Origin of the sequence: Austwickia chelonae (genome assembly GCF_003391095.1) — a bacterium.
Taxonomy (GTDB): domain Bacteria; phylum Actinomycetota; class Actinomycetes; order Actinomycetales; family Dermatophilaceae; genus Austwickia; species Austwickia chelonae_A.
In genome coordinates, this window is record NZ_CP031447.1 from 1,554,927 (window position 1) to 1,612,597 (window position 57,671).

The 57,671-nt window shown below is 62.2% G+C and carries 40 protein-coding genes and 2 tRNA genes (2 of these 42 cut by a window edge); 23 read left to right on the top strand and 19 right to left on the bottom strand.

All coding sequences use genetic code 11. The annotated features are described in order from the left end of the window. Positions 1-809, bottom strand: partial view of an aminopeptidase N gene (pepN, locus tag DX923_RS06830; RefSeq protein WP_116113641.1) — the start only. 1,768 nt of this gene lie to the left of the window's left edge; only the first 809 of its 2,577 coding nucleotides appear in the window; it begins with the start codon at positions 807-809; its stop codon lies beyond the left edge, outside the window. A gap of 217 nt (positions 810-1,026) precedes the next feature. On the opposite strand from pepN, the gene DX923_RS06835 reads away from it, so the two are divergent. Continuing rightward, positions 1,027-1,638: a DsbA family protein gene (locus DX923_RS06835; protein ID WP_116113642.1), complete on the top strand. Its 612-nt coding sequence runs from the start codon at positions 1,027-1,029 to the stop codon at positions 1,636-1,638. Positions 1,639-1,889: 251 nt separating this feature from the next. Beyond that, on the top strand, positions 1,890-2,960 hold the full coding sequence (locus DX923_RS06840; protein ID WP_162872829.1) for a PP2C family protein-serine/threonine phosphatase: 1,071 nt from the start codon (positions 1,890-1,892) through the stop codon (positions 2,958-2,960). 25 nt (positions 2,961-2,985) lie between these two features. Here the strand turns inward: DX923_RS06840 and DX923_RS06845 are convergent, their stop codons facing one another. The 3 genes from DX923_RS06845 to DX923_RS06855 all read right to left on the bottom strand — a co-directional run bounded on the left by DX923_RS06845 (position 2,986) and on the right by DX923_RS06855 (position 7,795). Then, entirely contained in the window at positions 2,986-3,858 is an 873-nt protein-coding gene (locus tag DX923_RS06845; RefSeq protein WP_162872830.1) for a hypothetical protein, read from the bottom strand. Positions 3,859-3,987: 129 nt separating this feature from the next. Continuing rightward, positions 3,988-5,502, bottom strand: a complete 1,515-nt coding sequence (locus tag DX923_RS06850; protein WP_116113647.1) for an MBOAT family O-acyltransferase — start codon at positions 5,500-5,502, stop codon at positions 3,988-3,990. A 169-nt stretch (positions 5,503-5,671) separates the two neighbouring features. Next, on the bottom strand, positions 5,672-7,795 hold the full coding sequence (locus tag DX923_RS06855; protein WP_116113649.1) for an MMPL family transporter: 2,124 nt from the start codon (positions 7,793-7,795) through the stop codon (positions 5,672-5,674). A 191-nt stretch (positions 7,796-7,986) separates the two neighbouring features. Between DX923_RS06855 and nagB the strand changes: the two genes are divergently transcribed. Beyond that, complete coding sequence (nagB, locus tag DX923_RS06860; protein WP_205413113.1) at positions 7,987-8,772, top strand: glucosamine-6-phosphate deaminase; 786 nt, start codon at positions 7,987-7,989, stop codon at positions 8,770-8,772. Between the two features lie 71 nt (positions 8,773-8,843). Here nagB and DX923_RS06865 read toward each other — a convergent pair. After that, positions 8,844-8,914, bottom strand: a tRNA-Gly gene (locus DX923_RS06865). A 237-nt stretch (positions 8,915-9,151) separates the two neighbouring features. On the opposite strand from DX923_RS06865, the gene DX923_RS06870 reads away from it, so the two are divergent. The 5 genes from DX923_RS06870 to clpX all read left to right on the top strand — a co-directional run bounded on the left by DX923_RS06870 (position 9,152) and on the right by clpX (position 14,076). Then, positions 9,152-9,228, top strand: a tRNA-Pro gene (locus DX923_RS06870). 269 nt (positions 9,229-9,497) lie between these two features. Next, positions 9,498-10,931, top strand: a complete 1,434-nt coding sequence (gene tig, locus DX923_RS06875) for a trigger factor (RefSeq protein ID WP_116113652.1) — start codon at positions 9,498-9,500, stop codon at positions 10,929-10,931. A 253-nt stretch (positions 10,932-11,184) separates the two neighbouring features. Beyond that, positions 11,185-11,796, top strand: a complete 612-nt coding sequence (locus DX923_RS06880; RefSeq protein ID WP_006502137.1) for an ATP-dependent Clp protease proteolytic subunit — start codon at positions 11,185-11,187, stop codon at positions 11,794-11,796. A 27-nt stretch (positions 11,797-11,823) separates the two neighbouring features. Beyond that, a complete protein-coding gene (locus DX923_RS06885) occupies positions 11,824-12,477 on the top strand; it encodes an ATP-dependent Clp protease proteolytic subunit (protein ID WP_116113654.1) in 654 nt (217 codons plus the stop codon). A gap of 303 nt (positions 12,478-12,780) precedes the next feature. Continuing rightward, positions 12,781-14,076 (top strand): ATP-dependent Clp protease ATP-binding subunit ClpX, encoded by a 1,296-nt coding sequence (gene clpX / locus DX923_RS06890; protein ID WP_116113656.1) that lies wholly within the window; start codon positions 12,781-12,783, stop codon positions 14,074-14,076. 107 nt (positions 14,077-14,183) lie between these two features. Here the strand turns inward: clpX and DX923_RS16145 are convergent, their stop codons facing one another. The 3 genes from DX923_RS16145 to DX923_RS06905 form a co-directional block, all read right to left on the bottom strand. Beyond that, a complete protein-coding gene (locus DX923_RS16145) occupies positions 14,184-15,545 on the bottom strand; it encodes a S1 family peptidase (protein ID WP_162872831.1) in 1,362 nt (453 codons plus the stop codon). 443 nt (positions 15,546-15,988) lie between these two features. Then, positions 15,989-17,317: a S1 family peptidase gene (locus DX923_RS06900; protein WP_162872832.1), complete on the bottom strand. Its 1,329-nt coding sequence runs from the start codon at positions 17,315-17,317 to the stop codon at positions 15,989-15,991. A gap of 416 nt (positions 17,318-17,733) precedes the next feature. After that, positions 17,734-18,456: a hypothetical protein gene (locus DX923_RS06905; RefSeq protein WP_116113659.1), complete on the bottom strand. Its 723-nt coding sequence runs from the start codon at positions 18,454-18,456 to the stop codon at positions 17,734-17,736. Positions 18,457-18,556: 100 nt separating this feature from the next. Here DX923_RS06905 and DX923_RS06910 point away from each other — a divergent pair, with 100 nt between their 5' ends. Beyond that, positions 18,557-19,288, top strand: a complete 732-nt coding sequence (locus DX923_RS06910) for a hypothetical protein (RefSeq protein WP_116113661.1) — start codon at positions 18,557-18,559, stop codon at positions 19,286-19,288. Between the two features lie 40 nt (positions 19,289-19,328). On the opposite strand, the gene valS is transcribed toward DX923_RS06910, so the two are convergent. Further along, positions 19,329-21,983 carry a valine--tRNA ligase gene (gene valS, locus DX923_RS06915; protein ID WP_116113663.1) on the bottom strand — a complete coding sequence of 885 codons (2,655 nt, stop codon included), beginning with the start codon at positions 21,981-21,983 and terminating at the stop codon, positions 19,329-19,331. A gap of 392 nt (positions 21,984-22,375) precedes the next feature. Here valS and DX923_RS06920 point away from each other — a divergent pair, with 392 nt between their 5' ends. From DX923_RS06920 to DX923_RS06935, 4 genes are all read left to right on the top strand, one after another. Further along, on the top strand, positions 22,376-23,404 hold the full coding sequence (locus tag DX923_RS06920; RefSeq protein WP_116113665.1) for a S1 family peptidase: 1,029 nt from the start codon (positions 22,376-22,378) through the stop codon (positions 23,402-23,404). 231 nt (positions 23,405-23,635) lie between these two features. Then, the gene (locus DX923_RS06925) at positions 23,636-24,457 is read left to right on the top strand and encodes a S1 family peptidase (RefSeq protein ID WP_275895852.1); all 822 of its coding nucleotides are present in this window, start codon (positions 23,636-23,638) and stop codon (positions 24,455-24,457) included. A 260-nt stretch (positions 24,458-24,717) separates the two neighbouring features. After that, positions 24,718-25,443, top strand: a complete 726-nt coding sequence (locus DX923_RS06930) for a CAP domain-containing protein (protein WP_162872833.1) — start codon at positions 24,718-24,720, stop codon at positions 25,441-25,443. Positions 25,444-25,615: 172 nt separating this feature from the next. Beyond that, complete coding sequence (locus tag DX923_RS06935) at positions 25,616-26,758, top strand: VanZ family protein (protein ID WP_116113670.1); 1,143 nt, start codon at positions 25,616-25,618, stop codon at positions 26,756-26,758. 46 nt (positions 26,759-26,804) lie between these two features. Here DX923_RS06935 and DX923_RS06940 read toward each other — a convergent pair whose 3' ends face one another. Further along, complete coding sequence (locus tag DX923_RS06940; protein WP_116113671.1) at positions 26,805-28,187, bottom strand: FAD-binding oxidoreductase; 1,383 nt, start codon at positions 28,185-28,187, stop codon at positions 26,805-26,807. A gap of 460 nt (positions 28,188-28,647) precedes the next feature. On the opposite strand from DX923_RS06940, the gene ileS reads away from it, so the two are divergent. The 8 genes from ileS to DX923_RS06980 all read left to right on the top strand — a co-directional run bounded on the left by ileS (position 28,648) and on the right by DX923_RS06980 (position 41,799). Beyond that, positions 28,648-32,049 carry an isoleucine--tRNA ligase gene (gene ileS, locus DX923_RS06945; RefSeq protein WP_116113673.1) on the top strand — a complete coding sequence of 1,134 codons (3,402 nt, stop codon included), beginning with the start codon at positions 28,648-28,650 and terminating at the stop codon, positions 32,047-32,049. After that, positions 32,046-32,585: a GNAT family N-acetyltransferase gene (locus DX923_RS06950; protein ID WP_240322786.1), complete on the top strand. Its 540-nt coding sequence runs from the start codon at positions 32,046-32,048 to the stop codon at positions 32,583-32,585. The genes ileS and DX923_RS06950 overlap by 4 nt, the downstream gene beginning before the upstream one ends. After that, positions 32,582-33,991, top strand: coding sequence for a bifunctional folylpolyglutamate synthase/dihydrofolate synthase (locus DX923_RS06955; RefSeq protein ID WP_116113675.1), 1,410 nt, complete (start codon positions 32,582-32,584; stop codon positions 33,989-33,991). The genes DX923_RS06950 and DX923_RS06955 overlap by 4 nt, the downstream gene beginning before the upstream one ends. Before the next feature lie 32 nt (positions 33,992-34,023). Continuing rightward, on the top strand, positions 34,024-34,380 hold the full coding sequence (locus tag DX923_RS06960; RefSeq protein WP_240322787.1) for a DUF4233 domain-containing protein: 357 nt from the start codon (positions 34,024-34,026) through the stop codon (positions 34,378-34,380). A 46-nt stretch (positions 34,381-34,426) separates the two neighbouring features. Further along, positions 34,427-34,849 (top strand): nucleoside-diphosphate kinase, encoded by a 423-nt coding sequence (gene ndk, locus DX923_RS06965; RefSeq protein ID WP_116113678.1) that lies wholly within the window; start codon positions 34,427-34,429, stop codon positions 34,847-34,849. A 160-nt stretch (positions 34,850-35,009) separates the two neighbouring features. Continuing rightward, positions 35,010-35,279 carry a 30S ribosomal protein S15 gene (gene rpsO, locus DX923_RS06970; RefSeq protein ID WP_116113680.1) on the top strand — a complete coding sequence of 90 codons (270 nt, stop codon included), beginning with the start codon at positions 35,010-35,012 and terminating at the stop codon, positions 35,277-35,279. A gap of 275 nt (positions 35,280-35,554) precedes the next feature. Continuing rightward, entirely contained in the window at positions 35,555-38,056 is a 2,502-nt protein-coding gene (locus DX923_RS06975; protein ID WP_116113681.1) for a polyribonucleotide nucleotidyltransferase, read from the top strand. A gap of 170 nt (positions 38,057-38,226) precedes the next feature. Beyond that, positions 38,227-41,799, top strand: a complete 3,573-nt coding sequence (locus tag DX923_RS06980) for an ABC transporter ATP-binding protein (RefSeq protein ID WP_116113683.1) — start codon at positions 38,227-38,229, stop codon at positions 41,797-41,799. Positions 41,800-41,978: 179 nt separating this feature from the next. Here the strand turns inward: DX923_RS06980 and DX923_RS06985 are convergent, their stop codons facing one another. After that, positions 41,979-43,016, bottom strand: a complete 1,038-nt coding sequence (locus DX923_RS06985) for a hypothetical protein (RefSeq protein ID WP_116113684.1) — start codon at positions 43,014-43,016, stop codon at positions 41,979-41,981. After that, the gene (locus DX923_RS06990; protein WP_116113686.1) at positions 42,986-44,491 is read right to left on the bottom strand and encodes a M4 family metallopeptidase; all 1,506 of its coding nucleotides are present in this window, start codon (positions 44,489-44,491) and stop codon (positions 42,986-42,988) included. Before DX923_RS06990 ends, DX923_RS06985 begins: the two co-directional genes overlap by 31 nt. Before the next feature lie 382 nt (positions 44,492-44,873). On the opposite strand from DX923_RS06990, the gene DX923_RS07000 reads away from it, so the two are divergent. After that, positions 44,874-45,719 (top strand): glycerophosphodiester phosphodiesterase, encoded by an 846-nt coding sequence (locus tag DX923_RS07000; protein WP_240322788.1) that lies wholly within the window; start codon positions 44,874-44,876, stop codon positions 45,717-45,719. A gap of 11 nt (positions 45,720-45,730) precedes the next feature. Here the strand turns inward: DX923_RS07000 and DX923_RS07005 are convergent, their stop codons facing one another. The 5 genes from DX923_RS07005 to DX923_RS07025 all read right to left on the bottom strand — a co-directional run bounded on the left by DX923_RS07005 (position 45,731) and on the right by DX923_RS07025 (position 54,311). Next, a complete protein-coding gene (locus DX923_RS07005) occupies positions 45,731-47,383 on the bottom strand; it encodes a methyl-accepting chemotaxis protein (protein ID WP_205413114.1) in 1,653 nt (550 codons plus the stop codon). 114 nt (positions 47,384-47,497) lie between these two features. Next, positions 47,498-48,517, bottom strand: a complete 1,020-nt coding sequence (locus DX923_RS07010; RefSeq protein ID WP_116113689.1) for a dihydroorotate dehydrogenase-like protein — start codon at positions 48,515-48,517, stop codon at positions 47,498-47,500. A gap of 3 nt (positions 48,518-48,520) precedes the next feature. Continuing rightward, a complete protein-coding gene (gene nifJ, locus DX923_RS07015; protein ID WP_116113691.1) occupies positions 48,521-52,090 on the bottom strand; it encodes a pyruvate:ferredoxin (flavodoxin) oxidoreductase in 3,570 nt (1,189 codons plus the stop codon). Further along, the gene (locus tag DX923_RS07020) at positions 52,090-53,793 is read right to left on the bottom strand and encodes an NAD(P)-binding protein (protein WP_116113693.1); all 1,704 of its coding nucleotides are present in this window, start codon (positions 53,791-53,793) and stop codon (positions 52,090-52,092) included. The genes nifJ and DX923_RS07020 overlap by 1 nt, the downstream gene beginning before the upstream one ends. Before the next feature lie 110 nt (positions 53,794-53,903). Beyond that, positions 53,904-54,311, bottom strand: coding sequence for a hypothetical protein (locus tag DX923_RS07025; protein ID WP_116113695.1), 408 nt, complete (start codon positions 54,309-54,311; stop codon positions 53,904-53,906). A gap of 149 nt (positions 54,312-54,460) precedes the next feature. Between DX923_RS07025 and dapB the strand changes: the two genes are divergently transcribed. Further along, positions 54,461-55,213 (top strand): 4-hydroxy-tetrahydrodipicolinate reductase, encoded by a 753-nt coding sequence (dapB, locus tag DX923_RS07030; RefSeq protein ID WP_116116205.1) that lies wholly within the window; start codon positions 54,461-54,463, stop codon positions 55,211-55,213. Positions 55,214-55,294: 81 nt separating this feature from the next. On the opposite strand, the gene DX923_RS07035 is transcribed toward dapB, so the two are convergent. Together DX923_RS07035 and DX923_RS07040 are read right to left on the bottom strand one after the other, a co-directional pair. Further along, positions 55,295-55,501 (bottom strand): YbdD/YjiX family protein, encoded by a 207-nt coding sequence (locus tag DX923_RS07035; RefSeq protein WP_116113697.1) that lies wholly within the window; start codon positions 55,499-55,501, stop codon positions 55,295-55,297. Between the two features lie 4 nt (positions 55,502-55,505). Continuing rightward, a protein-coding gene (locus DX923_RS07040) for a carbon starvation CstA family protein (RefSeq protein WP_116113698.1) crosses the window boundary here: on the bottom strand, positions 55,506-57,671 show its 3' portion. It continues 111 nt past the right edge of the window; 2,166 of the gene's 2,277 nt are visible here — the last part of the coding sequence; the start codon falls outside the window, past its right edge; its stop codon occupies positions 55,506-55,508.

The following is a 57,671-nucleotide window of genomic DNA, read 5'->3' on the forward strand; positions in this document are numbered from 1 at the left end:
GGGGTGAAGATCTGGTCGTACTTCGTGAACGGATAGGGCAGATCGAAGAGTTTTTCGTAGAAAGCGAACCCACGCTTGGTGCAGTCGAAGATGTTGCCGGCGTCGAGATAGGAGCTGAGCGAGCGCCGGTAGAACAGGCCTAGTGGAACTTCCCGTCCGCCGGTCCGGACGCTGTCTCGGGCGACGTCATAGGGGCCGGCTATGAGGGCAGTGACATAGCTGGACAGTCGAGGCGTGGCGGCGAACTGCCACTGTGAGATCGGGAGAAGCCCCAGCTCGGGGATGTCCTTCGATCCGAGCGCGGATGGCTCGGGTGTCGGTTCCACGGAGATGATCTGCCAGTGGGAGGGCGCCGTGATGGTGAAAGCGAAGGTGGCTTTCAGGTCGGGTTGTTCGAACACGGGGAACATCCGTCGGCTGTCAGCTGTTTCGAACTGCGTATACAGGTAGACCTCGTTGTCGACGGGGTCGACGAATCGGTGGAGTCCTTCTCCTGTGTGCATGTAGCGGCCGATGGCGTGGACTTCGAGGGTGTTCTCCGCGGCGAGATCAGGCAGCGCGATACGGGAGTCCTGCCAGACGACAGCGGGGTCGAGGTCGACTCCGTTGAGCCGTACGGCGAGGACTTGCTCTCCGATGAAATCGCAGAAGGTCTCGCTCCCCGGACGATGGCAGGAGAACTCGGCGACAGTACTGGTGAGGAAGGTTTCGGCTGAGGTGGTCAGATCGATCGCCACCCTGTAGGACTTGACGTGCAGTAGATCCGCTCTGGTTGCGGCCTCTTCACGGGTCAGGTTCGTACCGGGCACGTTGACTCCTCGTTGATAGGTGTGTTGATGGTTCTCTGTCGCGTACTGGGGTAGTGCTCTCGATCCGTGGGGACATCCTTGCATCACCGATTGTGGTGGTGCGCCGATATCTAGGGTGAGGGGCTGGGTCTTGTCCAGGGAGTGTTGGTGCTTCTCCGTGGATCCTTCTTCTTGACCAGTACAGAATATTTTCGGATCTACTTGGGAGAGTTGAGACATGGTGGAGCAGACCGTGCGTATGTGGTTCGACCCGATCTGTCCGTGGGCCTGGATGACCTCGCGTTGGTTGAAGGAGGTCGAAAAAGTTCGGGAAATTCAGGTGACCTGGCGCGTCATGAGCCTGTCGGTGCTCAACGAGGGGCGGGATCTTCCGCCGGACTATGCGGCTCTGATGGATCGGGCCTGGGCTCCGGTGCGCGCGATCATCGCTGCTCAGCAGCAGTATGGGAGTCAGGTGGTGGGCCCTCTCTACGATGCTGTGGGCAGGGCGATCCACCTGAGGGAGGAGAAGGATCTCGACTCGGCCGTGGCGCAGGCTTTTGCCGAGGTCGGGGTGTCTCTCTGCGAGGAAGTCAGGGTGCAGAGCCCAGAGGTGGAGGCTTTGCTGCGGGCGAGCCATGCCGAAGCCGTGGAGTTGGTCGGTGATGATGTGGGGACTCCGGTGGTGGCCGTGGGGGAGACCGCGTTCTTCGGGCCGGTGGTCTCACCTCCGCCGCGAGGGGAAGCCGCAGGCTTGCTGTGGGACGGTTGTGTATTGGTAGCGGGAACCCCGGGTTTTTTTGAACTCAAACGTACGCGTACTGTCGGCCCGATTATCGAGGACTTCTGACCTCGAGCCTGCCCTTTTTGCAGGAGACGGACGACCCCCGGAAAAGATGGACGTATCGGGCGAAAATCGACCCTTCATGGGCAACATATAGGAAGTATGTCGCGCGACTTTCTCGATGTCGTACTACTGTCCACACTATGGGTGGAATGTCGATGGGGTCCGTGAGAGGAACGCCTGCGCGCGTGGGCTCCTTCGCTTCTAGCTCTTCGTGCAGGGCCCGCCCCTCGCTTGTTGTTCCTTGCGGACGGGCCATGGCGACCCGTGCCTGGGCCGAAGTCCGGCACTGGAGTGAGACCCAGGAGCGGGCCACCGTGGCATTCACGGTGATCGGCTTGTCTGTGGTGACGGCATTGATGACGGTCTTCCCCACTCTCGTTCCCTGGGCCGCCTATCTTCCTTTCGTGGTTCTCAGCGGTGCCCTGCACTCGCCTCGGTGGCATGGGGTGGTACTGGGCACCTGTATCGCCTTGGTCCTGGTCGTTCCTCGGTTTGTGGCTCCGACACGGGAGGATTCGACAGGGGCGTTGTTATGCGTTCTGGCTGTTGGCGCGGTGACTCTGTGGCGCAGTCTGTCCCGGGCCCGGGTCGGCGTGCATGGCAGTCGCGGGGAGAGCATGCTGGCTGATCTGCGCGGGGAACTCCTTCTACGCAGCACGGTGCCGATGCTTCCTGAGAGCTGGGAAGTTCAGGTGTGCGTCAAATCAGCCTACGGCCATCCCTTCTCGGGAGATTTCGTCGTGGCCCGTCGTACTTGCTCGGGGAAGTTGTTGGAAGTTGTCCTCGTGGATGTCTCCGGAAAAGGACTGGACGCCGGAACACACTCGCTGATGCTCTCAGGTGCTTTCGATGCCCTGATGGGGTCGGTGCGCCCTGGAGAGTTTCTCCCCTTGGCCAATGATTATGTGGCTCGACAGGAATGGTCCGAAGGTTTTGCCTCAGCGGTTCACTTGTCCCTGGACCTTGAAAGTGGTGAATACACCATTTCCACGGCGGGTCACCCGCCGGTTGCCCATTACCGGACACAGACAAGAGCATGGCAGGTCGTCGAAGGGGCTCGAGGGCCGGTCCTCGGACTGGTGTCCGGCGTGCGCTATCCAGGGATGCGCGGGAGGCTGGCGCCGGGTGATGCGCTTCTGCTGTACACCGACGGCGTCATCGAAGAGCGGGGAAGCGACCTCGACGAGGGCATCGGACGGTTGGTCTCCAGCCTCGAGGGGTTCGCTGGAACAGAGTTCGCCGGGATTGCAGAGCAGGTCTGTGAAGTGGCTCCAGCTGGACAGCATGACGACAGGGGAGCAGTGCTGGTCTGGCGTACCTGCTGACGTGCTTCAGGGGCAGATTCTTCTTTCACTTCTGCGCGAGAAAATGGGTTATATCCCGAGCAAGCAGATCAGTTCGCATGTGCTCGCCCCGTGTATTGCAGTGGTACTGGGTGTCATAGAAGTATTCGCGGGGAAGGATGTAGTCCTTCGGGTTCGAGATGATCGGAAAAGTCAATTTATTGGCGACTTCCGCTGAGAATTGGGCGATCTCTTCCTCGGACGAAGTGACAGCCTCATCCATGACCGGGGGATAGGAGAGGGCGAGGCGAGCACCTTGCCCCTTGACGTAGTCATGCAGATCATTGAGATAGTCCGCCATATCGGAACTGAGCCGATTTCTATCGATAGCGACGAAGAACTTCTCCGGCAGTGGAGATGGAACAGCAGTGGTCGGACGAGGGTAGATCATCTGACCATTCTGGTCGAAAGCACTCCTGGAATAGACTCCTTTGCTGACCACCGGGACGGTTCGGGCGTCCATTTTTTTGGAGAAGAAGGTTGGAAAATAGGTGGCAGTATCGAGCCACGATTCTCGGGGGATATAGCGAAAGCGTCTGAGATGTCCATCGAATCCGGTGAGGACGAGCTCGGGGCTATAAGAATCCAGGAGGGACATCATGGCATATTCATAGGCAATGATTACGATATCTCCTTTATGGAGATTTCCGCGGACCAGATCTGTTTGGAATCGCATGCCATAGCCAGACTGAAGGGATATATTTACAGTAGGCATCCCAACTTTTTGAGCCAGCTGTTCTTGGTCGAGGCCGAAGGACCCGCTCGATCCTGCTACCAAAATGACTCTAGGTCCAGGAAGATTCTCGAGCCGATCGATCTTCTCGTTCAACGCGGAGTTGAAAGTCCTATCGTAGCGAGGGGTGAGGCCCTCGACGGTCACGATGCATATCGTGGCAAAAAGACTGGTGACGACACAAAGGAGTAGGATCGCTTTAGCTGTCAGTAGTCCTAGCGTTCGAGGGAGAGTCTTCTTTTCTTCTATCGTGGCAGGAGTCATTGATGGCAATCCTCAGAACTTGAAGTAGATGAACTCGCCTGACTGGCCCGCTCCTCCGGCTTGAACCAGCGCGGACCATATGACTAAACAGGTGAGGAGGATGTAGTTTGCCCAGCGTGATATTGCATGCCGATAAGCGAGTGGCGTATACGGATCTCCTTTTCTTTGGCGAGAATAGATAATCAGCTCGCTGATCAGTAGATAAGCCAGAGAGAAGGACACGATGACGGCGTACATGCGCAGCATTGTCGAAGAATTCAGCAGAGATACGCTCAATGCGGCGTAATAGGCATCCACGGTATGAACCCAGGGTTCCGGGTGAGTCATTCTTGAAATCATCGAGAGTGCGTCACTCAGGCTATTGGCTCGGAAGAAGATCCAGGCGAAGGTCGTCCCAATGAAGACGACTATTGCCCTGAGTATGGGAGGAAATCTACTTCCTACCTTTTTCTTTTGGCCGCTGCTGGAAGTTGTCATCCGAATTTTTGCCCAGATCTCCTCACCCATGCGAAATATTCCATGGATAGCGCCCCACATGACATACTTCCAGTCCGCCCCATGCCAGAGGCCGCTCACTACAAAAACAATCATGAGATTTATGCATTTCCGAGAGAACCCTCGCTTGTTTCCACCTAGTGGAATATAGAGATAGTCGCGGAACCATGTGGACAAGGAGATGTGCCAACGCGACCAGAATTCCGTGAATGATCCGGAAAAATAGGGCATATTAAAATTATCTCTGAGTCGGTAACCCAGAACTCGCGCCGATCCGATTGCGATGTCGGAGTAGCCGGAGAAATCGCAATATATCTGGATTGAGTAGGCCATGGCAGCCAGGATCAATGTCTGCCCATGATGATGGCCCTGTGGGATGCCGTTGAAGATGGGATTTACCGAGCGCGCCAGCATGTCGGCCAGCACGATCTTCTTGAAGAGTCCGTAGAGAATTTGGCGCATGCCTGCGGTGACATCTGCTACCTCGAGAGGGTGGGTCTCTCGTAGTTGAACAAGGAGATTGGATGCTCGCTCAATGGGGCCGGAAAGGACGATGGGAAAGAAGGAGAGGAAAAGTGCGAAGGTGATGATATTTTTCTCAGCTGAAACTTTTCCTCGACTGACGTCGATCATGTAAGCGCATGCTTGAAAGACAAAGAAAGAGATGCCAAGGGGGAGGATGAGGTCCTTCAGTGGGTCTATTCCCCCACCAATGGGGCGGATAATTCCCTGAAGTGATTCAATAATAAAATTAATATATTTAAAATATGCGAGGATGCCGAGGCAGAGAAAAACTCCCAGGGCCAGCACTTTTTTCTTCCAGAAATTTTCCAGCCGGGGCAGTAGGCGACCGGCCGCATAGGAGACCATGGTCACCATGACGAGGATCAGTGCCCCGGTTGTTTGGTGACGCGTGTAAAAAAAGTAGCTTCCAACCAAGAGGAATAGGCGTTTCCCTCGTCGTGGTACGCAATGCGAAAGTGCGGCCATGATAGGGAGGAAAAGCGCATATTCCAGCGATGTAAAGGTCATGCCATTCCCTGCTCGTCACGAGGAGGACAGAAGGAGTTCACCGCACTGGGTAATGCGTGTCCGAGCGACTTGAAGCGCACCTTATGGGGAGCGGCTGTCTTTTCCTAGGATTTCCGAGGCGGTCGGCGCGTCGAGAGCATGGCGTCCGGTTCCTTGACGGGCGTGGCAGCTACGTCACTCGTCGAGCGAAATGGCTTGGCCGCCAGACCCGGTCTCCGATGTCGTAAACAAGGCCGGGTATGAGTAACGAGCGCACCACGAAGGTGTCCAGGAGTACCCCGAAGGCCACCAAGAAGGCGATCTGCGCCATGAACACCAGCGGCAGGACGAGGAGCGCGGAGAAGGTCGCAGCAAGGACGACCCCTGCGGAGGTGATCACTCCGCCGGTGACAGCCAGCGCCGTGAGGGTGGCCTCGCGGGTACCTCGAAGGGGAGTCTCCTCGCGTACTCGGGTCATCAGGAAGATCGAATAATCGATACCGAGTGCGATGAGGAAGACGAATCCGTACAGCGGTGTAGCCGGATCGGCACCAGGGAAATTCAGGAGATGGTTGAACACCAGTGCGCTGACCCCGATGGTTGCGGCAAAGGACAGAACATTTGCCAGGATCAGCAGAAGTGGAGCCACCAGGGAACGCAGGAGTACGACCAGGACGAGGAAGACGACACCCAGGATAGTAGGCAGTAGTAGGCGGACATCGGCTTCACTGGCCGACCGGGTATCGACTACGGTCGCGCTCTGACCTCCGATGTTGTACGAGGGATCGAGTCGATGTGCCGTGGATCGTAGAGTTCGCACGGTCTGTTGAGCAGCTGCGGATTCAGGTGGATCGGTGAGCTCGATCTGAACGACGGTCTTGCCGTCGACGGTCTTCGGGGGAACGCCCGGTGCATTCCCGTGAGAGATCTCGCCCACGCCGGGGACCTCCTGTACTGCGGCGATCAACCGATCGGCTCGGTCGATGGGTACGACGACTCTCGCGGGTTGGCCACTTCCTCCTGGGAAATGAGCCTGCAAGGTTCTCTCTCCTTCGACAGATTCCACCGCGGTACGGAAAATCTGTGACTGGCTTAGGCCATCGGCTTTGAACAGTGGCGAAGCCGATGCTGCCAGGAGCAGCAGCCCCGCTACCACGACCCAGACCGATCGCGGACGCCGGCCGACGAGCTCGGAAACCCGACCCCACGCCCCTGACCTGGTTCGGTACTCCTCGGTGTTCTCTGGTTCGACCCGTGGGATCCCAGGCCAGAAGACTCTCCGGCCCAGCAGGAGAAGCACAGCGGGAAGGAAGGTCAAGGACGCTGCCAATGCTCCGACGATGCCGAGTGCGCTGATCGGTCCGAGTCCTCGTGTTCCGCCGAGTTGAGCGAACAACAGGCACAGCAGTCCGAGGATCACGGTGGCAGCGGAGGCGGCGATCGGTTCCACGGTGCCACGCCAGGTCTGTTTCATGGCGTTCCACGGTGCATCGGTCCGACGCAGTTCTTCCCGGTATCGGGCAACGATGAGCAATGCGTAATCAGTGGCGGCACCGACGACCAAGATGGAGAGGATGCCCTGGCTCTGGCCGGAGACCTGGATGGTTCCCCGGTCTGCGAGGGGATAGATGACGAGCGCCGAGGCGGCGAGCCCGAGGACGGAACTGGTCAATACGGCGAAGGGCAGGAGAGGACTGCGGTAGACGAACAACAGGATGACCAGTACAACGCCGAGCGCGACGAGAAGGAGAACGCCATCGATCCCGGAGAAGGCCTTCCCGATATCGGCCGCGAACCCACCCGGGCCGGTGACTTGGGTCTTCAGCCCCGATGGGGCTAGCACTCGGGCAGCTTCGGATCGAAGCGCCGTAGCGATCGCGACTCCGCCGGTGACTTCCCCGATCTTCTCCGTCACGCGGTCAGGGTTCGCTGAGATCGGAACGAGGAAAGCTCTACTGTCCTTGCTCGGCACAGCAAATCCCGGTGCATTGCTCAGCAGATCCCCGAGCGAGCGGTCGCTGCCTTCCCATCGATGATCTTGGAGTGCATCGATGTAGCGCTGGACCTTTTCCGGATCGTCTTCCCTGATTCCGTCCTCTCGTGTGATGACGACGAAGTAGGGGAGACCGGTAGCGCTGCTGAACGGTTTGAACTCGTCGGCCGCACGCTTCGACTCTGCCTCGACCGGGAGGAAAGGCGCCTGATCGTTCTTCTGCAACGAGGAGAGCTTGCCGACCAGAGGCCCGCCGACGGCGCCGACCACGAGCCAGGCCAGCAGGACAAACAGGGCTAGCAGTCGGACAGGTCGGGTCATGGCAGCACCTGAACAGTCGAGGGATGCGTCTTTCTCGAGCCTGCCGCACATCGGGCCGACTCTGCGACCTGAGAGACCTGCTGGAGCGTGCTGGGGTGATGAGCGGTTTTCCTTCAGTGCCGACCGGTGAGCGACAGCTACAGGGTGTAGAGGGAGAATCCTCAGAAGGACAGTGGATCGAGGAGGGCTCTGTGGAGGTCATCATCTGCCAGGACGCCGAGGAAACAGGGCATCGAGCGGCCGACGCTGTCGAGGAGCTGCTCAGTCGGAAACCGGACGCGGTGCTGGGGGTGGCCACCGGTTCGAGTCCACTTTCGGTCTATGCCGAGTTGGGACGGCGGGTCGCCGAGGGAAAGATCTCCTTGGCGAAATCGACTGCCTTCATGTTGGACGAGTATGTGGGGATCGACGATACCCATCCTGAGCGTTATCGCAATGTCGTCGAGCGTGAGTTCGTCGCCAGGGTCGATATCGACCCTGAACTGGTACACGGTCCGGATGGTGCCGCGCGGGATCTCGAAGCGGCCTGTGCGGCCTATGAGAAGGCGATTGCGGACGCAGGCGGGATCGACCTGCAGTTGCTCGGCCTAGGTACGGACGGGCATATCGCGTTCAACGAGCCGGGGAGTTCGCTGGCCTCACGTACACGGGTGAAGACCCTGACCGGGCGGACCCGGCGCGATAACGCACGTTTCTTCCACGACGAGGTCGAAGCGGTGCCGCGACACTGCCTGACACAGGGCATCGGCACCATCATGGAAGCACGACATCTGCTGCTTCTTGCCTCAGGGTCGACCAAGGCGGAAGCTGTGCATCAGTTGGTGGAAGGGCCTGTGTCTGCGATGTGGCCGGCGTCCATCCTCCAGATGCACCCCCACGTGACAGTGCTGCTAGATGAGCCCGCCGCCTCCAGGTTGACGTTGTCGTCGTATTACCGGGAGACCTACGAGGCCAAGCCTGAGTGGCAAGGGCTGTGATCATGAGTCCTGATACCCAGGACACGACAGTGACCGTTGGACAGGGACGTAATCCAACGGTCACCTTGCAGAGCGGGTGACGAGAATCGAACTCGCGTAGCCAGTTTGGAAGACTGGGGCTCTACCATTGAGCTACACCCGCAGTGAACCTGAAGCCAGGTTCGGTGCATGAGTCTAACCATACTCGGTACGCAATCGAGAATCGACGGCGGGCGGCGTCGGCCCAACAGGAGTGACGCACTCCTTCCCGCATGATGGAAAATGTTGAAGAGTAAGCGAACTCGTGGATCGGTCTTTTCTCTTCGGGTGATCTTCCAGGTGACACGGGCACTCACTGTCCAGTCGTCCGCTTTTATCCGGTAGCGTTGGGGCATCACAGCGGGCTGTGGCGCAGCTTGGTAGCGCGCGTGCTTTGGGAGCACGATGTCGCAGGTTCAAATCCTGTCAGCCCGACCATTGCGGCATGTGGACCAAGTCCCGGGTGAGGCTCTCAAAGGCCTCGCCCGGGCCTCCACCAGGAGACTCGAAGGTCATCTTCTTCCTTGAACAGGCCACGGTAAGGGACCTGGCCGCCGCCGAAGAGGGATTGAAGAGGGATACTGCGGTATCGCATTCAGTCCAGGGTTCGGCCCTGACATGCGAAAGCCGATAGCATGACGGGAAGTCTCCTCATGCCGGAGGCCGTACAGACTTGTCCTATTTCCGATTCCGCTGGAGTGCGCGCAGTGAAGAGTGCCGTCGAGACCCTCAACCCGACCCGGGTCAAGCTGACCATTGAGGTCCCCTACGAGGAGCTCAAGCCCAGCCTCGACGCGGCCCTTAAGGCCATCGCGTCGCAGATCCATGTCCCTGGCTTCCGCCCGGGCAAGGTCCCTACCCGCCTGGTCGAACAGCGTGTGGGCAAGGGAGCCGTTCTGCAAGAGGCCGTCAATGACTCCCTGCCGCAGTTCTACGGTCAGGCCGTCGAAGAAGCTGAGCTTCGTCCACTCGGCCAGCCCGAGGTCGACATCATCGAGCTCCCTGTCAATGAAGGCGATCAATTCGTCTTCACCGCAGAGGTCGATGTCCGTCCTGAGATCGAGCTTCCTGTCTACGAGGAGCTCAAGGTCGAGGTCGCAGCTCTGGACGATTCCTCGATCGATGAGGACGCTGAAGAGCGTATGACGTCTTTGCGTCAGCGTTTCGGAGCGCTCAACACCGTCGAGCGGCCTGCCCAGGACGGAGACTTCGTCACCATCGACCTGACCGCCACTATCGAGGGCGAGGAGATCGACTCGGTCAAGGGCATCTCCTACGAGATCGGGTCGGGCAACCTCCTCGAGGGCATGGACGCTGCCCTCATCGGGATGAAGGTCGACGAGACCAACACCTTCACCGCGCCTCTGGCCGGGGGAGAGCGCGAGGGCGAGGACTCCGAGATCACGGTCACCCTCGGCTCCGTCAAGGAACGAGAGCTTCCCGAGCTGGACGACGACTTCGCGCAGGAAGCCTCTGAGTTCGACACTCTCGAGGAGCTGCAGGCCGACATCGTCAAGCAGGCACGTCAGGCCAAGCTCTTCGCCCAGGGCGTCGAAGCCCGCGACAAGGTCTTGGATCTGCTTCTCGAGACGGTGACCGTGGAGGTTCCCGAGTCCCTCGTCGAAGCCGAGGTTCAGGGGCACCTGCAGAACCACGACGGCGACGTCGACGACGAGCATCGAGCCGAGGTGCGGGAGGGCGCCCTCAAGGCGCTGCGGGCTCAGCTGCTCCTCGACGCGATCGCTGAGGCCGAGAAGATCCAGGTCGAACAGCAGGAGCTCATCGAGTACCTGGTGATGACTGCTCAGCAGTACGGCATGGAGCCGGCGCAGTTCGCTCAGGCGATGGAACAGAACAACCAGGTTCCTGCCGTCGTGGCCGAGGTGGCCCGACGCAAGGGTCTCGCCGCGATCCTCGAGACCGTCCAGGTCGTCGACACCAACGGGGAGACCGTCGACCTGGGTGCGGTGATCGAGACCGACGACATCGACGTCGAGGAAGCAGAGGCGGAGGCCGCTGCCAACGTCGAAGCCGAGAAGGCCGAGAAGGCTGCTGACGAGGTGGCTGAGGAGCCTGCCAAGAAGGCGACCACGAAGAAGGCCGCGTCTAAGAAGAAGGCAGAGTCCGACGAGGGCGCCTGATCTTTCATGCCGCGAAGGCGCCGCTTCCCCCGGAGGCGGCGCCTTCGCTGTACAAGCGTCCTTGTGCGCTGACGGCGAACAGCGTCCCTTTCGGGAAATGTCCTGCGCTGGTGAAGCGTTAGGTTGGTCACAGCGGAGGGGCTGTTTCCGCGAGGGTACGCAGTTCCAGGCTGGGAGTTGCAGATCCACGGTTGCGCGACGATGAGGTAGTCGCCCGGCCCTTCGATGACACGAGAGATGGAGAACGGTGAGCATGAGCGAGATCGTCGCCGCCGGACCGGCACAGGCGTCCGGCCTGGACGACCACATCTACCAGCGTCTGCTCAAGGAGCGGATCATCTTCCTGGGTTCGGACGTCCGCGACGACAACGCGAACGCCATCTGCGCCCAGATGTTGCTTCTCGCAGCAGAAGACCCTGAGAAAGATATCTGGTTGTACATCAACAGCCCCGGGGGGTCCATCTCCGCGGGAATGGCGATCTACGACACCATGAACTGGATTCCCTGCGACGTCGCTACAGTCGCCATGGGTATGGCTGCATCGATGGGGCAGTTCCTGTTGTCGGCCGGAACCCACGGAAAGCGGTATGCCACGCCGAACGCTCGCATCCTCATGCACCAGCCGCTGGGGGGCATCGGCGGTACTGCTACGGACATCAAGATCCAAGCGGAACAGATGCTCTTCATCAAACGGAAGATGGCCGAGCTCATTGCTGAGCACACCGGACAGCCGGTGGAGAAGATCGTCGAGGATTCTGATCGCGATCGCTGGTTCAGCGCTCAGGAAGCCAAGGAATACGGCTTCGTCGACCATGTCTACGAGCATGCGGGGCAGACCCCCGGTGCCGGCGGCACCAAGAACTGACCCCCGATCAGCGCGAAAGGCACTTACATGATCCACACTCCGCGCGGCGGGATGAACTACCCGGCCCCGAGTAACCGTTACATCCTCCCGCAGTTCGAGGAGCGCACCTCCTACGGGATGAAGCGCACAGATCCCTACACGAAGATGTTCGAGGACCGGATCATCTTCCTGGGGGTGCAGGTCGACGACGCCAGCGCAGATGACATCATCGCCCAGCTCATCGTTCTGGAGAGCCAGGACCCCGATCGTGACATCGTCATGTACATCAACAGTCCTGGCGGTTCTTTCACCGCGATGACCGCGATCTACGACACGATGCAGTTCATCCGCCCTGACATCCAGACTTTCGTGGTTGGTCAGGCGGCTTCCGCTGCGGCGGTGCTGACGGCTGCCGGCGCCCCGGGTAAGCGTTTCGCCTTGCCCAACAGCCGTATCCTCATCCACCAGCCAGCTCTTGCCGGTGGAGATTACGGGCAGGCCTCTGATATTGAGATCCAAGCCAATGAAGTCTTCCGGATGCGCACCTGGCTGGAGGAGACCTTGGCCAAGCACACCGGACGGTCTGCGGTTCAGCTGAACGAAGACATCGAACGTGACAAGATCCTCGGCGCGCTGGAAGCCAAGGAATACGGTCTGATCGATGAGGTGCTGACCAGTCGCAAGGCTTCTGCGCAGGAGTGATCCCGACCGGAGTATCAGTGGTGCTGTCTCCCAAGCTCTCAGGGACGGCACCACTGGCTGCGGGTTCTCTCTGAGCTGCGAAGGGACGACCACGGGAAGAATTTCCTTGTTTATTAAGGAAATACGCAGCGATCTGAGGTGTTTTCCGTGGTCTGCCGGGCGAGAGCCTTCTCACTTTCCGCCCTGAGCGGACACGCGGACGTACTCCTCGCGCGAGAGCTGCCGAATAGAGAAGATGAAGTGTCTGCCGATGGGTAGGCAATGACACGGAGGATTTCATCGGACTTCGACGAAGGGACGCCTGTGGCACGTGTGGGAGATGGCGCCGACCTGCTGAAGTGTTCCTTCTGCGGTAAGAGTCAGAAGCAGGTCAAGAAACTCATCGCCGGTCCCGGTGTGTACATCTGCGACGAGTGCATCGATCTGTGCAACGAGATCATCGAGGAAGAGATCGCTGAAGGCAGCGAACTCGGCCTTGAGGAGCTCCCCAAACCGCGAGAGATCTTCTCCTTCCTCCAGCAGTTCGTGGTGGGGCAAGACGCTGCGAAACGTGCCCTGGCTGTTGCGGTCTACAACCACTACAAACGCATTCAAGCTGGGGAAATGCTGCGGAAGGGGGACGACCGGGTCGATATCGCCAAGTCGAATATTCTACTGATCGGGCCCACTGGTTGTGGAAAGACCTACCTGGCGCAGACCCTCGCTCGGATGCTGAACGTTCCTTTCGCCATCGCAGATGCCACGGCGTTGACCGAGGCTGGCTACGTCGGTGAAGACGTCGAGAATATTCTTCTCAAGCTGATCCAAGCCGCTGATTATGATGTGAAGAAGGCTGAGACCGGCATCATTTATATCGATGAGGTCGACAAGATCGCGCGGAAGAGCGAGAACCCCTCCATCACCAGGGACGTGTCAGGAGAAGGAGTTCAACAAGCGCTTCTGAAGATCTTGGAAGGAACGACCGCGAGCGTGCCTCCCCAGGGTGGGCGCAAACATCCGCATCAGGAGTTCATCCAGATCGACACCACGAATGTTCTGTTCATCGTGGGCGGTGCTTTCGCCGGTCTGGAGAAGATCGTGGAGTCGAGAGCAGGCAAAGCCGGCTTGGGTTTTGGTGCGAAGCTTCGGATGGCGAAGGCCTCAGCTGAGTATTACGCAGAGGTGCAGCCGGAGGACTTGATGAAATTTGGGTTGATCCCTGAATTCATCGGGCGTCTCCCGGTGGTGACCACGGTGGCACCGTTGGACAAAGCAGCCTTGACCAAGATTCTCGTCGAGCCCAAGAACGCTTTGGTCAAGCAGTATCGCCGTATGTTCGAGATTGACGGGGTCGAACTGGAATTCACCGAAGAAGCACTGGAAGCCATTGCCGAACAAGCGCTGCTGCGAGGGACTGGCGCGCGGGGTCTACGTGCGATTCTTGAAGAAGTGCTGTTGCCGGTGATGTTCGACGTACCTAGTGAAGAAGATATCGCTCAAGTGGTCATTACGAGGGAAGTTGTTCTCGACAACGTGAACCCGACCATTGTCCGTCGTGACCCTGCCGCTCGACAGCCGAACAAGCGTTCTGAACGGCAGGACCGTAAAGAATCGGCGTAAACAGGGAAACTGAAGACGACCCCCAGACGAACTTCATTCCCGGATATGGCTGTGGCCCGAGATTCGTCCCGGGCCACAGCTGTTATCAGTCTGAAGGTGTCAGTTCATCATTGACGGGTCTTCAGCGTGAGTTGGTACTTCTCCAGGATCGGCTTGATCGGCTGGAAGTAAGCGATATTGGGCTGTCCAGTGCGGTGGCGGCAGACTCCGGCCTTGAGATCGACGATCTTGTTGCCGTTGCCACCGGAGTGCACGCCTTGGGCCTGTTCCCCGGCGATCCAGGCACCGCCGGAGTCGCCGGAGGAGGTACAGACATTCGTCTGGGTCAGACCAGTGATTCGTTCAGTACCACCGCTCTTGGAACGGTAGTTCACCGTGACGTTCTTTGCGGTGATGGTTCCGCAGGTCCATCCGGTGGTCCGACCCGACTTGCAGACTGCTGCACCGACGGGTGCTTCTTCGGAGCCTTTGACCACTACGGCCTTGCCGTTGTACTTGTCGACGGCTTCCTTGCCGCTCCATCCGGCTTCAAGGGTGGCGTAACCCATGTCGGCACCAGGGTAGTTGGATGCCTGCGCCTTGCCCAGAGGCTTGTTGTTACGGGTGAAGTTTACGCCGCCTCCGGTGCAGTGACCTGCGGTGATGAAGACGTCCTGGTTCCCCTTCTTGGCGTTGAAGCCGAGGGAACACATGAACTTGTCCGCGCGGATCTCCTGGCCACCGTAGATGGCTTGACCCTTGGAACCGCCGCCGTTGTCGCCGCCCCGGCCGTTTCCATTGCCGCCGCCCTTGACGCCACCACCGTTGTCGCCGCCACCTTTGACGCCGCCACCGCCACCGCCGCCGTTGCCGCCGCCGCCGATATTGGTCAGTGCGTATTCGGGTTCTGCGTGGTTGTCGGTGGCCTGGACCTCGACGTTCTTCAGGCCTTCGACGGCCTTCTTCGCGGCTTCGCTCTCCTTGACCGGGACGCTGAGAACCACGAGGTTGCGGGAAGTGTCCAGGGAGGAAGAGGTCAGTTTGTCACCCAGCTTCTCTTCTGCCTGACGGCGGTTCTCGGTGACTTCCTTCGCGGAGGTCTTGACAACCTTGGCCTCGACGTTGTCGCCTTTGACCTCTTTGGCGCTGTCTTCATCGGTGACGTTCACGATGAGCTTGCCACGCTTCTGGTCGATGTAGGAGCCAGAGGTCCGGTCGCCCAGCTTGGACTCGAGTTCCCGGGCGGTGGAAGCATGTTTCTTCTGGTCACGGACTCGTCCGAGAGCGTCGCCTTCGGAGAGGCCGAACTCTTTGGTCAGGTAGTCGGCCGACAACTTCTCGACAACGCTGATCTCGTCGAGGGCGTCGCTCTTCTTGTCATCGGCATAGGCCAGCGCGCTGGTGCCGGTGAGGGTGAGTGTAGCTACTGCTGCGATGCTCAGCGCCCGTCGGGCCTGAGCGGACGCTGTTTTCCCTGCGTGTCGTCGCATGAACGACCACTCTCCATCCTGGTCAGGGTGTTTTGTCGCGCGGTTCCAGAAAATCTCTGGAAACACGCACTGAGAGTAGCCAATTCCAACTTCGCGGTGACTAGGAGGTGTGCTTTTCAAGACGACTGACCAAGTCGGCGCTGAGGGCAGGAGCCGTCAGAACTCAGAAATGAGGAGGCAGACTGGTTGGCGCATCCAATGTTGGTGAGGCCAAACCACTTCGGTGAATGATGAGTACTTAACAGAAGATATTTCGCGAGACAGACCATGAGGGGTCGGTCTCTGGCGGAGCGAACGAATGGCTGCATGCAGTCGATGCGCTCGTCGAAGGGGTACTTGAGGCGTGTCCTCTGGATGGCTCGATGATCCAGACGGTGGCGATGAGTGGAGGGGAGGCGCTTGGCGGCGCTCAGCAGCGAGGAATCAGTCGATCATCCAGAACGTTATTTGCTGACCTTCAGGGTTAGGCCGTACTTCTGCAGGATCGGATTGATGGGCTGGAAATATGTCTTGATCTTGTCTCCTCTTGAATTCTGACACTTTCCGTTGCTCATGTGGGTGGCATTTCCGCTCGAGGTGATGCCTTGTGCTTGATTTCCGGACATCCATGGGCCGCCGGAGTCGCCGACCCTGGCACAGGCATCGGTCTCGGTCAGCCCCTTGATCTCATGTCTGGCCTTAGGGTCGTTGGGGTTGTTCACACTGGTCACATTTTTGGCTTTGATCGTTCCACATGTCCATTTTGTCACCAAGCCTGATTTGCAGACCGCGGCACCTACTGCAGCTTCTGTCGACCCTTTGACGGGTATGTTTTCACTCTTTTCCATTTTGTTGACAGATGGCTCACCGGTCCAATGCTTGGTGTCCAGTGTGGAATATGCCATGTCTTCGCCAGGGAAGGAGAACTGCTGGGTTGTCCCTAGATTTTTACCCTCGCGGGTGAAGGCTCGGTCTTTGTCTGCACAATGCCCCGCGGTAATAAAGCCCTCCTGCCCTCCCTTGGTTACGCTAAAGCCGTAGCTACAGGAGTAGCCATTTCCGTTTGCCATTTTGTAGTCGATCTTGTCTCCACCCCTCACCGGGGAGGGCCCGCCGGCATCGGGCTTGGCAATAGCCAGTGGCTCCACATCGTGAGCACTCTCCTGGACCTCTACCCGGCTCAGGTCGGTCACTGCTTTGCGCGCTGCCTCGAGGTTCTCGGCCGGGACGGAGAGCGTGACCATGTTGCGCATGGGGTCCACGGCGGATGAACGCATCATCTGCCCGAGTCGGCGTTCGGCCTGGACCCGGTCGTGAGCAAGCTGGCTTGCTGTTGTGCCGACAATGCGCGGTTTCACCTTTCCCCCGGAGACCATGGTGGCGGCTTTCTCATCGGCCACATTGACCACCAGCTTCCCGTTTTTCTGGTCGATAAAACTTCCAGGGCTCCGATCGCCGAGCTTCTTGGCCATGATCAGCGCCATGCGAGCGTGTGATTCTTGATCGTGAACCCTGTCCATGGCTTCTGATGCGGAGAGCCCATAGATGCGTGATAAATGATCTGCTGCCATATGCTCCAGCGTCAAGGAGGAGTTTTCTTTTTGGTTGTCGACGGGCGAGGCCTGCGCCAAAGACGTTGTCCACCCGGTGGCCATGGTGATAATGGAAACTAAGGCCAATATTCTGCATGCAGAAGGCCGCTTTCTATATGTGGCATTTGCCGTGGGTGTGGGGTGGTTGAGGGCAATTTTGTTCGAATGTGTCGAATCTGCCGAATGGCTCTGATGAATCATGCTTGCACAGTACAGGATGCATGCTGCATATATTCTGGAGGTGCTCATGTTCTCTGCGGAATCAAAAATCTCTTAGACCAGTAATGATGGGCAATTCTCTGGTAAAAATCAGCTTATTTACGCGCCCTTCCCAGGGGGTTGTCGGAATTGCGTAAGCCTTTTCTTGTGGGAAATAAATTTATATGCCCAGGATGGCGTCTTTTAATTTTTTGTCAATAAAATGCCAAATGCACCTTTGGTTGGCATGGTGAACCTGTGTGGTGGTGAGGTCTGTTGCCTATGGCACTTCTCGGGTGATGTCCGGTGCCGCAGACTTCGGCCGTGTGGGCACGCGAAAGGCGCGCCTGCCCGAGAATCTTCGGGACCGAAGTCCGTTCTCGGGCAGGCGCGCCCAGGCGTCTGAAGTTGGTGGCTGCTTACTTCGTGGGTGCAGACCCGATGGAGACGCTGCCTCCGCTGGAGGTGATCTCCACGCGCTTCAGGTCGCGCACGGCGGCGCGAGAGGCCTCAAGGTCCTCTTCGGCGACATCGATCACGACCATGGCTCGTGAAGCGTCGACAGAGGCGGAGGTCAACTTGTTTCCTAGGCGTTTCTCGGCCTCTGCCCGGATGCCTTCGAGTCCGGACGCTGTGACGCCGACGACATGCACCTCGACCTTGCATCCTCTGATCTTGGAAGCCGTCTTCTTGTCCGAGACGTTCACGATGAGCTTGCCGCGTTTCTGGTCAATGAAGGTGCCGGTGATGCGGTCACCGAACTTCTTCTGGAAACGCTGCGCATTGGCGGTGTGCTTCGGCTGGGCGCGAACGCGGCTGAGCGCCTCCTTGAACGAAAGCCCGTAGGTCTTGGCGAGGTACTCCGCCGACAGGCGCTCGATCATCGAGATCTCGCCAGGCGCGTACGTGGAAGCACCCTGCGTGCTGATGTTTCCCGCAGGTGCGGTTGTCGCGGCGTAGGAGGCGGTGGGTGCCACCGCGAGAGCGATCGCGGGGGCCACCGCGACGGCCGCCACGAGCTTGGTCAGCCGTTGCCGACGTGGAGGGGCGGCAACGGCATCTGGGGCTTGGTTGGTGCCCTGGATCTCCGTCTTGCAGGAAGCATCTTTGGTGAAAAACGCCCTCAAGAAAATAGGAAACATGTACGGAGCGTAGCGAACTCATCCTGAAAGAATGCTGTGAGGGCTGTTCCTCGGTCGGGCCTTCTGGTTCCGAAGAGGTAGTAACAGGCAGGATGGCAGAATGCCACGCGTCTTCCGATTGGGGCCCGGCCAACTGGGCCCACAGCAGCACAGCGCCATCAGCTGTGGGGCTGCCTGTCTGCTCATCGCGCGGATGCTACGAGATGCGCGCTACGCAGCCTGGATCATCGACGGAAGCCCCGGCGATCGACGAACTCCGGACGAGCGATTCGCTGATGCGGAGAAACGCACCATGTGGCGCACCAACTCGGTCTGGAGCTATCCGGACCGGACGCAGATGCCCTGGCCGAGGCAGCTCGGGACACCACCTTGGGGGGCTCTTGCAGAATTGGAGGCCCGTAGCTCCGACGTCGGTTCTTCTTACCGAGTGATCACGACCAGAGCTATGCGGAGCGCTGAACGGGAACAGGTATTCGACCGTGTCATCTCTCGGATCCGGCCAGGCGCACCTGTGCTGATGTACATCGGGCAGGACCTGCTGCCCCGACACGTATGCCTGCTCTTCGCCAACCCGGGAAGCCGCACGGTCCTGCTTTACGAGCCTTCCGCCGGCACCGTGGATTTTCCGCAGCGTGAGCGATTCATCAATGCGAAATTAGGGCTTGGGGGGTGGAACAAGCCATGGTTCCTCATCGCTCCTGACGCCGCTGCGGAGCCCAACAGTGCAGTGGCTCGGTCACAGCTGCTGATCCCTGTTCTTCGGACCGCGTCCGAAGGCGGGCTGATGCGTGAGTACATCGCCGACCCGCATCCAGCTCGGAAAAAGGTATGAGCCGCGCCCACACAGGCGCGGCCCATACCCCTCCTCGAGATCAGTTCTGCGGAGGCGCCAAGACGGCGTCACGTACGGCGAAGGTATCGGCAGTCAAGTAAGTTGCCTCAGCGATGCGACCAGCAGCGAACAGATCCGACTCCGCGACCTGCAGCTGGCGTACTGTTTCAGCCGGACCGGCGAAGGACACCGAAGTCACCACGGCCTTCATCCCCACCTTGGCATCCGACTTGGCCTTGCGTATCCCGCTGAGCGCCGATCCCATCGAGCTGAGCAGCGAAGCCTCGCCCTCGTCTCCGGCCGCGAGGCCAGGCTCCTGGGTCGAAGGCCACTCGGCACGGTGCACCGACCCCGGGCGCCACCAGCTCCAGACCTCTTCGGCCGCATAGGGCAGGAAAGGTGCCAACAGGCGCAGCAGGACGTCGAGCGCGATGCGCAGAGCTGCTTGGGCCGATGCTGCAGCCTCCTCACCTTGCCCGCCATGGGCGCGGTCCTTGACGAGCTCGATGTAGTCATCGCAGAAGGTCCAGAAGAAGGTCTCGGTGTCCTCCAGAGCGCGGGTGTGGTCATAGGACTCGAAACCCTTGGTCGCTTTGTCGACGACCTGGGCCAAGGCGGACAGCATGGCACGGTCGAGCGGCTGGGTGACCAAAGCAGCCAGATCGCTGTCGTCCGCGGCAGGCTCGCCGAAGCCGAGAACGAACTTGCTTGCGTTGAGGACCTTGATCGCCAGGCGACGCCCTACCTTCATCTGGCCCGTGTCGAAGGCGGCATCGGTGCCCAGCCTCGCCGAGCACGCCCAGTAGCGCACAGCATCAGATCCATGCTGTTGCAACAGGCCCTCAGGCGTCTCCGCATTGCCCTTGGACTTGGACATCTTCTTCCGGTCAGGGTCCAGGATCCACCCGCTGATCGCGGCATGCTTCCACGGCAGCGAGTTCTGCAGATGATGCGCTCGGACCACGGTGGAGAACAGCCAGGTGCGGATGATGTCCTGCCCCTGGGGTCGCAGGTCCATGGGGAACAGCTTCCCGGAGAGCTCCTGGTCGGCACCCGCTCCCGTGCCCCAGCCCGTGGTCAACTGGGGAGAGAGCGACGAGGTCGCCCAGGTGTCCATGACGTCGGGGTCGCAGGTGAAACCGCCGGGGACATCTCGCTGATCGGCGGTGTACCCGGCAGGGGCGTCCGAGGAGGGATCAACCGGGAGCTGATCGATCGAAGGCACGATCGGGGTGTCATAGCGAGGCTCGCCCTGCTCGTCCAGCGGATACCACAACGGGATCGGGATACCGAAGAATCGTTGACGGGAGACGAGCCAGTCACCGTTGAGTCCCCCGACCCAGTTCTCGTACCGAACCCGCATGAAATCGGGATGGAAGGTAAGCTCCTTGCCCCGCTCGATGAGTGCAGCACGCAACTCCTCGTCGCGCCCACCGTTACGGATGTACCACTGGCGACTGGTCACGATCTCCAGCGGTTTCTCACCACGTTCGTAGAAGTTCGCCTTGCGTCGCGTCGGAGTGGGCTCGCCGTCCAAGGCACCGTCCTCGCGGAGCCGGTCGACGATACCGGTCCGGGCCGCGTAGGTGCTCTTGCCCGCGACATGCTCCGCGTAGAAGGCCGAGCCTTCGGTGGAGAGCCAATCGGGAGTCTCCGCGGACAACCGACCGTTACGGGTGATCAGGGAGCGCATCGGCAGCTGAAGCTCACGCCACCACGTGACGTCGGTCAGATCCCCGAAGGTGCAGCACATCGCAATGCCTGCGCCCTTGTCCATCTCGGCACCGGGATGAGCCAGGACAGGGATTTCCACACCGAAGACGGGACTGGTGACGGTGGTGCCGAACAGCGGCTGGTAGCGCTCGTCATCGGGGTGTGCGATGAGCGCCACACAGGCGGGAAGCAGCTCCGGGCGGGTCGTCTCGATGTAGACCGGGCTGCCGTCCGGGCAGGTGAAAGCTACCCGGTGATAATGGCCGGGGTAGTCCCGAGCCTCGAGTTCGGCTTGAGCCACGGCCGTCTGATAAGTCACGTCCCACAGGCCCGGTGCCTCGGACTGGTAAGCCGAGCCAGCGGAGAGATGCTCCAGGAAAGCCTGCTGACTCACCGCCCGGGAGCGGTCGTCGATCGTGCGGTAGCTGATGTCCCAGTCGACGGACAGCCCGAGCCGCCGCCACAGGGCTTCGAAAGTTTTCTCGTCTTCGACAGTGCGCTCATCGCACAGCTCGATGAAGTTGCGTCGGGAAACAGCTTCTTGTTTGGAGGCGTCCTTGACGTCCTTGGCCGACATGTTCCCGCGATACTTGGGCTCGTACCCTTCCACGTAGAGCTGTGAAGCGTCTCCGCGGACGCCGTAGTAGTTCTGCACGCGCTTCTCAGTGGGAAGACCGTTGTCGTCCCACCCCATCGGGTAGAAGACCTCGAGTCCTTGCATTCGCTTGTACCGAGCGATGCAGTCGGTGTGGGTGTAGCTGAAGACATGTCCCACGTGCAGGGAGCCGCTGGCGGTCGGGGGCGGGGTGTCGATGGAGTAGATCCGCTCACGAGGAAGTGCCATCGCCCTGCCCCGGTCGAAGCGATAAGTGCCCTGTTCATGCCATACCGGGACCCATTTGTCCTCGAGTCCGTCTACCGAGGGCTTCTCGGGAACCTGAGGGGGCTGGGGTTTCTGGTCACGGTGGGCAGGCATCGTCATGAGGCGAATCTTCCCAGATGGTGGGGCAGGGGTTCCACTTCGTGTCCTCGGACCAGACACGTAGCCGGGCCCCGTTCGTCCTGCAGGGCGATCTGTCCACCGCTGACACCGCCGCCTAGTAGCGGCCTGATCCGGGACGGACTCCGGGCGAGCCTGGGCATGAAGAATTCTGTCAGCTCTTGTGCGGGATGAATTGTACATCCTTCGTTGAGATTCTTACCTGCCATAACGGCGTGTCGACTCAGGGCAAATGTATCTATTAAGGCGTCCATACTTCGCTAAAAAAAGTCAGAAGAGCGTCAAGTCTCTGGATATATTTCGAGTCCGAACGGAAAGCTGTCTCCTGGTGCCGGGCACGGCACGATCCACGTGATCGGAGATTAAGGAGCGTCATGAAGGATTCAGTATTCCGTGCGCGCAGGCTGGGCGCACTTGTGGCAATCGCAACCTTCGGTATGGCCTTGGCGCCGTCCGGGATCAATGCTGCCGCACCCGACAATGGGCCGGGCAAAGACTCGACGCATATCATCGGTGGAGTCGCCGCGGCTCAGGATGAATTTCCGTTCATGGTCTCTTTGCAGCGGAATGGGCAGCATTTCTGTGGCGGGTCTTTGATCAATCCTGGTGCTGTCCTGACAGCAGCTCACTGTGTCGAGGACATCGCTCCTGCGCCGGTTCCGGAAGAGCCCCCGGCTCCTGCACCTGCACCTCCAGCTCCCACACCGACATCGACGGCTCCCGCACCTACGCCGTCGGCTCCCGCCCCGACCTCGAACTCCGCTCGGAACCAACCCTCGATGACTCTCGACGAGGCCATTGCGAAGACGGATCTGGTCATCGGTCGGACCAAGCTCTCCGACACGTCTCAAGGCGTCGTTCGCAAGATCGCCCGTGAAGGTGAAGCGAAAGAAGCCAAGATTGCGGTCCATCCGAAGTACGGCAAAGAAACCGGCTTCGACATCGCGATCGTCCTTCTCGACCAAGATGTCTCCGGTGTGATGCCGGTTCGCATCCCCACGGGCAACACTGACAGTCTGCTCGCGCCGGGTGCGATGGCCACAGTCGCCGGATGGGGAAACATGGACACCGATCTCTTCCAGTTCCCGGACCGGCTACGCAAGGTGGACGTGCCGATCCTGAGTGATGAGGAATGCCTCACGAACGCCGGGAAGTCCTACAACCCGAAGTCGGACATCTGTGCCGGGCGCAAGGGGAAGGATTCCTGCCAGGGTGATAGCGGCGGTCCATTGATGCGCAAGATTCCAGGCCGTGACGAATACTTCCAGATCGGTGTCGTCTCTTGGGGTGCCGGGTGCGCCGCTCAAGGTGGCCCAGGGTTCTACACCTCGGTGAGCTCCTCCGAGGTCATGGACGGCTTGCGCAGTTCAGCTCGGGCCAAGTCGATCAACCTTCTGCGTTGATCTTTCTCCTTCATCGGTGACATGTCGGAGCGCCACTCTCATCAGGGGCGCTCCGACATGCGTTGACAGGTTCTGCCGCTTGCGACGGCCGGCAGGAAAATATGAGATTGCAGATGCGCGGGCAAAATTTTGACAGTTCCCTTTTCTGGAGACTGCTCGGCTCAAGGAGGAAATATGAACAATTTGAAGCGAAGTGCACGTAAAATGTTTCTGCTCGGCGCTGCGGTTTCCATGGCAGCTGCTTTTGGTCCTACTGCGGCACAGGCTGCTCCGCCTGACAGTCGACCAGGGAGTGACTCCACGAAGATTATTGGCGGATCAGCTGCTTCTAAAGGTGAATTTCCGTTCATGGTTTCACTGCAGGATAAATCGGGGCACTTCTGTGGAGGGTCCTTGTATCGGAGCGCAATGGTCTTGACTGCGGCACATTGCGTCGAGAGCATTGTCGCCGACAGTGAAGACCGGGGCATCCCGGTCAGCGAGGTCAAGGTGGTCGTCGGTCGTACGAGCCACAGTGATACGACCGAGGGAGTCGAGCGCAAGATCAAACTCCGCGAGGTGACCAAGGAACCCAGGATCACCATCCATCCGAACTATAAACTCGAAACAGGATTCGACCTGGCCATCGTTCATCTGGACAAAGCGGTGACCGGCATCAAACCTGTTCGTATCCCCACGAGAGGGACGGATTCCCTCATCGCTCCCGGCTCCGAGGCCACGGTCATCGGATGGGGAAATACGGACACGCTTAACGAGAACTTCCCGGATCGCCTGCGCAGAGTGGATGTTCCGGTGATCTCTCACGAAGAGTGTCTGGCCAACGATCCTCGTGATATCAACATCAATGTCGAAATCTGTGCAGGCCGTAAGGGAAAGGATTCTTGCCAGGGTGACAGTGGCGGACCACTCTTGCGCAAGGTTCCAGGGCGTGACGAGTACATCCAGATCGGCGTCGTCTCCCGCGGTGCAGGATGCGCCGCGCAAGGAGGACCTGGGGTCTACACCTATCTAGGGTCTCAGCTGCTGTGGAGGACGATGGGCTCACTGGGCTGATCCAGGTAGATCACAGACTTCTTCCAACTGGAAGAGGGGTGTCAGCTCCCGAGGAGCTGGCACCCCTTTTCGGACGAGTGACCACGAAATGAGTTCCGAGGGGTGGGCGGAACCATGACCAGGGTCTACCCTTGCCAACGCGACTGCTGCTTGTGGTGATGTCCTCACGCCGCTCGAGCATCAGGCTGTGGCAACTCCACATGCGGCAAACGCCACGCCAGTATTCAACGACGCTCAAGCGTCTGAGAGGACTACTCATCATGCATTTCGTTCCCCTCGCGGCGGCGCTCACCTTGGCAGCTTCACCGTTGTCCGCTGCCGCTCCGGTGGCACACGCAGCCCCTACAGCTCCTGCCGCCGCTCCCGTCGTGGCAGCTTCCTCCGACATGGCCACCATGCAGGAGGTCGTACGACTCACCAACGAGCAGCGCGCCGCCAACGGAGCCGGTCCTGTCGTCTGGAACACCTGCCTGCAGACCTACTCCGAGAAGTGGTCCGACACCATCGCCCGACAGGGCTCGCTGTCCCACCAGCAGATGACCGCGATCATGTCCGGTTGCAAACAGTCCACGGCTTCGGAGAATGTCGCCATGGGCTACCAGTCGTCCAAGGCCGTGGTCGACGGATGGATGAGCTCTCCAGGGCACCGCAAGAACATGCTCAACCCCACCTTCGACCAGATTTCCATCGCCATGACGGCCTCACCCTCGGGCACCAAGTTCTGGGTCATGAACCTGAGTAAAGGCCCGGGGTCCCCGCTGAAGCCCGGCGCACCGGCTGCCCCGCCGAAGCAGGCACCGGTCGCCCCGCCGAAGCAGGCACCGGTCGCCCCGCCGAAGCAGGCACCGGTCGCCCCGCCGAAGCAGAACCCGTCCGACGTCATCGAGATCCCGATCACCCAGGCCGCAGCTGCCAAGGGCATGCCCGGTGACCTTTTCGGTGCTTGGCTGAAGCGTGTTCCCGGATGGTGGGCCGTCGGCTACTGAGCTGAAGACCTGATGCGGTGAGCGGCGGGGGCGTACGACCCGGCTGAAACACCTTGAGACGACCGCCTGCCGTGCACAGCAGGCGGTCGTTCTTTCATTCCACCGTCCGTGCGGGGCACCGGAAGCCCCGTTATCACTGCTTTCCCAGCTTGTATTCCTAGGGTCGGCAGTCATGAACAACGCCATATGGTCTGGTCAAACCGCACTATTCGTGGGTGGGGCAGCTTTCCTTCTCGCTTTCCTGCCGATCGTGATCTGGCAGCATCACCGGTACGGGGACTGGGACCATCGGCGGCTTGTCGGAGCAGCATTGGCTTCGGTCTACGCAGCATCGTTGGTCACCTACACCTTGCTTCCGTTACCGGATCGTGCCGATGTGTGGTGCAGCGCACATTCCAAAGCTCTACAGATGACGCCTTTCCAATTCGTCGAAGACATCAATCTGACAACCAACGGACTGACGTGGCGTCAGTCGGTGAAACATCCCGTGGTTCTACAGGTGATCTTCAACGTGATCTTCTTCATCCCCTGGGGGGTCCTCGCCCGACGCTGGGCAGGGCTGTCACTAGGGATGTCCGTCCTGACTGGTTTCGGGGCCACACTCATGATCGAGACAACCCAGGCCAGCGGACTCTGGGGTATCTACCCCTGCGCCTACCGCCTCGGTGACATCGACGATCTTTTCCTGAACACAGCGGGGGCGGCGATCGGCGCTCTGCTGGCACCAGCCTTCCTGTGGTGGATGCCCTCTGCAGATACCCTCTCGGCGAGCCGGGGCATTCCCCGTCCAGTCACCGTGCGGCGCCGGTACACGGGCATGGCGATAGACATGACCTTGGCGGTGACGGCACTGTCGACATTCCTGTTGATCGGAGGTTTTTCCTGCGATCCCTTCATGTCGTGCACCGGCAGGCAGTACGAGGTGATCGGCCGCGTGGGTGCTTTGATCACCTGGGCCGCGGTGTGGGGGATCCCGGCCTGCCAGGGTTCAGGAGCTTCCTTGGGGCAGCGGATGGCGTGGTTGGAGCCTCGATGGAAAGACCGGAAGACCGGTATGACCGTTCGTGGCACCTTGCTGCGCCGGCTGCTCCGCTCTCTGGCGACTCCATCCTTCTGGGTACTCGGCGTCATGGTCCCGATGATGAGCGGTCTCACTTTGCTGGTGTTCTCGATCGCTCTCGTCGTCGTCCCGCTGAGCAAGACCCGAGGCCTGTCCGGGCTCGTCTCCGGCGCGGTCTATGTCGACTCCCGTGAGATCCCGGAGTACCTGCAAGGACGAACGAGCCGAGGCAACACGGTCTCTCGACGGACATAGAGCCGAGCACATCCGACGCTGACAGAAGGCGGGGTAAACGCCGTGGTCAGCGTCCCCGACCAGGGCGTGGTCTGTCGCTGTACACCCGCCCGGGATTCATGATCCCCTTCGGGTCGAAGACCGCCTTGAGCTGCTGCTGCAGTCCGTAGGACAGGTCTCCGACCTCCCTACGGAGCCAAGGCGCCTTCAAAGCACCGACGCCGTGCTCCCCGGCCAAGGTGCCGCCGAGCGCCAACGCCGACTCGATGAGGTCGTCGAAAGCCAGCCAGGCCTGGTTTGACTGCTCCGGATCGGAAGGATCGAAGAAGATCGCCGGATGCAGGTTCCCGTCGCCGCCATGTCCCGCCATCATGATCTGAAGACCATGCCGTTCGCTGATCTGCTCACCGGCCAGGACCAGATCGGGAAGCCGCCGTACCGGCACGCACATGTCCTCGATGAGGTGAGATCCGTGGGCGACCTGCGCGGTGTTCAACGAACGACGCCCCGCGAGCAGTCGATCGCTCTCGTGGGAATCAGCAGCCGCTTCGATGCTGGTGGCACCATTCCGCTGCAGGATCCGGGCGTACTCGGCGACATCGTCGGCAGCGTGCCCTGGACGGTCGGACTGGACCAGCAAGGCGGCGGCACATCCCTGGGGAAAACCGAAGTCCTGCAAAGCCTGGATCGTGGAGATCGAAGGGCCGTCCAAGAACTCCAACATGCTCGGCCGCGAGGCTGCCAGACGCAGAGCCACGATCGCCGTACTCGCCGCCGACAAGGAGTCGAAAGTCGCCAGGACAGTCAGGGCAGGCTCCGGCGCGGGCACCAACTTGGTGACGACCTTGGTGACGACCCCCAGAGTTCCTTCCGAGCCGACGAACAGCCCGGTCATGTCGAGGCCGGTGACTCCTTTGGCCGTACGTCGCCCGGTGCGCAGGATCTGGCCGTCCGGCAAGACGACCTCCAACCCACGCACGTAGTCGGCGGTCACCCCGTATTTCACGCAGCACATGCCCCCCGCATTCATCGCGATATTCCCGCCCAAGGTGCAGCGGTCGACCGACCCCGGATCCGGCGGGTAGAACAATCCTTTCTCGGATGCGGCCTGTCTCAGCCGCCCGGTGATGACACCGGCACCGACGACAGCGATTCCTTCGACCTCGTCGATCTCCTCGATCGTGTCCAGCCCTTCGGTATTGAGCACCAAGCAGCCTTCAACCGCCGAGGAGGCGTCGGTCAAGGCCGTTCGAGCCCCTTGGGGGACGATCGCGAGCCGATGCGCGTCTGCATATCTGACTGCATCCACCACTTCCTGCACCTTCGTCGCGCACACGACGTCGAAGTCCGTGGGGGCAATGGCGCCGAACGAGTCGTCGACCCCGTACCCAGCTCGACGGACAGGGTCGGCGACATAGCCCGACAGTGCGGTGAGAGACGTGGCGATCATGCTGCCATCCTCTACCTGCCCGACGTGGTTCTCGTCAATGACCAGGTCTCGGCCTATGGCCTCGCTTCTGTCCGTCTTGAACGAGTGGCATTTCCCTCTCGTAGCGTAGAATCTCGTCCATAGGCGTTCGAGCCGTCATCAGCGGCGAGCCTCCGGAAGAACAGCGGCGTCTGTATCTCCTCGTTGACGAAGAGAGTGGGCGTCACTCAGTAGAACCGGACGGGTGGGCCCGTCACAGCCTGTCATGAAAGCGGCTGCACGCCACCGGACGCTGCAGGGAACCGACCACATCGCGGCTCCCACATCGTCCGAGGACTCCGCCCAGGCGGGTGGAGGTGCAGCAAGCGAGGTGGTACCGCGGCCATGGCGCCCAGCGCCGTTGTCGTCCTCGTGGCACGACCCATGAGTTGATGACGTGAATTCGATCCGCGAGGTCGACCAGCCAGCAAGGAACACCGCGATGACGTATCCCAAGGTGACCAGTACTCCCGGCGCCGCATTCGGCGTGCCTTCGTCACCGTCCTTTCCCCGGCTCGAGGAGAACGTCCTCGGCTACTGGGAACAGGACGACACCTTCCGCGCCTCGGTGGAGAACCGGGCCGCAGGACAGGACGGCGCCAACGAGTTCGTCTTCTACGACGGCCCGCCCTTCGCCAACGGCCTGCCGCACTACGGGCACCTGCTGACCGGCTACGTCAAGGACGTCGTCCCGCGTTACCAGACCATGCGCGGCAAGCGGGTCGAGCGCCGCTTCGGCTGGGACACCCACGGGCTGCCCGCCGAACTCGAGGCGATGAGCCAGCTCGGCATCAAGACCACCGACGAGATCCGCGAACTCGGCATCGAGTCCTTCAACGCCAAATGCCGCGAGTCGGTCTTCACGTACACCGACGAATGGCGCAACTACGTCACCCGCCAGGCCCGCTGGGTCGACTTCGAGAACGACTACAAGACCCTCGACCCCACCTTCATGGAATCGGTCATGTGGGCCTTCAAACGCCTGTACGACGACGGTCTGGCCTACGAGGGCTTCCGGGTGCTGCCCTACTGCTGGAACGACGAGACCCCGCTGTCCAACCACGAACTGCGCATGGACGACGACGTCTACCAGGACCGCCAGGACCCGTCGGTGACGGTGGGCCTGCGGATGGGGCCGAAGGCCGGAGCCGCCGGGGACGCGTCCGACCCGCTCGGACTGGCCGGGGCGCTCGCCGTCATCTGGACCACTACGCCGTGGACCCTGCCGAGCAACCTGGCGATCATGGTCGGCCCTGATCTGGACTACGTGGTCGTCGAGTCCGACGTGCCGACCGGCCGGACCGAGCGTTATCTCCTGGTCGCCGAACGGGCCCAGGCCTACGCCCGGGAGCTGTGCGGTGACGCCAAAGCGGATGTCACCGAGCGGGTCGTGGCCCGTCACAAGGGTGCCGACCTGGTGGGCTACACCTACACCCCGCCCTTCGCCTACTACCACGGCCACGAGAACGCCTTCCGTCTGGTCGAGGCGGAGTTCGTCACCACGACCGATGGCACCGGGCTGGTGCACTCCGCCGGCGCCTTCGGTGAGGACGACAAGATCGTCTGTGACCGGGAAGGCATCGAAGCGGTCATGCCGGTCGGGATCGACGGCCGGTTCACCACCCCGGTCGACGACTACAAGGGCCTGCTCGTCTTCGACGCCAACAGCCCGGTGCTCGACCACCTCAAGGCCCGCACCCGGTTCGACGCCGACGGCGCGGAGGCGGTCGGTCTGACTCAGGACGCCGGCGAGGACGCGCTGCGCAGTGCTCTCGGGAGGGTCAGCGCGGGCACTGTCCTGGTCCGTCGGGAGACCTACACCCACTCCTACCCGCACTGTTGGCGGTGCCGTCAGCCGTTGATCTACAAGGGCGTCTCGTCCTGGTTCGTCTCCACGACGAAGATCCGTGAGCGGATGCTCGAACTCAACCAGGAGATCTCCTGGGTGCCCGAGCACATCAAGGACGGACAGTTCGGCAAATGGCTGGAGAACACCCGCGACTGGTCGATCTCCCGGAACCGCTTCTGGGGCAGCCCGATCCCGGTGTGGAAGAGCGACGACCCGGAGTACCCGCGGGTCGACGTCTACGGTTCCTTCGCCGAACTGGAACGTGATTTCGGGGTCACCGTCACCGACCTGCACCGTCCCTTCGTCGACGACCTCACCCGGCCCAACCCGGACGACCCGCGCCCGGAGGGTCAGCGCTCCATGATGCGCCGGGTCAACGACGTCCTGGACTGCTGGTTCGAGTCCGGCTCGATGAGCTTCGCCCAGGTGCACTACCCGTTCGAGAACAAGGAATGGTTCGAGCACCACTTCCCGGGCGACTTCATCGTCGAATACATCGGGCAGACCCGCGGCTGGTTCTACACCATGCACATCATGGCCGCCGCGCTCTTCGGACGGCCGGCGTTCAACACCTGCCTGTCCCACGGCATCGTCCTGGGCAACGACGGGGCCAAGATGTCCAAGTCGCTGCGCAACTACCCCGACGTCTCGGAGGTCTTCGACCGCGACGGCGCCGACGCGATGCGCTGGTTCCTCATGTCCAGTCCGATCCTGCGCGGGGGCAACCTGATCGTCACCGAGCAGGGCATCCGTGAGGGTGTGCGCCAGGCGATGCTGCCCCTCTGGTCGACCTGGTACTTCTTCTCGACGTACGCCAATGCCTACGTCGAGGCCACGGACGGCACCGGCCAGACCGGGTACGACGCCCGCTGGTCCACCGCATCCACCCACGTCCTGGACCGCTACCTGCTGGCCAAGTTGCGTGAGGTGGTCGAAGAGGTCACCCACGAGCTCGACACCTACGACATCGCCGGAGCCTGTGACACCATCCGGTCATTCCTCGACGTGCTCACCAACTGGTACGTACGCCGCAGCCGTGACCGGTTCTGGGACACCCGCGGTGCCTCGGCGGAGCAGGCACGCCAGGCGATGGACACCCTCTACACCACGTTGGAGGTCCTCTGCCGGATCGCGGCACCGCTGTTGCCGATGACCACCGAGGAGATCTGGCGTGGCCTCACCGGTGGACGCTCCGTCCACCTGACCGACTGGCCCGAGGCTACCGACCTGCCCGCCGACCACGATCTGGTCGCCCGGATGGAACAGGCCCGCGCGGTCTCCTCGGTCGCCTCCAGCCTGCGCAAAGCAGCCGGTCTGCGCACCCGGCTCCCACTGTCCGCCCTGACCGTGGTGACCGACCGGGCCGAGCGCCTGAACGAGTTCGTCGACCTCGTCGCCGACGAGGCCAATGTCAAGAAGGTCCTGCTGCAGGACGTCAGCGAGGCCAGCGCCTCGGACTTCGGGATCAGCCAGCGCCTCATCGTCAATGCCCGGGCAGCAGGACCCCGGCTGGGACGTCAGGTCCAGGCGGTCATCAAGGCCAGCAAGAGCGGAGACTGGTCGGTCGGACCGGATGGCACCGTCACCGCCGGTGGGATCGACCTCCAGGAGGGGGAGTACACCCTCGACACCGTGATCGACGAGGGTCATGACGAGGCCGGGGCGGTCGGCATGCTTCCCGGATCCGGATTCGTCGTCCTCGACACCGAGGTCACCGAAGATCTCGCCCGGGAGGGTCTGGCTGCCGATGTCGCCCGGGCCGTCAACGCCCAACGGCGTGACCTCGGGCTCGACTACGGTGACGCGATCTCCCTGACCGTCTGCGGGGAGGACGACCTGCGCGGAGTCGTCATGGACCACCAGCGGTTCATCGAAGAGGAGACCCTGGCCCGGCAGATCGGCTTCGGGCCGGTCGGCGCGCTTCCCCCGGGACGGGGCGTCGACGTCGAACTCGGTGACGGCCGCACGGTCACGGTCCTGGTGACGAAGCTGTGACCGATACCTACGGATCCGACACGGCCGGCGCCCAGCAGGCCACGGCCGTGTCCGTCCGGGAAGCGCGGGGAGATGACTTAGAAGCCATCAGGGACCTGGGCCTGCTCGCTTTCCCGACGACCTACCGGGGCATCATCGAGCCCGAACTCATCCAACTGCTCCTGGCGAAATGGTGGACCAAGGACGCTCTGGTCCCCATTATCCGAGCTGGTCGCGCATTCGTTGCCTGCCTGGATGGCAAAGTGGTCGGGATGTGTTCCTACGGACCCCATTCGGGTGCCCAGGTGCTGTGGAAGCTGTATGTTCATCCGGAGATGAGAGGGCGGGGCATCGCCAGCGCTCTGCTCGCAGCCGCTGAGGAGCGCGCCACCGGCTCCGGAATGTCCCTGCGGATCTCCTACACCGACGGCAACCGCAATGCGGCAGCCTTCTGTACCCGACATGGCTTCGTGGAACTCTCCAGGGAAGAACAGGTGGGTATGCCCGAGCTGGTCTGGATGGGACGCCCCGACGCAGAGAGGAAGGACCACCTGTGAGCAGCGAAAACCGAGCAGCCAAGGAGGCTGCCCGTCGTGCTGCGGCGGAGCTGGAAGTTCGCAAACGGATGCGTGAAGCAGAGGAAGCCATTCTGCACCGGGCGCCCGAGAGCGAGATCGAACCATCCCTTGACCAGATCCGGGCGCTCACCGAACTTCTGAGCGATCCACAGCGGTCCTCCCCGGTCATTCACCTGACCGGCACCAATGGCAAGACCTCCACCACGCGCATGGTGGAGACCCTGCTGCGAGAACTGGGGCTACGCACCGGGCGCTTCACCTCGCCACATCTGCATGACCTACGTGAGCGCATCGTCCTCGACGGTGAGCCGATCAGTCGGGAACGTTTCGTCGAGACCTATGACGACGTCATACCTTTCATCGAGATGGTGGACACACGCTTTGCCGAGCAGGGCGTTCCCCGGATGAACTACTTCCAAACCTTGGTGGGTCTGGCCTTCGCAGCCTTTGCGGACGCCCCGGTCGATGTCGCCGTCCTGGAGGTCGGGCTGGGCGGCGAGTGGGATGCCACGAACGTTGCCGATGGCGCGGTGAACGTGATCACTCCGATCGGGATCGACCATCAGCGACTTCTCGGCGCCACCAGAGGTGCGATCGCAGCCGAGAAAGCCGGGATCATCAAGTCGGGCTCGATCATGATCAGCGCGACGCAGGAACTCGACGTGACCGAGATCCTTCTGGAGAGATGCCAGCAGGTCGGTGCACGTCCTGTCCTCGAAGGCCATGACATCGGAGTTCTCGCCAGGCAGGTGGCGATCGGAGGGCAGCTGGTCTCTTTGCGGGGGATCACCGGCGACTACGAAGACCTCTTCCTGCCTTTGCACGGGGCACATCAAGCTCATAACGCCCTGCTTGCGCTCGCTGCCGTCGAGGCTTTCGTCGGCGGAGGTGAGCAGCGGTTGGAACGTGAGGTCGTCGAGGCAGCTTTCGCTCGATTCACCACCCCGGGACGGCTGGAGGTGGTTCGTCGTTCACCCACGGTGATCGTCGATGCGGCGCACAATCCACATGGAGCAGCCACTCTGCGGCAGAGCTTGGAAGAGAGTTTCGGGTTCGCTCGAACGATAGGCGTCCTGGCGATCCTGGAGGACAAGGATGCCGAGGGGATTCTGTCGGAGCTGGAGCCGGTGTTGGACGAGGTCGTGGTCACCCGGACGACCTCACCCCGTGCTATGAAACCCGAACGTCTCGGGGAGGTCGCCGCTGATCTCTTCGGTGAGCACCGGGTGACCGTTGTACGGGATCTACCGAATGCGCTTGACCTGGCTGCTGGTCTCGCCGATGCGGCTGCCGAGTCCGGTGGTGCAGCTGGCGGGGTGGTGGCGACCGGGTCGGTGACCACCGCTGCTGAGGTCAGGATGCTCCTCGGGCTGGAATCGGCATGATCCTTCCTGCCTTTTACGGAACGCAGCGGAAAATGACCCGACGCCTCGGCGCTGTTGTCCTGGGTACCCAGGCGCCGGTGGTCTTCTTCGGCGCGGTGGGTGCTCGGGCCTTGGCCGATGCGTCCGGACAAGGCGGCGCGCAGGTATATCTGTGGGCAGGGACGGGATTGGCGGTGGCTCTGGTCGTCGCCGCAGGGCTCCTGCATCGATCGTACGGGGTCACCTTGGGGTGGTTCTTGCAGGTGATGACCCTGTTGTGCGGCATCGTCCTCCCTATGATGGTGGCGGCCGGGTTGGTCTTCGGGGCGTTGTGGTGGGTGGCCCTGGTGCAGGGATCTCGGATGGACGACCTCACGGAGTCCTATCTGCGTGGCCAGGTCCAGACCTGAGCACATGAGATGTTCCAGGCCCTGTTCTGCTGACTAGGGTGGATGCATGGCTGAACGTTCACTCATCCTTGTCAAGCCCGATGCTTTCGCCCGTGGACTCACCGGCGAGGTACTTCGCCGCATCGAGGCCAAGGGATATCGCCTGGTCGCCTTGAAGGTCATCACTGCGGACCGGGACATGCTCGCGGAGCACTATGCGGAGCACCAGGGGAAATCCTTCTACGAGGAGCTGTTGGACTTCATGGCGTCCGGACCGATGACTGCCGTCGTCATCGAGGGGTCACGGTGTATTCAGGGTTTCCGTTCATTGGCCGGTCGGACCGATCCGACCGAGGCTCTCCCGGGCACGATCCGGGGAGATCTGGGGCGGGACTGGGGTGAAGGTCCGGTCCTCAACATCGTGCATGGTTCGGATTCGCCTGAGTCCGCTCTGCGGGAGATCGAGATCTGGTTTCCCGGATTGACGTGACGGAGGGCAGAGCCAGGTCTCTGTCTCGTCCTGGATCATGGATTGGGATCGAGGAAGAGTCATTGCTAAGCTTGCTCCTTGCCGTGGATCGGCCGCGGATAGAGAGCGCCTGAGTGGAACCACCGTCAGGCACCGCGCAATGAGTCAAGGAGTCGTCACCATGCCGTTGGATGCAGCAACGAAGCAGAAGATCATGGCCGAGTACGCCACCCATGAGGGCGACACCGGCTCTCCCGAGGTTCAGGTCGCACTGCTCACGCAGCGGATCAAGGACCTCACCGAGCACTCCCGTGAGCACAAGCACGACCACCACAGCCGTCGTGGACTGCTCCTTCTGGTCGGACGCCGTAAGCGGATGCTCCGTTACCTGGAGGCGACGGACATCGAGCGTTACCGTTCGCTGATCAAGCGTCTCGGCCTGCGTCGATGACCTTGTGATGTGATGGGCGGTTCCCGACTGTCGGGAACCGCTCTTTCGCATATTTTCGGGGGAATGGACACAGCGTGGTCGTCCGGACCGTTCAGCGCTCGAGACCTCTACGTCATATCGTGACAACAGGGGCCACGGCGGGTCGGTCGGACGAGACGACCGGAGATGTGTACGTAGGAAACGTGCTGTCCTTCGGGAGACAGCACGTGAATTGAGGAAGAGCCGACGCACAACGATGATGCGCGCGGCCCGTACGAAGAGAAGAGGAGGGCCCGATGGAGGGTCCAGAGATCACTTTCGCCGAAGCCACGATCGACAACGGTCGCTTCGGCACTCGCAAGGTCCGTTTCGAGACCGGGCGTCTGGCCAAGCAGGCAGCAGGCTCCGTTACCGCTTACCTGGACGACGAGACCACGCTGTTGTCCACCACCACGGCTGGTAAGTCCCCCAAGGACCAGTTCGACTTCTTCCCCCTGACTGTCGACGTCGAGGAGCGGATGTATGCCGCGGGGCGTATCCCCGGCAGCTTCTTCCGTCGGGAAGGCCGTCCGTCCACCGATGCCATCCTGACCTGCCGGCTCATCGACCGTCCGCTGCGCCCCACCTTTGCGAAGGGGCTGCGCAACGAGGTCCAGGTCGTCATCACGGTTCTGGCACTCAACCCCGATCACCAGTACGACGTCCTGGCGATCAATGCGGCGAGTGCTTCCACTCAGATTTCTGGCCTACCGTTCAGCGGTCCGGTCGGTGGTGTGCGTATGTCGCTCATCGACGGGCAGTGGGTCGCCTTCCCGAACTTCAGCGACATCGAGAAGTCCTGCTTCGACATGGTCGTGGCCGGCCGGATCGTCACCGAGGGTGACTCCGCCGAGACGGATGACGTCGCGATCATGATGGTGGAGGCCGAAGCCACCGACTCCACCTGGAACCTGGTGAAGAAGGAAGGCGCTCAGGCGCCCACCGAAGAGGTCGTCGCGCAGGGTCTTGAGGCCGCGAAGAAGTTCATCGCCACGCTCTGCCGTGCGCAGGCGGAACTCGCTGAGAAGAAGCGTGCGAAGGACGGCATCACCCCGATCGAATTCCCGATCTTCCTGGACTACGAACAGGATGCCTACGCCGCTGTCGAGAGCGCTGCCAGCGAGAAGCTGCGTGGTCTGCTGCAGATCGCGGGCAAGCAGGAGCGGGAGACCCAGCTCGACGAGCTGAAGGACGAGCTCAAAGCAGAACTCGCCGGAGCGGGCAAGCCTTTCGAAGGGCGCGAGAAGGAGATCTCCTCGGCCTACCGTTCGCTGCAGAAGTCGCTCGTTCGTGAGCGGATCCTGCGGGACAAGGTCCGGATCGACGGCCGCGGCCTGGCCGACATCCGAGCCCTCGGCGCTGAGGTCGAGGTGCTTCCCCGGGTGCACGGTTCAGCGATCTTCGAGCGCGGCGAGACCCAGATCATGGGTGTCACCACGCTGAACATGCTGCGGATGGAACAGCAGCTCGACACGCTGTCGCCGACCACGCGTAAGCGGTATATGCACAACTACAACTTCCCGCCGTACTCGACCGGTGAAACCGGCCGAGTGGGCTCGCCGAAGCGTCGCGAGATCGGCCACGGCGCGCTGGCGGAGCGGGCACTCATGCCGGTGCTGCCCACCCGTGAGGAGTTCCCCTACGCGATCCGTCAGGTGTCCGAGGCGCTCGGCTCCAACGGTTCCACGTCGATGGGATCGGTCTGCGCATCAACCCTTTCCCTGCTCAATGCAGGTGTGCCGCTGCGGGCCCCGGTCGCAGGTATCGCGATGGGTCTGGTCAGTGCCGAGTTGGACGGTGAGACCCAGTACGCGGCCCTCACCGACATCCTCGGTGCTGAGGACGCTTTCGGTGACATGGACTTCAAGGTCGCCGGTACCCGTGAGTTCGTGACCGCGATCCAGCTGGACACCAAGCTCGACGGCATTCCTGCCTCTGTGCTGGCCGGCGCGCTCACCCAGGCCCGCGACGCACGTCTGTACATCCTCGACGTGATGAACGAGGCCATCGACGTACCGGACGAGATGAGCCCGCACGCGCCGCGGGTGATCTCCGTGAAGGTCCCGGTGGACAAGATCGGTGAGGTCATCGGCCCGAAGGGCAAGATGATCAACCAGATCCAGGAGGACACCGGCGCCGAGATCTCCATCGAGGACGATGGAACGGTCTACATCGGGGCGACCGATGGGCCGAGCGCGGAAGCAGCTCGTACGGCCATCAACGCCATTGCCAACCCGACGATGCCGGAGATCGGGGAACGTTTCCTGGGCACCGTGGTGAAGACCACCACCTTCGGTGCCTTTATCTCGCTGCTGCCTGGGAAAGATGGATTGCTGCACATCTCCGAGGTGCGCAAGCTCGTGGGCGGCAAGCGGATCGACTCGGTCGAGGACGTCCTGTCGATCGGGCAGAAGGTCCAGGTCGAGCTCAAGGAGATCGACCCCCGTGGAAAGCTCTCCCTGGGGGCGGTTCTCACCGAGGAGCAGCAGGTTGCCGCAGACACTGCCGCCGCGGAAGAAGCCGAGCGCCGTGCCAACCGGGGTGACCGCGGTGGCCGCGACGGAGATCGCCGTGAGCGTCGACCGCGGCAGGAGAACATCGAACGCAACAATGGTGACTCCGTCTCCGAGGACGAAGGCTCGGCCCGCTCCGAAGACGGTGAACGTGGCGAACGGCGTCAGCGCAGCCGTCGTCGTCGTCCGCGCCGCGACAACGGTATGTCCAATGAGGGTGCGAACAGCTCTGCCGACGAGAGCTGACCTCTAGCGAAACGAGGAAAGGCCTGGCACACCATGTGGGTGCGCCAGGCCTTCCTGCGTCATAAGGGGCTGTTCTGCGAACGGGGTTGTCCGCTCGCTGAGGCAACAGACCTTGCAATATCGAATAATCAGGTGCACCAAGGACATCGGATCTCTAGGATCTGGTTGATGTGACTGATTCGCCTCTTTTGCCACAAGCCGCGACGCTGTATCGCCCGCCTGGCGGTCCACCGGCCGCCGGTGCGTCCACGGTGACCTGGCGACGGTTACAGACCCCGACTGCCGCAGCAGCTGTCGGGGTGCTTGTGCTCAGCGCACTCGGCGCATCCACCGGGACGGTCATCGCCGGACGTTTGGCCGAACAAGCCACGGTTCCGCTCGTGACCGTGCTGGCGGTCTGCGTGATCGGCGGTGCCCTGTTGGACACCCTGGGGCGCTACCTGTGGGCGGGCTCGACGGACCGCGCCGAAGGACAGCTCCGGGAAGAGCTCCTCGACGCCGCTCTCGATCAGCCGTTGTCGGAACTGTCGGAGCAAGCCGTCGGTGAAGTTCTCGACCGGGTCGACGACGACACCCGCGAAATCGGATCATTGGTTCGCCTGCAGGTGTGGATGATGCTCAGAGCCGTCACCACCACGGTGCCGATGCTCGCCGTAGCAGCCTTCACGTGGTGGCCTTCCCTGGTTCTTTTCCCGCTGTTCGTGTTCGTGACCTTTCTTCTCGTCCGCCCGCTGCTCCGACCGATAGCTGAACGGAAGGTCGTCGAGGAAGTGGCATGGACCGACCACGCCGCTGTGCTCGAAGAAGGCATCACCGGACGCGACGACCTGCGGACGAGCCTCGGACAGGCTTTCGCGGTCCAACGTTTGGCGAAACTGTCCGCCACGGTCCATGCACGCTTTCTCGACGTGATTCTGCTGGAACGACAGGTGACCCTACGTGCGAGTCTTGTGCTGCACGGTCTTCTGGTGGCGGTGGCCTGCTCCGGGGTCGGGTTCACCTGGGCGGGGCAGATGTCTGTCGGACAGCTGGTGACCCTCTTTCTTGTCACCAGTACCTTTGTCGGTCATATCGCCCGGATCGCTGACCAGCTTCCCGACCTGCAGGCCGGACTCGGCGCTGTCATCCGCTTGCGGCAGATGCTGGCGCTCCCACCCGAACCAGTCGGTGGACTCGGCCTTCCTGACGGAGCCTTGAGCCTGGAGTTCCGGAAAACATCTTTCGCCTACGCTGAGGGTTCTTTCGCGCTCCGTGATGTCGAGTTGACCGTCTCTGCCGGGCAGACCACGGCATTGGTGGGACGGACAGGATCTGGGAAGTCGACGCTGGCTGCACTGATCTCCCGGGCTGTCGACCCTGCCCCAGGCACGGTCTTCCTCGGCGAGGTCGACGTACGCGACCTGGACCTGCAGCAGTTACGGCGTGCTGTCGGAGTGGTCACCCAACGTACCGAGATCATCGCGGGCACCCTTGCCGAGAACATCACCCTGTTCGCCGACGAGCCCCGCGAACGAGTGGAAGCGGTTGTGGCCGAACTCGGGCTCACCGAGTGGGTCGACGGGCTCGACGAAGGGCTGGACACGCCCTTGGGGCCAGGTGGATCGGTGCTCTCCGCGGGGGAGGAGCAGCTGCTCGCCTTCGCGCGTCTCCTCATGCGTGATGTGCGAGTGGTCGTGCTCGACGAGGCCACCGCGCGCATGGATCCACTGACCGAGGCACGGGTGGTGGAAGCTTCTGAGCGACTCCTGCGGGGGCGAACCGGTGTTCTCATCGCGCATCGGCTCTCCACGATCGCCCGGGCCGAGTCGGTCGCCGTCCTCGCCGACGGGGCCGTCGTTCAACGTGGGGCACGAGAGATGCTGGCCGAGCAGGAGGGCCCGTACCGTGACCTGCTCGTCGCAGCGAGCAGCCCTCCGGGAAGCCAGGGTCCGAGGAAGGCGGCTACGACGGAGAACCGCCGGGCGCAGGCCGGGGGACCAGGGGCGAAGGAAGGACTGCCGTCGTCCGCCATCGGTGCCATCCGACGCCGGGGCACACCCCCCGAACGTCCTCTGCCGACTTCCGGCCCTTCGCTGGCTCGAGGAATCGCCAATGCACTGGCGATCCGACCGGCGTGGGGCGTCTTCTCGGTGGTGCTCTTCCTCGTTTTCTCGATCTCGGGTGCACAAGGCGTACTGACGGGTTTCGCCTGGGGGCACCTGGTCGAGAACCTGGCCCAGGACAGGCTCCCCTGGCCCTGGCTGGTTCTTCTCGTACTCAGTGTTTTCCTCGGCCCATGCGCACTGGTCATCACGGTCGCGAGGTATCCACGGTGGTGGGTGGAAGTGCTTCTGCGCGTCCGGATGTCCGTCTTCGTAGGACAGACCGCACAACGTCGTCTCGATCGTGTCCCGCCGGGCGAGGTCGTTGCCCGAGCGATGGACGCCGACCGTTACGCCCGTTACGCCGATCGCTGGGTCGACTTCGTGAACGGCATGATCATTGCGGTCCTGACCGCTTTCGCTGCGGGGACATGGCTGGCTGGTCTCGTGTTGCTGATCGTCATGCTGGGCGCCGCGACGGCATCGTCGGTCGGGCGCCCGATAGCGGGCCGTTCTGCGGCGAGGGCGTCGGCAGCTCGCGCACGTTTCGGGCGGGTTCTCGTCTCCGCGCTGGAGTCGGCGAGGACGGTCAAACTCGCTGCCCGTACACCGCAGATGCGTAGCCATCTGCGACAGATCGACGCCGGACGTGTCGAAGCAGCAGTGAAGGAACATCGGGTGCAGGCTGTGCTCGACGGCGTTCCTGGTGTCTTGATCCAGGCCGGGGCGGTGGCCGCCTGGTCGGGAACGCTGTGGGGGTGGTGGGGGCTGGCCACTGCTTTGTTGGTCGTGAGTGCGGTGAACGGTTTCGACTGGTTCGGCAGGGTAGCTGGCGCAGTGGTCACCGAGGCGCCGGGCACTCGTGCGTGGCAGGTCGCGACGAGCCGCATGGCCGGTGGCGTCGATCTGATGAAGCTCCCCGAGGGAGTTGATCTGCTCACCGGGTCGGCCCCGAATCCCTTGGCCGTCGAACGGGTGGCCCTGGACCGGCTGACATTGAAAGATTTCTCCGCCGTCCATGAGGACGGAACGATCGGTGTCGAACAGGTCGATCTCGAGATCGAGCGCGGTGAACTCGTCCTGCTGCTGGGACAGGTCGGTGCAGGGAAGTCGAGCTTGTTGAGAGCTTTGGCCGGGCTCACCGATCACCGAGGCGATGTGCTGTGGAACGGGGTTCCTGTCGATGACCCGGAGATCTTCCTCCGGCCGGGTCAGGTCGCCTACGTCTCGCAGATACCACGGGTGCTTTCCGGGACCTTCGTCGAGAACGTCCAACTCGGACATGCCCGGGACGTCAGGGGCGCGGTCGATGACGCGCGACTCGGGCCTGATCTCGATCAGGCCGGCGGTCTCCACTCCGTGGTCGGACATCGCGGTGTGCGTCTGTCCGGTGGCCAGGTCCAACGGCTTGCTCTCGCGCGGGCACTGGCGGCCGATGCCGAGTTGCTCCTGGCCGATGACATCTCCTCCGCTCTGGACGCCCGAACCGAGATCGAGCTGTGGCAGGCCTTACGTCAGCGATCGGTGACCGTTGTCGGAGCAACGTCCAAACGTGCCGCTCTGGCTCAGGCTGATCGCGTCGTGGTGCTGGTCGACGGGCGGGTCGAAGCGGTTGGCGTGTGGTCGGAGTTGGCGAGCAGATGGAACCACCTGGCCGGATGAGCGGTGGTGAAGGCGTGACCAGCCGTCCGGGCAGGTGTACTCAAGGAACGGGCACCTGTTCCGGCCCCTCGACAGGGGCCGTGTCCTGGAGTACGCCCTGGCGGAGCTGGGACAGGAGAAGGGCCCGCCTGTCGAGGTGATGGGCGGGCCCCGAGGGATCCGTCACCGGTCGAGTACGGTTACCTGCAGACTCCTGCCGGGTGGTCTCGCACGACGATGCTGGTACGGCCGAGAGTGGCATCTAGCCACAGGACACGCCGCCCTTCTGCTGCGCTGGGGGAGCCTTGCGCACCACGGTTGCAGGAGACCCGCAGCGCAGGCCTGGCCGGAGTGACCCGTTGCGGGTGGAACACCGGCATGGTGATCTGGAAGAGCTTGGGCTCGACGGCATTGGTCCATCGACGGTTGCTCTCCGTACTGCTGGGCAGATAGGTGATGGCCTGTGGGCTGGCATCGATCAGCGGTAGGACAGGGCTCTTCGGTCCAAGGGGGATAGCCGGAGTCACCCTGTTCAGGGTCGGGTCGGCGACCATGATGCCGACGTGGCCTTCTCCGCCGTCGATCTGCTGGGTCCAGACCACGGTGGAGCCGGTGCTGATCGTCCAAATTCCAACGAGTTTCTCACCGGAGGAAGCCTTGCCCAGAGCTCGCTTCTGGACAACCCCGGAGGCAAGATTGCGCGCGCTCACGCTGTGTTCTTCCTGTTCAGCAGAACCCTGACTGGTGAAATAGCTGACGACGCCGTTCCGTACCGAGGGAGCGAATGAGGTCTCTTCACCGGGGGTGAGGTTGATCGGGGCGCGCTGAGGGCCGGTGCTCAAATAGACGTCGTGCCCGGCTTCTCCCCGCTGCGAACGACTCCAGACCGTATTCGGCCCGTCGACCGACAGCTCTTCGAACCAGACCGTTGTTCCGGAATCGAGGACCTGTACCGGGCCACCCTTGAGATCACGTTTGAGCACGCGCTGCTCTGATTCGCCTTTCTGGTTGAGTCGTAAGGACTGCCAGACCACGCTGCGGCCGTCGGTGCGCGGTGCAGAATGTTCCCAGCCGTCATCGGGGGAGAAAACCTGCGGCCGGGTCTGGCCATCGACGCTGCCGACGATGATGCGGCTGCGGTCGTCCTTGTCGATCTGGTCGATCACCCAGTGACTTCCTCGGGAGGACAAGGTGGAGTACTCGCCGTTCACGTGCTGGTAGAGCTGGCGAGAGTCCATCCCCAGCTCCTTCTCCCAACCCGGAGTGATTCCACGTCGGTCGAAGGCTGCGTTGATGGCCGATAGGTCTTTCTCGGTGACCGACTCCTGCTCGGCGGCCGCGATACGGCCCGACGGGCATCGACGAAGTTCGACAGCGGGGCGAGATACTGGGTCATCGCCGCGTACACGATGGAATCAGCCACGTCCGTAGGGAGTTTCTTACGGATCTCCCACAGTGCGCCACCGGGGATCGTGGCATTCACATGGACACCTCCGTGATCCTCTCCGGTGCCCAAGAAGTGATCGTGGGTAGTGCGTACCTCGTCGAGATCTCTGACGGCACACTTCTGAGGGGCCAGGCTGAAACAGGAATCCTCACCGATCAGCCCGGAGTTGGGGGCGTTCATGTCGATTTTCTTCACCGACAGCTGGATGGCATTGCCGAAGTAGTCGGCGAAGGCCTCGTCAAGGGCACCGGATTGGCCGTGATAGATGAACCGGGCGGTATGGGAAGAAACCCCGTGGGTCATCTCGTGGCCGACGATGTCCAGGCTGGACGACAACGGACGATAACCGTCCCCCTTGCCTCCGTAGACCATCTTGGTGCCATCCCAGAAGGCATTGATGAACGGTGCGCCGTGGAGGCCGACCGCACCGACGGCAGAGATCACCGGGGAACCACGTCCATCCAGCCCGTTACGGCCGAACTTGTTCCGGTAGAAGTCGACGACCTGGGCCGCCCCCCAATGCGCGTCAACTGCGCCGAACTCGGAGGCCTCCCCTTCGACGGGGATCATCTTCGTCACGAAGGGCTGTACTTCCGTGGGCATGGTCTTCACCAGGTTCGACCATTCGATACCTCGTGCGTCGTAGGTCTGTACCGAGCTACCTGCCGGATCCAGTTTGCGACGGGAGTCGTCGATCAGCGCGTAGTGCCCTGGTTCCCCCTTCACGACGATGGGTATCGACTCTCCTCGGGTGTTCTTCCCTGTCGTCTTGATCACGTCACCTGCGGCTGGGGCCGGTGTACTTGACGTTGCGCTACCAGTCGGTTTCGGGGGACTTGGTGAAGGGACCGGTGGGCTGGGCGAAGTCGTGGGGGGAGAGGTGGGTGCTGCGTCAGGGCCACCAGGCTGAGTCGGCGCCATCGGGAGTGGTGCTGCTGGCCCGATCCCGGAGAAGCGGACTGCGGACTGGTTCAGCCGGATCATCCCGGTGTGCGCATCGACATAGACATCCCGGACCGTATTGCTCCCGGTGCCCTGGGTCGCTGTTACGCGGATGACGCGGGTCAGCACGCCTCTGCCGTTCGGGAGGACGACCAGACCTGCGTCCTGGGTGGTGGCTCCCCGTCGGGCAGCGGGGGAGAACACGCGCAATGCCAGCTGTTGCGCGGTCTCCACACTCACCTTCGGGTGAACATCGACACGCAACTCGTGATAGACCTGCCCGCTGGTACCGGTGACGACACGTTCATTGCCGTGACCGTGCATCGGACGTACTCCGTGGCGGCTGCACCTTCATCCGGAGCCGGTGCAGGAATGGAAAGTTTGGTGACCAGCATGGGAACCCTCGAGGCAGCGCGCCTGCTCTCGCTCAGTTCCTCAGCGGCCGGAGCCGGATCCACCTCGTGTGATGCCTGTGTCGAACCGTCTTCGACGGCAGGCCGCTGACCGGGCCATGCGAATGTGGGCACTGCGGAGGCCAGGACGAGGGCTACCAGGGTTCCGGTCACGGCCACAGAGCGGTACGGATGACTCATGTGCTCCTCCTTACGGCGGGAATATGCACCCGAGAATGTCCTCTTTGTCCTGATTCGACTGCGGGGCACGCCGCTCGGTGGAAGATCGTCTTATACAAGGGAGAGCCCGCAGCATGTCGACGGGTTGGGGCAGCTCAGCACCTGGAGAGGCAGAGATCGTGACATCTGATGGATATCTCGTCACCGGACCACTCGCCCTCGCTCACCGAGGAGGGACCCGCTATGCACCTACCCAGGGGAAAGAGAACACCCTCAAAGCTTTCGCAGCTGCCGTCGAGCTGGGATACCGCTACCTGGAAACCGATGTCCATCTGACCGTCGACGGTGTCCTGCTCGCCCTGCACGACGCACGACTCGAACGGGTCAGCGACATGGAAGGCGCCGTTGCGGAGATGACCCTGGAAGAAGTCCGTCGTGCTCGGATCGGGGAAAGCGAACCCATCCCCACCCTGCGAGAACTCTTCAACGCTTTCCCCGACGCCCATTTCAACATCGACCTGAAAGCCGAAGGCACCGGACCAGCGCTGTGGGTGCTCATCGAAGAACTCCAGATGCACGACCGAGTCTGCGTCAGCTCCTTCTCCCGCCGCAGGCTGTGGGCTTTCCGCCGGATCTCCCATGGCCGAGTCGCCACCGCGGCCGGCCGTTGGGGAATCGCCTGGCTCCGTTTCGCACCTTCGTCGTTGACCAGATGGATCCATTCACCGGCTGCCGCCTACCAGATTCCGCTGCGACGAAAGATCCTGGGGCGAACGGTCACCGTGTTCACCCCTCAGCTCCTGGCAGCGGCACAACGCACCGGAGCGCAGGTGCACATCTGGACCGTTGACGACGCCCAACAGATGCGCGAACTGTTCGACCTGGGAGTGGACGGCCTGTTCACCGACCGGATCGATGTCCTGGCCCATGTCCTTCGAGAACGGGGGGCCTGGCCTCAGAATCGTCCGACCCGGCCCTGAGCCACGATCGGTCAGGACACGCGGTAGGAGCGCACCAGGCTCTGCAACCCTGAGGCGGTCTTCGACATCGAAACTGCTGCATCCAGTGCGGATCCCGCCCCGACAGCCACCTGCTTGGACTGGTTCGCCAACTCCTCCACCGTGACGGCGATCTGCTGAGAACCGTCGGACGCATCCTGCACCGAGCGGGTCATCTCCCGGGTGGTCGCGGTCTGTTCCTCCACGGCTGAGGCGATGGTCGACTGGGTCTCGTTGATCCGACCGATGACATCCGTGATCTTCTGCAAGGCAGTGGTCGTCGCCGCAGCATCCTCCTGGATACCCAGAACCTTCGCCGAGATGTCCTCCGTGGCCTCTGCGCTCTGTCGGGCCAGGTCCTTCACCTCGTTGGCCACGACGGCGAAACCCTTACCGGCCTCTCCGGCTCGGGCAGCCTCGATGGTGGCATTGAGCGCAAGCAGGTTGGTCTGTTCAGCGATGCTGGTGATCGACTTCATCACTTCACCGATGAGCACCCCTGACGTGCTGAGCTTGTCGACGATAGAGGCGGTGTCAGCAGCCTCCCTGGCAGCTTCTTCGGCCACCTGCGCTGCCCGGCCGGCTGCTGCAGCGATCTCCTCGATGGAGGCGTGCATCTCCTCGGTTCCGGCAGCTACCGTGCTCACATTCCCACTGACGACATCGGCACGTTCAGCGGCATTGCCGGATCGCGAAGAAGTCTCATCTGCCACTTTTCCCAGGTGCTGGGCGGTCGAGGTCAGCTCTTCGGAAGAGCGGGTCAGATCGTTGGCGTCATGGCCGATCTGCCGAACCATCTGAGCGACTTGTTCAGTGCGATGGTTGAACGCCTTTGCCAACTCGTGCAGTTCGAGGACGCCGGCCGGAGCCAGCCGGAAGGTCAGATCCTTGGAGTCGTTCACGCGCAATTCTTGGGTGAACCGGCTGATGACAGAACCAATCTGTCGATTCACCAGCAGCAAGACCCCCGCGAAGGCCGCAGCGGACAGGAAAGCGGACCCCGCCAGGGCGTACTGCGCCTTGTCCCGGGCGTCCCGACCGTCCTGAACGTCCTTCTGCAACCGGGTCGAGAGACGCCGGTCGAAATCGGTGATGGGTGCCATGATCTTCGACACCTCGTCGGAGTACTCCTTGCCATGGACCAGTGAGACCGCCAACGATCGTTTCTGCGCCGCAGGCAAAGCCTGGTCCTCTGCAGAGAAGGACCATCCGGCCACGGCGGGGGGCATCTGGCTGTTCGGCACACCCTGCGCCTCGTAGACCAACCGCATGGCCCGAGTCTCCAATTTGACCAGATTGGCGGAATTGGCGCTTGCCTGGTCGACCAAGGCCAGCTCTTCAGCCGGTGTGCCCTGCTCCTTCAGCTTCTGCAAGGCCTTCGCCTGGGACTTGGTCGTGTTGATCTCCGTCCAGTACCGATCACTCCACTGGGTGTCACCGGTCGCAGCGAATGCACGGATGTTGTTCGTCAGGAGCGCTGAGGAATCAGCCACGGCTCGCGCAGCAGCCAGGGAGGCTGACTGCCGCTCCAAGGCGAGGTCTGCGCTCGCACCGGTACGGAAAGCCACGACGACCGCGCTCCCCGTGACGACCGCGAGGATCAAAGCGGCTACTGCAGCGATACGGATCAGTGTTGACTGACGCATGAAGAGAGCCCTCCGTGTGGATGGATTCTCGTTCTTGTCGGCTGAGGAAATCGATTTTTGAGCTGCACACTTGGGCCACGACGATCACCGGTCCGTGGGCTAGCTGTTACTCGGTCAGGCCTCCACCCGCCCGTAGGTGCGTTTGGCTTTTTCCAGGGCCGAGACGTAGCCGGCTCTGCCGTATCCGCTCGTGTCGACATCGACCGGGACGGACAGCAAACCACGGGCGGAGTCGACGGAGGGGAAACCTTTACGGTTCAACCAGGTGTCCAAGCCATTGATCAGATCCTTTGCGGACGACTCACCGCCGCGGACCAAGGCAGAGGTCGACATCACGACATCTGCTCCGGCCAGCAGATAACGAACGACGTCATCAGCGCTCTCCACCCCGGTCGTCCCCGCCAACGACCCGCTCACTCGGCCGCGCAGGGCTGCGATCCAGGTTTGCGGGAGCCGTGCCTCCGAACGCGACGAGAGCACCAGGCCAGATTCAACCGTCACCGATTCGATGTCGATCTCCGGCTGGATCCACCGGTTGAAGAGCACCAGCCCGTCCGCGCCGGCCTGGTCCAGGCGGAGCGCCACCGACCCGAAGGAGGAAAAATACGGTGAGAGTTTCACCGCAACCGGTATCGATACTGCTGCTTTCACCCGTTTGAGGATCTCCACATGTCGTTCTTCGACGAGTCGACCATCCACGTCTAGGTCTCCAGGGACCAGGTAGATGTTCAACTCTATTGCGGCAGCTCCGGCGTCCTGCATCTGGCGGGCGAAATCGGCCCAACTGCCGATGGTGGAGCCGTTCAACGAAGCGATCACCGGGATCTCGACCGCCTTGGACGACTCCTCCAGGAGATGGAGATAACGGGTCGACAGGCCGGAGTCATTACTGGGCACCGTGGGGAAATAGGACAGCGACTCCGCGAAGGACTCCTCGTGGAGCTCTTCCAGCACGAGGTCACGGGCTGCTTCATGGCGCAGTTGCTCCTCGAAGAGCGAGAAAAGGACCACTGCGCCTACTCCGCCATCGGCGAGTCTGCGGACGCCTTCCACGCTCTGGCTGAGCGGCCCGGCCGAGGCGACCACCGGATTGCTCAGCTCAAGTCCGAGATAGCGGGTCGTCAGGTCTGCCATTGCTCAGCTCTCCTTCCGGGCATCTGCGGCGAAGGCCTCGGCTTCGCGGGTCGCCATCTTTTCGTACTCGTCCCAGCGGCGAGCCACCTGGGATTGCCCCAGTTCCAGCAGGCGGTCGGCCTCGGCGGGGTCTGCTCCGGCCAGCATCCGGAAGCGCAGCTCGTCCCGGTGATAGTCCCGCAAAGTGATCCGTGGGCGGGGGCTGTCCAGCAGGAAGGGATTACGTCCTTCCATCCGCAGGATCGGGTTGTACCTCATCAACGGCCAATGTCCGGAACTCACCGCCTTGTACTGCTGGTCCAGGCCCTTGCGCATATCGATGCCGTGGGCGATGCAGTGGCTGTACGCGATGATCAGGCTAGGTCCGTCATATGCTTCCGCTTCGCGGAAGGCTTTCAGCGTCTGTTGCGGATCTGCGCCCATGGCGACTCGAGCGACGTAGACGTGTCCGTAGGCGGTCGCCTGTAGAGCCAGGTCCTTCTTCGCGGTGGTCTTTCCTGCTGCCGCGAACTTGGCCACCGCACCTAAAGGTGTCGATTTGCTGCTCTGCCCGCCGGTGTTCGAATAGACCTCGGTGTCCATGACCAGCACGTTGACATTTCGACCGGAGGCCAGGACATGGTCCAGGCCTCCGGAGCCGATGTCATAGGCCCAGCCGTCGCCACCGACGATCCAGACCGACCTGCGCACCAGATGGTCGACGACGGAGACCAGGTCCTTGACGGCGACACCGTCCGTATCGGCCAGGCGCTGTCGTAGCTCGGCGACCCGCGCCTGTTGGGCATGGATCTCGTTCTCCCGGGCCTGAGGCGCCTCCAGAATCGCATCGACCAGGTCGGCGCCGATCTCCTCGCGCAGCGCCGATAGGCGTTGCCTGGCCAGCCCGGCCTGCAGATCCGCAGCCAGACGCATACCCATCCCGAATTCGGCGTTGTCCTCGAAGAGACTGTTGCTCCACGCCGGTCCACGCCCTTCGGTGTTCTTCGTCCACGGTGTCGTGGGGAGGTTTCCGCCGTAGATCGATGAGCACCCCGTGGCATTGGCGACCATTGCGCGGTCCCCGAAGAGTTGTGTCAGGAGCTTCACGTACGGGGTTTCACCGCACCCGCTACATGCGCCCGAGAACTCGAACAGTGGCTCGAGGTACTGGATGCCTCGCACGGTGCCGAAATCGACCTTGCTGCGCGTATTCACCGGGATCGATTCGAAGAAGGCCACATTGGCTTTGGTGGGTTCCCGGTCCCGGACAGGTTCAACATTGATCGCTCGCCGGTTCGGACGATCGATCGGGGTGACAGGACAGGCCTCGACGCACAGCCCGCAGCCGGTGCAGTCCTCGGCGTACACCTGAAGGGTGTACCGCTCACCGGGGATTCCGGCAGCATTCAAGGGAGCAGAGACAAAGGATGCTGGGGCACCTTCGAGATGGGTGGTACGGAAACGTTTGGCCCGTAGCACCGCGTGCGGGCACACCAACGAACAGTTACCGCACTGAATGCAGTCCTCGTCGCTCCACACGGCCACGGTCTCTGAGATATTCCGCTTTTCGTACGCCGTGGTTCCGCTGGGGTAGGTGCCGTCGACCGGAAGCGCGCTCACCGGGAGGTCATCGCCGCGTCCGATCAACATCTTCGCCGTGACCTCCCGGACGAAACCGGGTGCATCGGCCGGGACCGGCGCGATGAGTGTTTTCTCACCGATGGCTTGCCCAGGTACTTCGACGCGGTGCAGAGCATTGACTGCGGCGTCGACGGCGGCCTCGTTACGAGCGACGACCTCTGCGCCCCGGCGGCCGTAGGTCTTCCGGATCGATTCCTTGACCTTCAAGACGGCTTCTTCGGCGGGAAGCACTCCGGAGATGGCGAAGAAACACGTCTGCAACACCGTATTGGTGCGCCCGGGCAGCCCGGCCTCCCGGGCGACCTCGGTTGCGTCGATGCAGTACAAACGCAGGCCCTTCTCCAGGATGCCTTCCTGGAGAGGACGAGGCAGCTGTGCCCAGAGCGCCTCCGGCGGATACGGTGCGTTCAACAGCAAGGTGCCACCGGGTTGAGCGAACTCCAGGATGTCGACCCGCTCGGCGATCGACATGTGATGACAGCCCACGAAGCCGGCCTGGCGTACTAGATAGGGTGCCCGGACGGGTTTCGGGCCGAACCGTAGATGTGAGACGGTCCGTGAGCCGGATTTCTTGGAGTCGTAGACGAAGTACCCCTGGGCGAAGGTGCCCTCCTGCGAGCCGAGGATCTTGATGGTGTTCTTGTTCGCTCCGACGGTGCCGTCGCTGCCCAGCCCGTAGAAGACCGCTCCCACGGTGCCCGCAGGCATGATGTCCGGCTCCGGGCCGACCTCCAAGGAGAGGTGGGTGACGTCATCGGTGATCCCGACCGTGAACCTGGGACGCGGCTCTTCACCTGCTAGTTCGGCGTAGATCGCTTGAACCATCGCTGGAGTGAATTCTTTGCTGGACAGCCCGTAGCGTCCTCCGGTGACCAAGGGCATCACCGCTCGTCGACCGCGGGAGACGGCCTCACCCAGCGCTGCCAGCACGTCGAGGAAGAGCGGCTCGCCGATGGACCCGGGTTCTTTCGTACGGTCGAGCACCGCGACCCGGCGAACGCTCTGGGGGAGTGCTGCTACCAACTCTTCGGTGGGGAAAGGCCGGTACAGGCGTACCCGGAGCACTCCGACCTTCTGCCCATCCGCGGCGAGATGCTCAACGGTCTCGATGACCGTTTCAGCGCCCGAGCCCATGATCACTACGACGTGTTCGGCATCAGGGGCACCGAAGTACTCGACCAGGTGGTAACGGCGTCCGGTCAGCGTCGCCAACTGATCCATCGCGTCCTGGGTGATCGCCGGCGTCTCCTGGTAAAAGGTGTTGGCGGTCTCTCGGGACTGGAAATAGGTGTCCGGGTTCTGCGCCGTTCCACGGATGAAGGGGTGTTCCGGTGAGAGGGCACGTTCCCGGTGTGCTCGCACGAGTTCGACCGGTACCAGCGTGCGCAGGTCGTCGTCCGAGAGCATCTGCAAGGTGTTGAGCTCATGGCTGGTACGGAAACCGTCGAAGAAATGGATGAAGGGCACCCGGGATCGCAAGGTGGCCAGTTGAGCCACCAGCGCCATGTCGTGTGCCTCTTGCACGGAGGCGCTGGCCAACAAGGCCCAGCCGGTCTGCCGCACGGCCATGACGTCCTGGTGGTCACCGAAGATGGACAGCCCTTGGGTCGCCAGGGATCGTGCGGCGACGTGGATGACGGCGCTGGTCAGCTCCCCGGCGATCTTGTACATGTTGGGGATCATCAGGAGCAGCCCCTGACTGGCGGTGAACGTGGTCGACAGGGCTCCGGCCTGCAGCGCGCCGTGGGTGGCCCCGGCTGCACCGCCTTCGGACTGCATCTCCACGACGGTGGGGACGGTTCCCCAGATGTTGGTTCGGCCGTGTGCCGACCATTCGTCGGCGAGTTCGGCCATCGTGGAGCTGGGGGTGATCGGATAGATCGAGCACAGTTCGTTAAGGCGATAGGCCACCGATGCTGCGGCTTCGTTGCCGTCGATGATCGCGGTTGTCATCAGAGCAGACCTCCCTGGCGTACGTCGTCAGCGCTGGTGGGTCCTTGTCCTGGGCCGGTCAGGGGACGATCAGGCCGACCTTCGGGGACCATCTCGATGGCGTGGACCGGGCACTGTTCGTAGCAGGTGCCGCAGCCGGTACATCTGTCGTAGTCATAGCGGTAGCGGTGCCCTCGTCCGAGCTTGATGACGGCATGTTCCGGGCAGGATCCGAGGCAGCCGTCGCATTCGATGCAGTTGCCGCAGGACAGGCATCGTTGTGCTTCGAAGACGGCTTGTTCGGCGTCGAGCCCGCCGACGACCTCGTCGAAGGCGCCGATCCTGGTATCGGGGTCCAGCTCGGGTTGGGCGCGGCGGGCGAAGTCGCCGAAGTACCACAGATGCAGGTCGTCGAGGTGGACGACAGGATGTTTGTCAGGGCGCTGGCCGAGGCAGGAGTTCAGCCAGGCATCGATCGTACGAGCGGCTCGTTTGCCGTGGCCGACGCCGATGGTCACGGTGCGTTCAGAGGGAACGGCGTCTCCACCGGCGAAGATCCCGGGGACATCGGTCATCAGGGTGGTCGGGTCGACCTGCACGATGTCGCCGTCGAAGCGCATTCCTGGGATCGAGCGGAGGAAACCGCTGTCGGCTTCCTGACCGAGAGCCAGGATGACGGTGTCGGCTGCCAGTTTCTCGTAGCGTCCGGTGCCGCGAGCTTTGCCGTTCTCGTCGAGTTCCATGATCTCGACGGTGAGGTCGTCATCGACTTCGGTAATGGTCCGCAGCCAGTTCATCCGTACGCCTTCGCGTTCGGCTTCGGTGGCTTCCTCGGCGTGCGCCGGCATCTGTTCCTTGGTGCGACGGTAGACGATCATCGTCTCCTCGGCTCCGAGCCGACGGGCAACGCGGGCCGCGTCCATGGCCGTGTTGCCGCCACCGTAGACGGCGACGCGACGTCCCATGATGGGGCGTTCTCCGCTGGCGACGGTGCGGAGGAAGCTGACTGCGTCGACGACCTTCTCGGCATCTCGTGCGGGCAGATCGACTCGTTTGGACAGATGTGCGCCGATGGCGACGAAGACGGCGTCGAAGCCACCTGTTTTCTGTTCGGTGAGGAGGTCCTTGACCACATGGTCGGTGACGATGCGGATCCCCATGTCTGTCAGTCGGACGATTTCTCTGTCGAGCACGCTGCGGGGGAGGCGGTACTCGGGGATGCCGTAGCGCATCATGCCGCCCGGTTGCGGGGAGCTGTCGTGGATCTCGACTTCGTGGCCGCGCCTGGCCAAGTGGTAGGCGGCGGAGAGCCCGGAAGGCCCGGCCCCGACCACGAGGACCCGACGTCCAGAGGCCGGCGGCGGCTCCGGGAAACGCCATCCTTCTTCTAGCGCAAGGTCTCCGAGGTGACGTTCCACGCCATGGATGGAGATGGGGCTGTCGAGGTCAGCTCGGTTGCAGCTGCTCTCACAGGGGTGGTAGCAGACGCGTCCGTGGACGGCCGGGAAAGGGTTGTCCCGGGTGAGGACCACCCAGGCCGCGTACGGATCCCCGTTCTTGAGGAGCCGAAGCCATTCCTGGATGTTCTCCCCTGCTGGACAGGCGTTGTTGCACGGTGGAAGAAGGTCGACGTACACCGGCATACGGGAGCGCACGGGGGCGACTCGTCCCGAGGCCTGGCGGAGGTCGGGCAGCTGGGTGATGTCACGGCGTAGCGGGGGCATTGACACACCTCGTTGTGGGTCGACGACAGACAGAGGGATCGTAGCCCTATGTTGAGACCCCGAGGAGGGACCTTCCGCCCGGTGGCTTCAACTGCTCCTCGAACGCGAGATCAGTTGCGGTTCAGTAAGGTCCGCACTGCGGCCGAGAGAACACGATCAGTGGGGGAGCCCGCAGGGCAAGCCGGTGCACCCGGAGCCGCGCCGCTCTTCTCCAGCACGAAGGCCGTGGCCGCATTCAGCACGGCTTTCTGCCCCGGAGTGAAATGGGTCCATCCGGCGCGCAATGCGCCGAGGTCACCGTGGACCTGTGCGGCGGAACAGACCGTCTCGGCGCTGATGCGCCCGTTTTTCGAGGCCTTCACCATGAAGGCGTACAAATCGTCGTGGCTGGCTTCGTCCATGGGAGTCACCAGCGGTTCAACGGTGGGCCAGAGCCTGCCGAGTTCCTCGGCGAACCGCCGAAGGTCCGGATCATCGAGTTCGGTGAGGTCAGGGGGAGGGCCGTGCCGGTTCGGCATGAGCAGTCTCCGATCGTGGGTTGAGGACGAGGTCGATGTGGGAACGCTTCACAGGTCTGCTTCGTTCCTTCCTGTTCACGGTGCCCGAATTTACGCCGACCGGTGACGGCCAAGCTCGGCCCACAGCCATCGGCGTCTACTGTGGGCGGGTGAGTGAAAGCATCAAAGTCGCTGTCATCGGCGCTTCTGGACGCATGGGATCAACTGTATGTCAGGCGGTCGAAGAGGCTCCTGACCTGGAACTTGTTGGCCGGTTCGATGTCGGGGACCAGCTCGGTGATCTCGCAGGAGCCGAGGTCGTGGTCGAGTTCAGCGTCCCGGACGCGGCTCCGGGAAATGTGGCTCACTGTCTGGAACGGGGAGTTCACGTGGTCGTCGGGACGACCGGGTGGGACGAAGGACGTCTCGCCGTGCTGCGCAAGCAGCTTTCCGAAGCGCCCGAAGGAACCGGCGCGCTCATCGCGCCGAATTTCGCGATCGGCGCGATCCTCATGATGAATTTCGCCAGGACCGCAGCACGTTTCTACGAGTCCGTCGAGATCGTCGAATTGCACCATCCGAAGAAGGTGGACGCACCTTCCGGGACGGCTGCCCGAACCGCTGAGCTCGTCGCGGCAGCCAGGAAGGACGCCGGGCTGGGCGCGGTACCGGATGCGACGACGCAGGATCCGGACGGCGCTCGCGGCGCCCAGGTCGAGGGGATCCACGTGCACGGGGTGCGACTGCGCGGGTACATCGCGCATCAGGAAGTGCTCTTCGGTGCTGAGGGCGAGGGGCTGACGATCAGGCACGACAGCTTCGACCGGGTCAGCTTCATGCCTGGCGTGCTGGAAGGCGTCCGTGGAGTTCGCTCGCACCCGGGCCTGACGATCGGCTTGGAGCACTACCTGGGCCTGAGCTGACCTCCGGGTCGGCCGCACGCATGGTTGAGGGCCCCGCCACATCGGTGGCGGGGCCCTCAACCATGCGTGCTTCGGTGCCGATCAGCAGCACCGGGATTTCGGGTTGCGTTCCATCTCGTCGTACTTGTCCCGCCAGAACTGTCGTTTGGTGGGGACCGATGCGTCGGGATGGTGCCTGCGCAGATGATCGACGTAACGGTCGTAGGCGTCGGCACCGGTCACCCCGTTGCACCACCATCGGAAAGCTCCGGTGACACGTCGGATACGTGCGAGGCTGTCACGGCTCATGACGTCAATGATGACCGCGGGTGGGCGTGGGGTCGAGGCCTGCTGCCTTCCACTCCGCCAGAACTTCTTTCTCCAACGGGGTGGGAAGGAAGGACGCCGGAGCGAAGATCTTGCTGGGGGTGGACTCCTCCTCACTGGTCGGCATTCCGCCTGCACGGAAGGCCTTCCAAACCACCCACATGGTGGTGGCGAAGACGATGAGGACGAGTAGCGCGTAGATGACCGACAGGCCCAGCTGGATGCTGGAGTTGAAGATCACCTGGTCGATCTGTTCCGGTGTCTTGGCGGTCTGGAAGCTCTGGGCTCCGGACTCCTTCGCCTTGATCGCTGCTTGTCGTACCGCGTTGTACCCGAGCTTCACGTCGGAGGAGAAGATCTTCTGGAACGAAGCGGTCTGCGTGACGATCAACAAGCCGAACAACGGCAGTCCAGGGATCCAGGAGTACTTGAACATCCCCTTCTTGCAGACGATGGCGAAGACGACGCACAGGGCGATGCAGGCCAACAGCTGGTTACTGATGCCGAACAGTGGGAACAGTGTGTTGATGCCGCCCAGCGGGTCGGTCACCCCCATGTAGAGGATGCCGCCCCACCCGAGCACCACGATGGCCGAGCAGACCCAAGCACCGACTCTCCACGAGGGGTCGGCGAAACGCTTCATCCCGGGGATGTGTGCAATCGCGTCGGAGAACATGAACCGGGCGACTCGGGTGCCGGCATCGATGGTGGTCAGGATGAACAAGGCCTCGAACATCACCGCGAAGTGGTACCAGAAGGCTTTGTTACCCAGCAGGTTGAGCAAGGGGGTTTGGTGCATGACATCGGCCATGCCCATGGCCAGGGTCGGTGCGCCACCTGTTCGGGAGATGATGGTGCTCTCGCCGACCTGCTTGGCGGCGTCGACGTACATCGAGGCATCGACGGAACCCAGGGGCGCGCCGCCGGGGCCGACCAGGCCCAGTCCGTTGGTGTAGGCCGCTGCTTTCGCGGGGTCGGGCGCTCCGGTGAGCCCACCGGGTGCATTCATCGCGAAGTACAGATGCTGGTCGAGGGTGCAGGCAGCCACCAGGGCCATGATCGCGACGAAGCTTTCGGTGAGCATGCCGCCGTAGCCGATGATCCGGGCCTGTTTCTCCTTCTCGATCAGTTTCGGTGTGGTGCCGGAGCTGATCAGGGCGTGGAACCCGGAGACCGCACCACAGGCGATGGTGATGAACAAGAAGGGGAAGAGCCCGCCGGAGAAAGCAGGTCCGGTGCCGCTTTCGGCGAACTTGGTCACGGATGGCATCTGGATGGTGGGGCCGACCACGACGATGCCCACGGCGAGCAGGACGATCGTGCCGACCTTCATGAAAGTCGACAAGTAATCGCGGGGAGCCAAGAGCAGCCACACCGGGAGGACCGAGGCCGCGAATCCGTAGAGCGCGATGATGATGGCCAGGGTCGGCTTGTCCAGGATGAAGTAGTGCGCGAAGGAGGAGTCTGCCACGTACTTGCCGGCCACGATCGAGATGACCAGCAGGACGACACCGATCAGTGAGATCTCGTTCACCGCACCTGGACGCAGGTAGCGCAGGTAGACACCCATGAACAGAGCGATCGGGATGGTGCAGGCGATGGAGAAGAGGGCCCAGGCGGACTCGGCCAGCGCACCGATCATGACAACGCCGAGTACTGCGATGAGCATGATCATGATGGTCAGTACGCCGATGATGGCTGCCCAGCCGCCGATGGGGCCGAGTTCTTCCCGGGCCATCTGCCCAAGGGACCGGCCGTTTCGGCGCATTGAGAAGTGCAGCACCATGTAGTCCTGAACGCCGCCGGCGAGGATCACGCCGAAAACGATCCATAGCGTTCCAGGCAGGTATCCCATTTGGGAGGCGAGGATGGGGCCGACGAGCGGACCTGCGCCAGCAATGGCGGCGAAGTGGTGTCCGAAGAGGACCCGCCGATCCGTCGGCATGAAGTCTTTGCCGTTGTCGAACTTTTCAGCCGGGGTGGCCCTGGCGTCATCGGGTTGGAGGAGCTTGCGCTCGATATAGCGCGCGTAGAACTGCAGCGCTATCAGATAGCTTCCGACAGCGGCGAAGACGAACCATCGGGCGTTGACCTCCTCTCCACGGACGAGGGCGATCATGATCCAGCCGACTCCGGCCAGGACGGCACAGAC

Bases quoted from the DNA above. Each gene is read 5' to 3' on its own strand.
- DX923_RS06835 (WP_116113642.1), top strand. From the start codon at position 1,027: ATGGTGGAGCAGACCGTGCGTATGTGGTTCGACCCGATCTGTCCGTGG.
- DX923_RS06840 (WP_162872829.1), top strand. From the start codon at position 1,890: ATGGCGACCCGTGCCTGGGCCGAAGTCCGGCACTGGAGTGAGACCCAG.
- DX923_RS06850 (WP_116113647.1), bottom strand. From the start codon at position 5,502: ATGACCTTTACATCGCTGGAATATGCGCTTTTCCTCCCTATCATGGCC.
- DX923_RS06855 (WP_116113649.1), bottom strand. From the start codon at position 7,795: ATGACCCGACCTGTCCGACTGCTAGCCCTGTTTGTCCTGCTGGCCTGG.
- DX923_RS06880 (WP_006502137.1), top strand. From the start codon at position 11,185: ATGAGCGAGATCGTCGCCGCCGGACCGGCACAGGCGTCCGGCCTGGAC.
- DX923_RS06885 (WP_116113654.1), top strand. From the start codon at position 11,824: ATGATCCACACTCCGCGCGGCGGGATGAACTACCCGGCCCCGAGTAAC.
- DX923_RS16145 (WP_162872831.1), bottom strand. From the start codon at position 15,545: ATGCGACGACACGCAGGGAAAACAGCGTCCGCTCAGGCCCGACGGGCG.
- DX923_RS06900 (WP_162872832.1), bottom strand. From the start codon at position 17,317: ATGATTCATCAGAGCCATTCGGCAGATTCGACACATTCGAACAAAATT.
- DX923_RS06905 (WP_116113659.1), bottom strand. From the start codon at position 18,456: ATGTTTCCTATTTTCTTGAGGGCGTTTTTCACCAAAGATGCTTCCTGC.
- DX923_RS06910 (WP_116113661.1), top strand. From the start codon at position 18,557: ATGCCACGCGTCTTCCGATTGGGGCCCGGCCAACTGGGCCCACAGCAG.
- valS (WP_116113663.1), bottom strand. From the start codon at position 21,983: ATGACGATGCCTGCCCACCGTGACCAGAAACCCCAGCCCCCTCAGGTT.
- DX923_RS06920 (WP_116113665.1), top strand. From the start codon at position 22,376: ATGAAGGATTCAGTATTCCGTGCGCGCAGGCTGGGCGCACTTGTGGCA.
- DX923_RS06925 (WP_275895852.1), top strand. From the start codon at position 23,636: ATGGCAGCTGCTTTTGGTCCTACTGCGGCACAGGCTGCTCCGCCTGAC.
- DX923_RS06930 (WP_162872833.1), top strand. From the start codon at position 24,718: ATGCATTTCGTTCCCCTCGCGGCGGCGCTCACCTTGGCAGCTTCACCG.
- DX923_RS06935 (WP_116113670.1), top strand. From the start codon at position 25,616: ATGAACAACGCCATATGGTCTGGTCAAACCGCACTATTCGTGGGTGGG.
- DX923_RS06940 (WP_116113671.1), bottom strand. From the start codon at position 28,187: ATGATCGCCACGTCTCTCACCGCACTGTCGGGCTATGTCGCCGACCCT.
- ileS (WP_116113673.1), top strand. From the start codon at position 28,648: ATGACGTATCCCAAGGTGACCAGTACTCCCGGCGCCGCATTCGGCGTG.
- DX923_RS06960 (WP_240322787.1), top strand. From the start codon at position 34,024: ATGACCCGACGCCTCGGCGCTGTTGTCCTGGGTACCCAGGCGCCGGTG.
- ndk (WP_116113678.1), top strand. From the start codon at position 34,427: ATGGCTGAACGTTCACTCATCCTTGTCAAGCCCGATGCTTTCGCCCGT.
- rpsO (WP_116113680.1), top strand. From the start codon at position 35,010: ATGCCGTTGGATGCAGCAACGAAGCAGAAGATCATGGCCGAGTACGCC.
- DX923_RS06975 (WP_116113681.1), top strand. From the start codon at position 35,555: ATGGAGGGTCCAGAGATCACTTTCGCCGAAGCCACGATCGACAACGGT.
- DX923_RS06985 (WP_116113684.1), bottom strand. From the start codon at position 43,016: ATGGACTCTCGCCAGCTCTACCAGCACGTGAACGGCGAGTACTCCACC.
- DX923_RS06990 (WP_116113686.1), bottom strand. From the start codon at position 44,491: ATGCACGGTCACGGCAATGAACGTGTCGTCACCGGTACCAGCGGGCAG.
- DX923_RS07000 (WP_240322788.1), top strand. From the start codon at position 44,874: ATGTCGACGGGTTGGGGCAGCTCAGCACCTGGAGAGGCAGAGATCGTG.
- DX923_RS07005 (WP_205413114.1), bottom strand. From the start codon at position 47,383: ATGCGTCAGTCAACACTGATCCGTATCGCTGCAGTAGCCGCTTTGATC.
- DX923_RS07010 (WP_116113689.1), bottom strand. From the start codon at position 48,517: ATGGCAGACCTGACGACCCGCTATCTCGGACTTGAGCTGAGCAATCCG.
- nifJ (WP_116113691.1), bottom strand. From the start codon at position 52,090: ATGACAACCGCGATCATCGACGGCAACGAAGCCGCAGCATCGGTGGCC.
- DX923_RS07020 (WP_116113693.1), bottom strand. From the start codon at position 53,793: ATGCCCCCGCTACGCCGTGACATCACCCAGCTGCCCGACCTCCGCCAG.
- DX923_RS07025 (WP_116113695.1), bottom strand. From the start codon at position 54,311: ATGCCGAACCGGCACGGCCCTCCCCCTGACCTCACCGAACTCGATGAT.
- DX923_RS07035 (WP_116113697.1), bottom strand. From the start codon at position 55,501: ATGAGCCGTGACAGCCTCGCACGTATCCGACGTGTCACCGGAGCTTTC.